Origin of the sequence: Rubrivivax gelatinosus (assembly GCF_004340905.1) — a bacterium.
Classification (GTDB): domain Bacteria; phylum Pseudomonadota; class Gammaproteobacteria; order Burkholderiales; family Burkholderiaceae_C; genus Rubrivivax; species Rubrivivax gelatinosus.
The window spans coordinates 1-56184 of record NZ_SLXD01000008.1; the positions used below are offsets into that span (position 1 = coordinate 1).

The 56184-nt window shown below is 71.6% G+C and carries 54 protein-coding genes (1 of these 54 only partly in view); 32 read left to right on the forward strand and 22 right to left on the reverse strand.

The annotated features are described in order from the left end of the window. Window positions 1-305 precede the first annotated feature (305 nt). The 10 genes from EV684_RS13085 (at window position 306) to EV684_RS13125 (ending at window position 6992) form a co-directional block, all read left to right on the forward strand. A complete protein-coding gene (locus tag EV684_RS13085) occupies window positions 306-1121 on the forward strand; it encodes a hypothetical protein (protein ID WP_132647736.1) in 816 nt (271 codons plus the stop codon). A gap of 69 nt (window positions 1122-1190) precedes the next feature. Then, window positions 1191-1700, forward strand: a complete 510-nt coding sequence (locus EV684_RS13090; RefSeq protein WP_242478725.1) for a GNAT family N-acetyltransferase — start codon at window positions 1191-1193, stop codon at window positions 1698-1700. 94 nt (window positions 1701-1794) lie between these two features. Next, window positions 1795-2328, forward strand: coding sequence for a GNAT family N-acetyltransferase (locus EV684_RS13095; protein WP_132647737.1), 534 nt, complete (start codon window positions 1795-1797; stop codon window positions 2326-2328). Between the two features lie 43 nt (window positions 2329-2371). Beyond that, a complete protein-coding gene (locus EV684_RS13100; protein WP_132647738.1) occupies window positions 2372-2818 on the forward strand; it encodes a GNAT family N-acetyltransferase in 447 nt (148 codons plus the stop codon). Window positions 2819-3038: 220 nt separating this feature from the next. Continuing rightward, a complete protein-coding gene (locus EV684_RS13105) occupies window positions 3039-3503 on the forward strand; it encodes a GNAT family N-acetyltransferase (RefSeq protein WP_132647739.1) in 465 nt (154 codons plus the stop codon). Window positions 3504-3803: 300 nt separating this feature from the next. After that, window positions 3804-4433 (forward strand): uridine kinase family protein, encoded by a 630-nt coding sequence (locus EV684_RS13110; protein ID WP_165908483.1) that lies wholly within the window; start codon window positions 3804-3806, stop codon window positions 4431-4433. A 28-nt stretch (window positions 4434-4461) separates the two neighbouring features. Then, window positions 4462-4617, forward strand: coding sequence for a hypothetical protein (locus tag EV684_RS24030; protein ID WP_165908484.1), 156 nt, complete (start codon window positions 4462-4464; stop codon window positions 4615-4617). A gap of 22 nt (window positions 4618-4639) precedes the next feature. Beyond that, complete coding sequence (locus tag EV684_RS13115; protein ID WP_165908485.1) at window positions 4640-5206, forward strand: isochorismatase family protein; 567 nt, start codon at window positions 4640-4642, stop codon at window positions 5204-5206. Continuing rightward, window positions 5203-5589: a VOC family protein gene (locus tag EV684_RS13120; RefSeq protein ID WP_132647742.1), complete on the forward strand. Its 387-nt coding sequence runs from the start codon at window positions 5203-5205 to the stop codon at window positions 5587-5589. Before EV684_RS13115 ends, EV684_RS13120 begins: the two co-directional genes overlap by 4 nt. A 188-nt stretch (window positions 5590-5777) precedes the next feature. Then, complete coding sequence (locus EV684_RS13125; RefSeq protein WP_132647743.1) at window positions 5778-6992, forward strand: GGDEF domain-containing protein; 1215 nt, start codon at window positions 5778-5780, stop codon at window positions 6990-6992. A gap of 11 nt (window positions 6993-7003) precedes the next feature. On the opposite strand, the gene EV684_RS13130 is transcribed toward EV684_RS13125, so the two are convergent. Together EV684_RS13130 and EV684_RS13135 are read right to left on the reverse strand one after the other, a co-directional pair. Then, window positions 7004-8152 (reverse strand): aminotransferase class V-fold PLP-dependent enzyme, encoded by a 1149-nt coding sequence (locus tag EV684_RS13130; protein ID WP_132647744.1) that lies wholly within the window; start codon window positions 8150-8152, stop codon window positions 7004-7006. Further along, window positions 8110-8454: a hypothetical protein gene (locus EV684_RS13135; RefSeq protein ID WP_132647745.1), complete on the reverse strand. Its 345-nt coding sequence runs from the start codon at window positions 8452-8454 to the stop codon at window positions 8110-8112. Before EV684_RS13135 ends, EV684_RS13130 begins: the two co-directional genes overlap by 43 nt. A gap of 156 nt (window positions 8455-8610) precedes the next feature. Between EV684_RS13135 and EV684_RS13140 the strand changes: the two genes are divergently transcribed. Next, on the forward strand, window positions 8611-10020 hold the full coding sequence (locus tag EV684_RS13140) for an aminotransferase-like domain-containing protein (RefSeq protein ID WP_132647746.1): 1410 nt from the start codon (window positions 8611-8613) through the stop codon (window positions 10018-10020). A gap of 82 nt (window positions 10021-10102) precedes the next feature. Further along, window positions 10103-10894: a ParA family protein gene (locus tag EV684_RS13145; protein ID WP_132647747.1), complete on the forward strand. Its 792-nt coding sequence runs from the start codon at window positions 10103-10105 to the stop codon at window positions 10892-10894. Here the strand turns inward: EV684_RS13145 and EV684_RS13150 are convergent. Next, window positions 10869-11765: an HDOD domain-containing protein gene (locus EV684_RS13150; RefSeq protein ID WP_132647748.1), complete on the reverse strand. Its 897-nt coding sequence runs from the start codon at window positions 11763-11765 to the stop codon at window positions 10869-10871. The genes EV684_RS13145 and EV684_RS13150 overlap by 26 nt on opposite strands. A 205-nt stretch (window positions 11766-11970) precedes the next feature. Between EV684_RS13150 and EV684_RS13155 the strand changes: the two genes are divergently transcribed. Further along, window positions 11971-12186 carry a hypothetical protein gene (locus EV684_RS13155; protein WP_132647749.1) on the forward strand — a complete coding sequence of 72 codons (216 nt, stop codon included), beginning with the start codon at window positions 11971-11973 and terminating at the stop codon, window positions 12184-12186. A gap of 68 nt (window positions 12187-12254) precedes the next feature. Next, window positions 12255-13178, forward strand: coding sequence for a DUF808 domain-containing protein (locus EV684_RS13160; protein ID WP_132647750.1), 924 nt, complete (start codon window positions 12255-12257; stop codon window positions 13176-13178). A gap of 13 nt (window positions 13179-13191) precedes the next feature. On the opposite strand, the gene EV684_RS13165 is transcribed toward EV684_RS13160, so the two are convergent. The 3 genes from EV684_RS13165 to EV684_RS13175 all read right to left on the reverse strand — a co-directional run bounded on the left by EV684_RS13165 (window position 13192) and on the right by EV684_RS13175 (window position 16020). After that, window positions 13192-13632 (reverse strand): FKBP-type peptidyl-prolyl cis-trans isomerase, encoded by a 441-nt coding sequence (locus tag EV684_RS13165; protein ID WP_375138654.1) that lies wholly within the window; start codon window positions 13630-13632, stop codon window positions 13192-13194. 16 nt (window positions 13633-13648) lie between these two features. Next, window positions 13649-14143, reverse strand: a complete 495-nt coding sequence (locus EV684_RS13170) for a DUF3016 domain-containing protein (protein WP_132647751.1) — start codon at window positions 14141-14143, stop codon at window positions 13649-13651. Between the two features lie 92 nt (window positions 14144-14235). Continuing rightward, window positions 14236-16020 (reverse strand): glutamine--tRNA ligase/YqeY domain fusion protein, encoded by a 1785-nt coding sequence (locus tag EV684_RS13175; RefSeq protein ID WP_132647752.1) that lies wholly within the window; start codon window positions 16018-16020, stop codon window positions 14236-14238. 171 nt (window positions 16021-16191) lie between these two features. On the opposite strand from EV684_RS13175, the gene EV684_RS13180 reads away from it, so the two are divergent. Both EV684_RS13180 and EV684_RS13185 read left to right on the forward strand, forming a co-directional pair. After that, window positions 16192-17223: a chorismate transformation enzyme, FkbO/Hyg5 family gene (locus EV684_RS13180; protein WP_132647753.1), complete on the forward strand. Its 1032-nt coding sequence runs from the start codon at window positions 16192-16194 to the stop codon at window positions 17221-17223. After that, entirely contained in the window at window positions 17220-18014 is a 795-nt protein-coding gene (locus tag EV684_RS13185) for a MipA/OmpV family protein (protein ID WP_132647754.1), read from the forward strand. Before EV684_RS13180 ends, EV684_RS13185 begins: the two co-directional genes overlap by 4 nt. Before the next feature lie 12 nt (window positions 18015-18026). On the opposite strand, the gene EV684_RS13190 is transcribed toward EV684_RS13185, so the two are convergent. From EV684_RS13190 to EV684_RS13255, 14 genes are all read right to left on the reverse strand, one after another. Further along, a complete protein-coding gene (locus tag EV684_RS13190) occupies window positions 18027-18575 on the reverse strand; it encodes an SRPBCC family protein (protein ID WP_132647755.1) in 549 nt (182 codons plus the stop codon). Next, window positions 18572-19585: a vWA domain-containing protein gene (locus tag EV684_RS13195; RefSeq protein ID WP_132647756.1), complete on the reverse strand. Its 1014-nt coding sequence runs from the start codon at window positions 19583-19585 to the stop codon at window positions 18572-18574. Before EV684_RS13195 ends, EV684_RS13190 begins: the two co-directional genes overlap by 4 nt. Continuing rightward, on the reverse strand, window positions 19585-20166 hold the full coding sequence (locus tag EV684_RS13200; protein WP_132647757.1) for a hypothetical protein: 582 nt from the start codon (window positions 20164-20166) through the stop codon (window positions 19585-19587). Before EV684_RS13200 ends, EV684_RS13195 begins: the two co-directional genes overlap by 1 nt. After that, on the reverse strand, window positions 20157-21134 hold the full coding sequence (locus tag EV684_RS13205; RefSeq protein ID WP_132647758.1) for a vWA domain-containing protein: 978 nt from the start codon (window positions 21132-21134) through the stop codon (window positions 20157-20159). Before EV684_RS13205 ends, EV684_RS13200 begins: the two co-directional genes overlap by 10 nt. Beyond that, entirely contained in the window at window positions 21127-22068 is a 942-nt protein-coding gene (locus tag EV684_RS13210) for a hypothetical protein (protein WP_132647759.1), read from the reverse strand. Before EV684_RS13210 ends, EV684_RS13205 begins: the two co-directional genes overlap by 8 nt. A 210-nt stretch (window positions 22069-22278) precedes the next feature. Next, window positions 22279-23175, reverse strand: a complete 897-nt coding sequence (locus tag EV684_RS13215) for a DUF58 domain-containing protein (protein ID WP_200222341.1) — start codon at window positions 23173-23175, stop codon at window positions 22279-22281. After that, complete coding sequence (locus EV684_RS13220) at window positions 23172-24188, reverse strand: AAA family ATPase (protein WP_132647761.1); 1017 nt, start codon at window positions 24186-24188, stop codon at window positions 23172-23174. Before EV684_RS13220 ends, EV684_RS13215 begins: the two co-directional genes overlap by 4 nt. A 100-nt stretch (window positions 24189-24288) precedes the next feature. Continuing rightward, a complete protein-coding gene (locus EV684_RS13225; RefSeq protein ID WP_132647762.1) occupies window positions 24289-24564 on the reverse strand; it encodes a methanol dehydrogenase in 276 nt (91 codons plus the stop codon). Next, window positions 24561-25115 (reverse strand): cytochrome c(L), periplasmic, encoded by a 555-nt coding sequence (moxG, locus tag EV684_RS13230; RefSeq protein ID WP_242478524.1) that lies wholly within the window; start codon window positions 25113-25115, stop codon window positions 24561-24563. The genes EV684_RS13225 and moxG overlap by 4 nt, the downstream gene beginning before the upstream one ends. After that, window positions 25112-26005, reverse strand: a complete 894-nt coding sequence (moxJ, locus tag EV684_RS13235; protein WP_200222342.1) for a methanol oxidation system protein MoxJ — start codon at window positions 26003-26005, stop codon at window positions 25112-25114. Before moxJ ends, moxG begins: the two co-directional genes overlap by 4 nt. Before the next feature lie 88 nt (window positions 26006-26093). Further along, window positions 26094-27926 carry a methanol/ethanol family PQQ-dependent dehydrogenase gene (locus EV684_RS13240; protein WP_132647763.1) on the reverse strand — a complete coding sequence of 611 codons (1833 nt, stop codon included), beginning with the start codon at window positions 27924-27926 and terminating at the stop codon, window positions 26094-26096. 476 nt (window positions 27927-28402) lie between these two features. Beyond that, on the reverse strand, window positions 28403-29074 hold the full coding sequence (locus EV684_RS13245) for a response regulator (protein WP_132647764.1): 672 nt from the start codon (window positions 29072-29074) through the stop codon (window positions 28403-28405). Next, the gene (locus tag EV684_RS13250) at window positions 29071-30486 is read right to left on the reverse strand and encodes a sensor histidine kinase (RefSeq protein ID WP_132647765.1); all 1416 of its coding nucleotides are present in this window, start codon (window positions 30484-30486) and stop codon (window positions 29071-29073) included. Before EV684_RS13250 ends, EV684_RS13245 begins: the two co-directional genes overlap by 4 nt. A gap of 84 nt (window positions 30487-30570) precedes the next feature. After that, window positions 30571-32091, reverse strand: a complete 1521-nt coding sequence (locus tag EV684_RS13255; protein ID WP_132647766.1) for a helicase HerA-like domain-containing protein — start codon at window positions 32089-32091, stop codon at window positions 30571-30573. 210 nt (window positions 32092-32301) lie between these two features. On the opposite strand from EV684_RS13255, the gene EV684_RS13260 reads away from it, so the two are divergent. From EV684_RS13260 to EV684_RS13305, 10 genes are all read left to right on the forward strand, one after another. Further along, a complete protein-coding gene (locus tag EV684_RS13260) occupies window positions 32302-33027 on the forward strand; it encodes a YebC/PmpR family DNA-binding transcriptional regulator (protein WP_132647767.1) in 726 nt (241 codons plus the stop codon). After that, window positions 33024-34277, forward strand: coding sequence for a phosphoribosylamine--glycine ligase (purD, locus tag EV684_RS13265; protein ID WP_132647768.1), 1254 nt, complete (start codon window positions 33024-33026; stop codon window positions 34275-34277). The genes EV684_RS13260 and purD overlap by 4 nt, the downstream gene beginning before the upstream one ends. Then, window positions 34274-35200 (forward strand): oxygen-dependent coproporphyrinogen oxidase, encoded by a 927-nt coding sequence (hemF, locus tag EV684_RS13270; RefSeq protein ID WP_132647769.1) that lies wholly within the window; start codon window positions 34274-34276, stop codon window positions 35198-35200. Before purD ends, hemF begins: the two co-directional genes overlap by 4 nt. Beyond that, window positions 35197-35817 carry a nicotinate-nucleotide adenylyltransferase gene (nadD, locus tag EV684_RS13275; protein WP_132647770.1) on the forward strand — a complete coding sequence of 207 codons (621 nt, stop codon included), beginning with the start codon at window positions 35197-35199 and terminating at the stop codon, window positions 35815-35817. Before hemF ends, nadD begins: the two co-directional genes overlap by 4 nt. Then, window positions 35818-36477, forward strand: a complete 660-nt coding sequence (rsfS, locus tag EV684_RS13280) for a ribosome silencing factor (RefSeq protein WP_132647771.1) — start codon at window positions 35818-35820, stop codon at window positions 36475-36477. Between the two features lies 1 nt (window position 36478). After that, window positions 36479-36949 (forward strand): 23S rRNA (pseudouridine(1915)-N(3))-methyltransferase RlmH, encoded by a 471-nt coding sequence (gene rlmH / locus EV684_RS13285; RefSeq protein ID WP_132647772.1) that lies wholly within the window; start codon window positions 36479-36481, stop codon window positions 36947-36949. 128 nt (window positions 36950-37077) lie between these two features. Continuing rightward, window positions 37078-37689 (forward strand): Maf family protein, encoded by a 612-nt coding sequence (locus EV684_RS13290; RefSeq protein ID WP_132647773.1) that lies wholly within the window; start codon window positions 37078-37080, stop codon window positions 37687-37689. 73 nt (window positions 37690-37762) lie between these two features. After that, window positions 37763-39223, forward strand: a complete 1461-nt coding sequence (rng, locus tag EV684_RS13295; RefSeq protein WP_132647774.1) for a ribonuclease G — start codon at window positions 37763-37765, stop codon at window positions 39221-39223. A gap of 21 nt (window positions 39224-39244) precedes the next feature. Further along, window positions 39245-40090 (forward strand): S8 family serine peptidase, encoded by an 846-nt coding sequence (locus EV684_RS13300; RefSeq protein WP_132647775.1) that lies wholly within the window; start codon window positions 39245-39247, stop codon window positions 40088-40090. A 41-nt stretch (window positions 40091-40131) separates the two neighbouring features. Then, entirely contained in the window at window positions 40132-40443 is a 312-nt protein-coding gene (locus EV684_RS13305; RefSeq protein ID WP_132647776.1) for a hypothetical protein, read from the forward strand. 84 nt (window positions 40444-40527) lie between these two features. Here the strand turns inward: EV684_RS13305 and yiaY are convergent, their stop codons facing one another. Then, window positions 40528-41679, reverse strand: a complete 1152-nt coding sequence (gene yiaY / locus EV684_RS13310; RefSeq protein ID WP_132647777.1) for an L-threonine dehydrogenase — start codon at window positions 41677-41679, stop codon at window positions 40528-40530. Between the two features lie 162 nt (window positions 41680-41841). On the opposite strand from yiaY, the gene EV684_RS13315 reads away from it, so the two are divergent. From EV684_RS13315 to EV684_RS13330, 4 genes are read left to right on the forward strand one after another with little or no spacing between them, the layout of a single operon-like run. Further along, window positions 41842-42078, forward strand: a complete 237-nt coding sequence (locus EV684_RS13315; RefSeq protein ID WP_132647778.1) for a hypothetical protein — start codon at window positions 41842-41844, stop codon at window positions 42076-42078. A gap of 15 nt (window positions 42079-42093) precedes the next feature. Further along, window positions 42094-42582 carry a YgjP-like metallopeptidase domain-containing protein gene (locus EV684_RS13320; RefSeq protein WP_132647779.1) on the forward strand — a complete coding sequence of 163 codons (489 nt, stop codon included), beginning with the start codon at window positions 42094-42096 and terminating at the stop codon, window positions 42580-42582. A gap of 34 nt (window positions 42583-42616) precedes the next feature. Further along, window positions 42617-44038 carry an ATP-dependent RNA helicase DbpA gene (gene dbpA, locus EV684_RS13325; protein WP_132647780.1) on the forward strand — a complete coding sequence of 474 codons (1422 nt, stop codon included), beginning with the start codon at window positions 42617-42619 and terminating at the stop codon, window positions 44036-44038. Beyond that, the gene (locus tag EV684_RS13330) at window positions 44035-45285 is read left to right on the forward strand and encodes a DEAD/DEAH box helicase (RefSeq protein WP_132647781.1); all 1251 of its coding nucleotides are present in this window, start codon (window positions 44035-44037) and stop codon (window positions 45283-45285) included. Before dbpA ends, EV684_RS13330 begins: the two co-directional genes overlap by 4 nt. Before the next feature lie 62 nt (window positions 45286-45347). On the opposite strand, the gene EV684_RS13335 is transcribed toward EV684_RS13330, so the two are convergent. Next, window positions 45348-46022 carry a hypothetical protein gene (locus EV684_RS13335; protein WP_132647782.1) on the reverse strand — a complete coding sequence of 225 codons (675 nt, stop codon included), beginning with the start codon at window positions 46020-46022 and terminating at the stop codon, window positions 45348-45350. A gap of 198 nt (window positions 46023-46220) precedes the next feature. Between EV684_RS13335 and EV684_RS13340 the strand changes: the two genes are divergently transcribed. Then, the gene (locus EV684_RS13340) at window positions 46221-47906 is read left to right on the forward strand and encodes a ShlB/FhaC/HecB family hemolysin secretion/activation protein (protein ID WP_132647783.1); all 1686 of its coding nucleotides are present in this window, start codon (window positions 46221-46223) and stop codon (window positions 47904-47906) included. A gap of 58 nt (window positions 47907-47964) precedes the next feature. Then, the coding region annotated (locus tag EV684_RS13345) for a YDG domain-containing protein (RefSeq protein ID WP_132647784.1) crosses the window boundary (this coding region is incomplete at its 3' end): on the forward strand, window positions 47965-56184 show 8220 of its 9226 nt. Its footprint extends 1006 nt past the window's final position.

The following is a 56184-nucleotide window of genomic DNA, read 5'->3' on the forward strand; positions in this document are numbered from 1 at the left end:
GAGTCGACCAGATGATTGAGCGCGAACTCGAAGGAGCCGGGCAGCAACTGCTCGGCCAGCACCACCGGCAGGAAACACGGCTGGTTGTCGACGGGACGGTAACGGGCCATGGCGGTGACGGTCGGGAGGATGACGGCAGAGCTTGCAAGCCTCATGCCCCGTCGATAGGCTGCGGCGAACCCAGAACGCCGAGGGAGGCGCATGAAAAGACGGATCAACAGCGCTGGTGTGACATGCCGTGCCGGGCAGACCGGCTGCCGCCGCGGCGGGGTTTTTCTACAGATTCGTTAGGTCTGCTCTGACATATGCCCGCGATCATCCCAGACCCGATATCCCTGACAACACATCATCTCCACCTATGCTTCCGCCCGACAGATGCGGTGCTGTCGTCCGGTACAGGCTTCATTTATGAGAAAGCTGGAACCAGCTACTTGGTCACGAATTGGCATAACGTAACGGGTCGAAACCCGTTGGACGGCGCATGTCTGTCGGAAACGCTGGCGGTCCCAGACATGGTGTCCACCATGTTTCGGGCTAAAGGGAACGCGGGAACGTCCCGCCGGGAGAATTTGCCGCTCTATAAAGATGAGGCGATGCAAGAGCCGCTATGGCTCTGTCACCCAGTCCACGGCAGAGGCGTTGATGTGGTTGCTATCCTGCTGCCCATCGAAATTATCGACCAGTACCAACTATTCCCGATAAATAGAATCGAATTCGACGCATCATTTCGAACCGAGGTCGCAGATGACGCATTTGTCGTCGGTTACCCATTCTCGGACATAACGTATCTTCAGCTTCCCATTTGGAAGCGCGCCAGCGTGGCATCCGAGCCAGACGTGGACCTTGAGCAGTTGCCCAAGATATTCATTGATACGGCGACTAGGTCGGGCCTCTCGGGCTCACCCGTAGTGATGCAGCGCGTCGGGCTTCACGGCGTCTCGGGTGGGAAGCTGACAGGAAGCGAGATCATTGGAAGGATACGCAATTTTATCGGCGTCTACTCCGGACGTATCGGAAAGGACGAATCTAAGGCGCAGCTCGGTATAGTGTGGAAGGCGCGAGTTATCGACGAAATCATTGATGGCGGCGTGCATGGCGATGTCACGACGGCGCAGGTCTAACAATTCGTCTAAGCCGACGCCACTTCGTGGTGCGGCTTAACTCAGGTGTTAAGCCGCACATTTTGCGTCATGTTGATTCCCACTCTTAGGACGCAGCGCCTGGATCTCATTCCCCCGGATGTCGGCTGTGATTCGGCGTATCAACGCTTCTACACCGACGGAGAGGCGTCGGTTGCCTACGGCGGACCTCTAACGCCAGCTGCCGCCTGGTCTCGGTTGGCGTACGACATTGGAGCCTGGCACCTTCAGGGGTTTGGCGTTTGGGCCCTTCGCTGCCGCGAAGACAGCGCGATCATAGGTGTTTGCGGGTTCTGGCAGGGGCGTGGGTGGCCACGAGAGCTCACCTGGTGGCTGCTTCCCGAAGCACGCGGCCAAGGCTATGCCCTGGAAGCCTCGCTTGCTGTAACCAAGCACGCCTACTCCGAGTTTGGTTGGGGCGCAGTTCAAACCTATTGCGCAGATGCAAACAATGCAGCAATTGCACTTATCCTCCGCCTGGGCGGATCAAAGGTGGCGCGGCAAGCATTTCCAGACGGTGAGCACCGTAATGTCTATCTCATTCCGCGGCCAGCGGTTTAACCGGTCCGTCAACGGGGAACAAAACTGCTACGCCGTTTGGTTCCCTCCGCTGCGCTTCGGCGACCGTTACGTCTAAAATTAATCATCAGAAATAATGTCTTTCTCCGTTCGTCACGCCACCGAAGAGGATGCCGCCGCGTTGCTGAATCTGAGGCGCGCGGTCTTCGCGGAGACGGACTTCATGCTCTGGGAGCCGCAAGAGTTCAAGGCCACAGAGGAAGATGAGCGGAAGTTCATCGCCTGGCTTTCTGGCAAGACCAACAGCGTCTTGCTCGTCGCCACGGAGGGCGCCGATCTCGTCGGCTTCTTGGGCGCCAGTGGCGGTGAGCGCATTCGAACCCAGCACTCCGCCTTGATCTTCCTGGGCGTTCGAAGGGAGTGCTGGTCCCGCGGCGTTGCTTCGGCAATGCTTCACGAGGCGCTGTCTTGGGTGTCAGCTGCCGGTTTGCTCCGCCTGGAGCTGAACGTTCACACCACAAACGACCGCGCTGTCGCCTTGTACAAGCGCTTTGGGTTCCAGATCGAGGGCACGCGCCGTGCCTCAATGCTTGTCGCCGGCAAAATACGAGATGAGTACCTCATGTCGTACGTCGCCGACTCCGAAATCACTGGACTGCGCGATGCTTGAAGTCAGAATAGCCAGACCATGCGATCGGCTTCCGCTATATCGGATGCTTGAGCTGTACCAATACGAACTCTCCGACATCTGGGATCAGGACCTCGACGCAAACGGGGAGTACGGTTACGCATTGGGCCGGTACTGGCAGGACAAAAACTGCACGGCGTATGTCTTGACCGTCTCGACGCAGTACGCCGGGTTCGCTCTGGTCGACAACCAAGTCAAGCTACCTGGCGGTGAGTTCTGGATGGATCAGTTCTTCATTCTCAAAAAGTACAGGCGCAAGCGCGTCGCAACTCACGCCGCTAAACAAGTCTTCGCGCGGCACCCTGGCGCCTGGCAAGTCGGGCAGATGACGGCGAACACGGTCGCCCAGGCCTTCTGGCGGACGGTTATCACCGAGTTCACGGGCGGCGAATACAGCGAGCATCAGCTTACTAGCGGCTGGTGGCAAGGTTACGTCCAGAGCTTCAGCAGCCTTGGGCGTGTTGGTGCCTAATTTGTGGGCCTCGCCTACGCCGAGCGTCATGCTTCATGAATCTTGGACCAATTCTCACAAATGACGATCGAAAACCTCCACTCGCGCGCTACGCAGCTCGCTTTGGATAAAAGTTCCGCAGGCTGGCATATGCGGTCTCACCAAGGCTTTGTTGCTGCCTTAGATTGCTCGGATTAGCCTCCGCGTACCGCTCAGTTTGACGCCGATCCTTTGTGCCGCCATGCTCATCCGCGACGCGACTCGCAGCGATCTGGCCGAGATCAACGCCGTCACTCTGGCGGCAAAGGCATCGTGGGGGTACGCGCAAGATCAACTCGATGCCTGGCGTCAGAGCCTCCTGACGACCGAACAGTCGCTCGATCTGCGGCCCACCCTGGTCGCCATTGAAGCCGGCGCGGTAGTGGGCATCGTACAGGTCGATCCGAGCACAACGCCGTGGGAACTCGTGTCCTGCTGGGTCAAGCCCGGACACATGCGTCGGGGTATCGGGCGCACCCTTTTGCGCGAGATAACGGCGAGGGTCTCTGCCGCGGGGCAGTCGCTTCTGCACATCGACGCGGATCCGAACGCGGAGGCGTTCTATCTGGCACTGGGTGCCCAGAGGATTGGCGAGCTGCCCGCGCCGATTCCTGGGATGGAGAGCCGTGTCCGTCCGCAGCTTCGGCTTGCTACGGGCGCAGTCTGAGCGCCTGCAAGGGGCTCGACGCGGGACCGATCGCCCGCCGTCGGCCTAGCCTCGCCGAGAGGTGTCATCGCTTCACTGCAGGCATGTTTTTGACTTGGCCGCCGTGGCATCCCTCGTGCGCCACGTTCAGGACGTTCCCCAGCTGCCGGTTCCTTCCCTCGGCGTAGTTCTCGGGTGCCTTGTGCGCCGATTCGCCAGTTCCGGCGAGTCGCCGACCGCACACTTCTGCCCGGCTTCGCTTCGTCCGATCATCCGCCGATGCACTTGCCTCAAACCCTCGCCACCCAGGTCCACACCTCGATGGGCGGCCGCAACACGCCGTTCATCGTCGCCCTATGCGGCTGGGCCGACACCGGCAAGTCGACCGTGGCCACGCAACTCGTGGCGGCGTTGCGGCAGTTCGGCCTCGCCGCCGACGCGATTTCCACCGACGACTTCATGCGCGACCGCGCCGAGCGCGACGCCGTCGGCATCAGCGGCTACGACCTGCGGTCGATCGACATGGCGGCGCTGCGGGCCGCACTCGTTCGTTTCTTCGCCCGCCAGCCGTTCGGCGTGCACCGCTACGACAACAGGACCGGCATGAAGAGCGGCGAGCCGAGGACGGTCTCGCCCGCAGACGTGCTCGTCGTCGAAGGCATCCATGCGCTTCATCCCGATCTCTCGCCGCACACGCATTTGAAGGTTTTCATCGACGCCGAGGAGGCCACGGCCCGCGAACTGCGTGTGCGCGCCAACCAGCGCAAGCGCGGCATGTCGGCGCACGATGCGGCGGCCCGGGTGGAGCGCGAGTGGCGGGACTACTGCGCCTGGGTGCTTCCGCGCCGCGAGCGGGCCGACATCGTCGTGCAGGTCGACCTGGAGTTCGGGTATCGCGGGGTCAACTCCGGAACGTCTGACGGCGTCGCCGGCAAAGCTTCGGGCGAGTGATGCAAGTGCGTCGAGCGGGTTGCCGGTCTTGAAACTCATCTCCCTGATCGAACTGCTGCTGAGCCTTCTGGCCCTGGTGCTCGCCTTCGCCGGCCTGGGGTGGCTCGGGGGCCTGCTGATCTTCCTGGTGCTCGCGATCCGGTTCCTAGCGTCGGTCGTGTCGGGCGAGAACCGCAATGTCTGAGCGGCTTGGCCGGCGTTCGGGCGTGGGCGGCCGCCTGCCGACATTGGTGATCGTCGACGTCCAGATAGGTCTCGCCGCGCCGGAATACGGCCGGCGCTGCAATCCGCGCTTCCTTCTCCACGTCGAACAGTTGCTCGGCGCCTGGCGCACCGCCGGGCTGGCGGTCGTCTTCACGCGGCACGTTTCCTCGCGTCCGGGTTCGCCGCTCGCGCCGGGGGCGGACGGGCTGGCGATCGAGCCTCGCGTCGCGCCGGCCTCGGGCGAGCCGGTCTTCGACAAACGCACGAACAGCGCGTTCAAGCAGCCACGGTTCGCCGCGGCGCTCGCGCCTGCGCCAGCCGAGTTGGTCGTCGTCGGGTTGGCCACCGACGCCTGCGTCACCGCCACGGCGCGCGAGGCGCTGGACCTCGGCTACCGTGTCACGGTCGTGCACGACGCTTGCTCCACATATGAACGCCGCGCTCCGGCCGGCGAGACGCTGCCGGCCGAACTCGTCCACGACGTCGCGCTGGCTGCGCTCGCTGCGTCGGGCATCCGGCTGCGCTCAACGGCCGACCAGCTGGCCGACCTCGCACCGACCGACCCATGACCCCCCACTTCATCCTCTACGTCGCCGACCAGCCTGCCAGCCGCCGCTTCTACGAACAGGCGCTCGCCCGATCCCCCCGCCTCGACGTGCCCGGCATGACGGAGTTCGAGCTGCCCGGCGGCGCGGTGCTCGGGCTGATGCCGGAATCCGGCATCAAGGCGCTGCTCGGTGCTGCGTTGCCCGACCCGGCCGCGGCGCGCGGCGTGCCGCGCGCCGAGCTGTACCTGCTGGTCGACGACCCCGCGGCGGCGCACGCCCGGGCGCTGGCCGCCGGGGCCAGCGAACTCTCGCCGCTGCAGCCGCGCAACTGGGGCCACGTCGCGGCCTACTCGCTGGACCCCGACGGCCACGTGCTGGCCTTCGCGGCGCCCGCCGGCGCCTGAGGGCGCTCGCGCCCGCGGCCCGGACCTCCGGGCAACGCGCTCATCCTTTCGAAACGCTGAAATCGCTGTGTCATCATCGTGTGGCCGGCGGGAGCGGCTGCTTCGCCCACCGCTCCGCATGGCCACCGCCTGCTCAGGTGGCGGGCAGCGGCAGGGCGAACCATCGGCGCCATGGCGCCGCGCCTCGCATGACGACGCACAGCACGACGGCCACGCACCCCGCCCACTTCATGGATCTGCTCGGCCCGCCGGAACACGCCGTCGGCGCGCCCGTGTTCGAAGTGTTCCCCTGGAACGACAACTTCAACACCGGCAACGCGCTCATCGACCAGCAGCACAAGCGCCTGGTGGACCTGCTGAACCAACTCGCCGGCACGCTGGTCAGCAACCAGGAATGCGAGGTCGAGGCCGCGTTCGCCGAACTCGCGGCCTATGCCGACGTCCACTTCTCGGCCGAGGAAGAGATCTGGGTCGACTGCTTCGGCGACGACCTCTGGCTGCACAACCATCAGGCGGCGCACGGCGCCTTCCTGCCCAAGGTCCAGGACCTGAAACGCTCGGGCGGCGGAGAGCCGCTGTACCAGCTGGTCGAGGGCATCGTGAAGTTCCTGATCCGCTGGCTGGCCTTCCACATCATCGTCGAGGACAAACGTTTCGCGCTCGTCGTCGCCGAGGTCCAGGCCGGCGTGCCGCTGGACGAGGCCAAGCTGAAGGCCGAACGCAAGATGGGCGCCTCGTCGGTGCGCCTGCTGATCGACACCGTGCTCGGCATGTACGAGAGCCTGTCCAGCCGCACGCTGAACCTGCTGCGCGAACGCCGCGCACGCGTCGAGGCCGAGGAGAAGCTGCGCCAGGCCTACATCGACCTCGAGGCGGCCAACCGGCGGCTGGAGGAGTCGGCGATCACCGACGACCTGACCGGGCTGTTCAACCGCCGCCACTTCGACGCCGTGTTCACGTCCGAGCTGGCACGCGCGCGGCGCGAGGGGGCGGCGCTGACGCTGGCGCTGCTCGACCTGGACCACTTCAAGCGCCTGAACGACACCTACGGCCACGTCGCCGGTGACGAGGCGCTGGTGTCGGTGGCGGCGGCGCTGCGGGAACACGGCCGGCGCGCCGGCGACTTCGCCTTCCGCCTGGGCGGCGAGGAGTTCGCGCTGCTGGCCTGCAGCTCCAGCCCCAGCGGCCGGGCGCGCGAGCTGTTCGAAGCCATCCGCCGCGACGTCGAGGCGCTGGCGATTCCCAACACCCGCAGCGCGACGGCGCCGACGCTGACGGTGTCGATCGGCGCGCTGGTGCGCGTGCCGCAGCCGGCCGACACGGTGCAGACGCTGTTCCTCGAAGCCGACCGCCTGCTCTACGAGGCCAAGCAGCAGGGCCGCAACCGCATCGTCTGCGGCTGAGCGGCGCGCGCTCAGCGCAGCGCCGGCGCGTCCAGCAGGCGCTCGATCTCCCAGGGCTCGGTGTAGCCCTGCACCGAGATGCGCACGAAGGTCCGGCCGGCGTGGGTCGTCACCGGCACCTCGATGCCGCTTTCGTCGAACAGGCGCCGGCGCAGCGCTTCCGGGTCCTGCGGCGGCACGGGAATCGCGACCATCTGCGCCCAGTCGCCGTCGGCGGCCATCGGCGCCAGGCCGTGGCGGCGTGTCAGCGCCTCGAGCGCCTCGCGCGCCAGCGCGTGGCAGCGCTCACGCACCGCGGGCCAGTCGTGGCGGCGCTGGAAGTCGATCGCCGCCGGCACCGCCAGCCAGGCCGACAGGTCGCGCGTGCCCTGCCACTGCAGGCGGCGCTCGAACAGCGTGCGGCCCAGGTAGGCGTCGAAGCCGGCATGGCCGCCGGTGCCTTCGGCATAACCCCAGCTGATGACCGGCGCGTCGAGCCGCGCGTGGTGTTCGGGCCGGGCGTGCAGGAAGCCGCTGCCCTTGGGCGCACACAGCCACTTGTGGCAGTTGCCGACGTAGAAGTCGGCGCCAATGGCGTCCAGGTCCAGCGTGATCTGGCCCGGCGCGTGCGCGCCGTCGATCAGCGTCGGGATGCCGCGTTCGCGTGCGGCGCGGCACAGCTCGGCCACCGGCAGCGTCAGCGCCGTCGTCGAGGTGATGTGGCTGGCGTAGATCAGCCGCGTGCGCGGCGTCACCGCGGCCATCAGGCGGTCGACGAAACGCTCGCGCTCGAAGGGCAGGGGGATTTCAACGCGCCGGTAGTGAGCACCGTGCGCGGCGCAGGCCTGCTGCCAGGCGGCGTCGCAGGCACCGTATTCCAGGTCGGTGGACAGCACCTCGTCGCCCGGCGCCAGCCCGAAGGACCGGGTGACGACGTTGACGCCGGTGGTCGCGTTGGGCACGAAGACCAGGTGCTCCGGGTTGGCACCCACTTCGCCGGCGAGCACCGTGCGCGCGTGATGCAGCCGCTCGGCCGAGCGCCGGCCGAGGAACTCGACCGGGTTGCGCTCCATGTCCAGCTGCCAGCGCTGCTGCTCGGCCAGCACCTCGCGTGGGCAGGCGCCGAAGGAGCCGTGGTTCAGGAAGACGAGGCCGGGGTCGAGCAGGAAGAGGTCGCGCATCGGGCCAGTCTAGAGCCGGCCAGGGCGGGCCGGGCCGGCCACCAGCGGCGCCAGGCCGGCAGCGGCCGCTGCAGCAGCAAGGTCGCCGCCGTCAGCGCCTGGGCCTGCCAGGTGCCGGAGTCGTCGGCGAACAAGGCCTGGCCTTCGTCCCAGTGCTGCGACGGCCGGTGCTGCGTGCCGGCCAGCTCCGCGGCCGGCGCCCAGACCTGCAGGCGGCCGCGCGCCAGCTGCAGCGTGTCGCCGCGGCGCAGCGCCAGGGCCAGTGTCTGGCCGGCGGCCAGTTCGATCGTGCGGGTGTCCATGGCGGCCACTGTGCGGCGCGGCGTCTGGCGGCGGCAGCCACAGCGGCGCACGCTGCGTGGCACAACAGCGGCGGCGGCGGGCAACTGTTTCGGTGTCCGGCCCGGGTCTCTGTATCTGTTTTGGTGGCGGAGCGCGCGGCATAGTGCTCGTTGCCCATGAGCACGCTGTACCACCGCATCGCCGAGCATTACCGCGGCGCCATCCAGGCCGGGGCCTTGCGCAGCGGCGACCGTTTCCCGTCGGTGCGCGAGCTGATGCGCCGCCACGAGGTCAGCCTGTCGACCGCGCTGCAGGCCTGCCGCCGGCTGGAAGACGACGGCCTGCTCGAGGCGCGCGCACGTTCGGGCTATTTCGTGCGCCACCCGCGCCGTGCGGCGCTGCCACCGGCCTCCGAAGCCGCGCCGCGCGCGATCGACGCCGCCGCCTACGTCGGCATCTCCGAGCACATCTCCGGCATCCTGGCGCGCGGCCAGCGCCATGCCGTCGAGCTGAACCTGGCGCTGGCCGTCGCGCCGCCGGCGATGTATCCGGCCGAAGCGCTGGCGCGTGCGATGCAGCGCCGGCTGCGCCTGGCGCCGCAGGTGCTGACGACGATGACGCGCCGCCACGGCCACCCGCTGCTGCGGGCGGCGCTGGCGCGGCGCGCGCTGGAGCGCGGCGTCGCCGCGGCGCCCGAGCAGATCGTCGTCACGCAAGGCTGCACCGAGGCGATGAACCTCGCGCTGCGCGCCGTCACCCAGCCGGGCGACACGGTGGCCGTCGAGTCGCCCACCTTCTACGGCCTGCTGCAGATCGTCGAGGCGCTGGGCCTGCGTGCGATCGAGCTGCCGACCAGCCCGAAGACCGGGCTGTCGCTGGAAGCGCTGGCCTTCGCGCTGGACCAGGGCACGGCGATCCGCGCCGTCGTCGTGCAGCCGACGCTGCACAACCCGCTGGGCTGCACGATGCCCGACGAGCGCAAGGCCGAGCTGGTGGCGCTGTGCGCGGCGCGCGGCGTGGCGCTGATCGAGGACGACATCTACGGCGAGATGACGGCCCAGCCGGCGCGGCCGCTCAAAGCCTGGGACCAGGACGGCGGCGTCATCCACTGCAATTCGCTGAACAAGCTGCTGGCGCCGGGCCTGCGCCTGGGCTGGATGCTGGCCGGGCGCTGGCAGGCGCGCGTGGAGATGCTCAAGTACACGCAGAGCCGCTTCCCCGAGGAGCTGCCGCAGTCGGTGGTCGCCGAATACGTCGACAGCCCGGCCTACGACCGCCACCGCCGCCGGCTGGCCGAGCAGCTGCGGGTGCACCGCGACGCCTACGCCGACCTCGTGGCGGCGCACTTCCCGCCGGGCACACGCGTGACGCTGCCCGACGGCGGCCTGCTGCTGTGGCTGCAGCTGCCCGACGGCGCCAGCGGCGACGCGTTGTTCGCCGCGGCGCTGGAGCGCGGCATCAAGATCGCGCCGGGCTCGATGTTCAGCACCGGCGCGCGTTTCGACGGCTACGTGCGCCTGGGGGTCGGCCGCCCGCCCGACGAGCAACTGGCCGCGGCGCTGCGCACGCTGGGCACGCTCGTCTGAGCGCCGGACGGGCGCCCCGAATCTAGGGTTCGGCCTCCAGTGCTGCGGTGCACAATGGTGCGTCCTCCCACGGAGCGCTCGGATGCGGCACGTCGTCTTCAACCAGAAAGGCGGGGTCGGGAAGTCGACCATCGCCAGCAACCTGGCCGCGATCGCGGCCGCCAAGGGGCGGCGCGTGCTGCTCGTCGACCTGGACACGCAGGCCAACTCGACGCACTACCTGCTCGGCGAGGCCGCCGTCGACCCGCGCCCGGGCGCGGCCGAGTTCTTCGAGTCGACGCTGAAGTTCAGCGTGCGCCCCACGGCCACCGCCGACTTCGTCACCGCCACGCCCTGGGAGCGCCTGGACCTGATGCCCGCCAGCGCCGCGCTCGAGGAGCTGCACGCCAAGCTGGAGAGCCGCTACAAGATCTTCAAGCTGCGCGACGCGCTGGCCGAGTTGGCCGGTACGTACGACGAGATCTGGATCGACACGCCGCCGGCGCTGAACTTCTACACGCGCTCGGCGCTGATCGCCGCCGACGGCTGCCTGATCCCGTTCGACTGCGACGAGTTCTCGCGCCGCGCGCTCTACGGCCTGCTGGAGGCGGTGGAGGAGATCCGCGCCGACCACAACGACAAGCTCGCCGTCGAGGGCATCGTCGTCAACCAGTTCCAGCCGCGCGCCAGCCTGCCGCGGCGCACGGTGCAGGAACTCGTGGACGAGGGCCTGCCGGTGCTGGAGCCCTACCTGGGCGCCAGCGTGCGCGTGAAGGAGTCGCACGAACTCGCGCGCCCGATGATCCACCTGGACCCTGGGCACAAGCTGACGCAGCAGTTCGTCGCGCTCTACGAGGCGATCGCCAAGCCTAGAAAGCGCTCAGCGAAGCGTTGAGTTCCTCGCCCCACTGGGCGATCTCGCCTTCGTCGACCTGCAGCCAGGCCAGCGCCGCGGCCGAGTGGTCGGTCCAGTCGCGCTCGGCCAGCTGGGCTTCCTGGCGGCGCACCAGGTGCTCGGCGACGAGGCCGGCGGCCATCAGCGTCTGCACCTCGGGCTCGGTGTCCTCGCCGCCCAGCGAGTCCAGGTCGTGGTGCAGCCGGATCGCGGCCATCACCTCGGGCGCCAGGCGCCAGACCCGCGCCACCAGCGCGCCGACGACGGCGTGGTCGGTGCGGTGGTTGGCGTTCTCGGTGGCGACGTAGCTGCGGTCGATGCGCGCCGCGGCCTCGACCATCGTCGAGCCGTAGCCCTTCACGCTCTGCAGCAGCACCGGCATGCCGACGTGGCAGAACAGGCCGTAGGTGTGCGCGACGTCGGGCGACAGGCCGACGAGCTGGCGGGCGATGAAGGTCATCGCGATCGCACGCTGCGCCGAGCGTTCCCAGAAGCGGCGCAGGTGGCGGTTGTCGGCGACGATGGCGTTGCGCACCAGGAAGCCGGTCATGATCGCCGCGGTCTGCTTCAGGCCCAGGCGGTTCATCGCCTGGCCGACGGTCTGCACCGGCTGGCCCACCGCGTACAGCGGGCCGTTGGCGTTGCGGATCAGCGTCGCCGACATCGCGACGTCGCTGGCGGCGATGCGCGCGACCTCGTTGAGATCGGGCTCGGGCAGCAGCATCACCGCCTGCAGCCGCGCCAGCAGCGCCGGGCACGGCGGCACGACGATGTGCTGCAGCGCGCCGCGCGTGCGGGCGTGATCGATTTCACGGGTGATCGCGGCAGTTCGCGAGGTCTCGGCGGGCAGCTTGGCGGCAATGGCGGTCATGGCGGGTCGGGCGCGTCCAGACGTCTTATCGGCCGCGCGGCGGCGGACTGAAGCGCCGCGCGGCCGGCGGCTTGTGCTGCGTCAGTCATCTTCCGACAGCGATCGCCGTCTCCGTCCGACGCCGCGCATGGCGCCTCACCGAAGGCGGCCGCGGCCGCGGCCGACTACCTTTCAGATCATCGAAGACGCCATCAGGGGTCGTGAAATGAGCACTTTTGCCGACGTCGCCGCTTCCGGCCGCTTCCAGCTGCGTTTCCAGTCGCTGTTCCAGCAGGGCCGTGCGCTGGCCTTCCCCTGTGACGCCCAGGGCCACGTGCCGATGGACGACCTGAGCGAACGTGCACGCTGCAACTACCTGTACGCCCGCGCCGTCGTCGGCCGCGAGTTCGCCACGCCTTCGGTGGTGCGCGAACTCGGCTGAGCCCGGCTCATCGCCCGGCCGCGGGGTGGCGGCCAACGCGTCGCGGCTTCGCGGCGAGAATGCGCGCCATGGCCGCCAGCAGTCTCCTTGCCCTGATCGACGACATCGCGACCGTCCTCGACGACGTCGCGCTCCTCAGCAAACTCGCCGCGAAGAAGACCGCGGGCGTGCTCGGCGACGACCTCGCGCTGAACGCCCAGCAGGTCACCGGCGTGGCCGCCGAACGCGAACTGCCGGTGGTCTGGGCGGTGGCCAAGGGCTCGCTGCTGAACAAGACCATCCTGGTGCCGGCCGCGCTGGCCATCAGTGCCGTCGCGCCCTGGGCCGTGACGCCGCTGCTGATGATCGGCGGCGCCTTCCTCTGCTACGAAGGCTTCGAGAAGCTGGCGCACAAGTTCCTGCACCGCGGCGGCGAGGGCGACGAAAAGTCGCACGAAGCCGAACTGCGCGCGGCGCTGGAGAAGCCCGAGGTCGACCTCGTGGCCTTCGAGAAGGAGCGCATCAAGGGCGCGATCCGCACCGACTTCATCCTCTCGGCCGAGATCATCGCGATCACGCTGGGCACGGTGGCCGAGGCCGAGTTCATGACGCGCGTGCTGGTGATGTCCGGCGTCGCGCTGGCGATGACGGTGGGCGTCTACGGCGTCGTCGCCGGCATCGTCAAGCTCGACGACCTGGGCCTGAGGCTGCAGCGCGCCGGCAGCGCCGCCGTGCGCTCGATCGGCGACGGCATCCTGGTGGCGGCGCCCTGGCTGATGAAGTTCCTGTCGGTGGCCGGCACCGCGGCGATGTTCCTCGTCGGCGGTGGCATCCTGGTGCACGGCGTGCACCCGGTGGCCGAGGCCATCGAACACACGCTGGGTGGCCTGGGCGGCCTGGCCGGCGCGCTGCTGCCGGTGCTGGCCAACGGGCTGCTGGGCGTCGTGGCCGGCGCCGTGGTGCTGGCCGGCGTGACGCTGGCGCGCAGACTTTTCGCCCGCGCGCCGGCTTGAACGACCGGATGTCTTACTTGCGGATGCCCAGCAGTTCGACCTCGAACTGCAGCGTCGCGTTCGGCGGGATCACGCCGCCGGCACCGCGCTCGCCGTAGGCGATGGCGCTGGGGCAGGTCAGCCTGGCCTTGCCGCCGGCCTTCATCTTCTGCACGCCTTCGGTCCAGCAGGGGATCACGCGGTTCAGCGGGAACTCGATCGGCTCGCCGCGGCGGTAGGAGCTGTCGAACTCCTTGCCGTCGGGGAAGGTGCCGCGGTAGTGCACGCGCACCGTGTCGCTGGCCGTCGGGCTGGCGCCGTTGCCGTCCTTCAGCGAGCGGTAGATCAGGCCGCTGGCGGTGACGACGGCGCCGGGTTCGGCGGCGGCGGCCTTCAGCGGGTCGGCCGGCGCGGCGGCGAAGGCGGGAGCGGCGGCGGCCACGACGGCGGCCAGGCACAGGCGGTGCAGGGACAAGAGGTTTCTCCGGGGGTCAGGGGGTGAGGAATCGTTCCTCGAACCAGTGTTCGAGCATGCGGCGCTCGTAGGCCAGTGGCTCGTCGGCACGGCTGCCGAGGATGCGGGTCTGCAGGTAGCTCATGTCGGACACGGTTTCCTCGCCGTGCTGCACGGTGCCGCCGACGTCCAGGTTGTAGCGCAGCTTGATGCGCGGCCAGTCGGCGCCGCCGGTCAGCACACGCGTGTCGTGCACGCTGCCGATCGGTACGCGTCCGGCGAGGTCGACGTCGAGCACCTCGATATCCAGCGTCTGGCCGTCGGGCAGGCGCCGGGCCAGGTCCTGGAAGATCGCGGCGAGGCGGTCGGTGTTGCGCTCGCGTTCGACCTGGCCGAAGCCGGCGTCGGTGTAGCGCTCGGGCTGAACGAAGCTCACCCGGACGATGCCGGCGGCCTGCGCCGGACCGGCCAGCGCCATCAGCGCCAGCGCGGCCGCCAGCGCCGCGCGACGCAACGGGAAGGACTGCGACATGGGGCCTCCACGGAAAGAGGGGAACGCACCCAATCTGGCACGGAACGCCGCCGGGCACCAGCACCGGCGACGAAACATTACCTGCCGCAACCTTACTTCGTGCGGCTGTCCCGCAGCGTGGTGATGCGGTTGAACACCGGCGCGTCGGCGCGGTGCAGCACGCGGTCGGCGACGAAGTAGCCGTGGCGCTCGAACTGCAGCCGCGTCTCGGCCGCAACCGACGCCAGCGAAGGCTCCAGCCAGGCCTGCACGACCCGCTTGCTGTCGGGGTTGAGCACCTCGCGGAAGTCGCGCCCGGCGGCGTCGGGCTGGGCTTCGGTGAACAGGCGGTCGTAGAGGTTCACCGTGGCGGCGACGGCATCCTGCCGGCCGACCCAGGTGATCGTGCCCTTGACCTTGATCGCGTCGGCGCCCGGCGTGCCGCTCTTGGTGTCGGGCACGACCTTGGCGAGCACCGCGGTGACCTGGCCGTCGGCGTCCTTCTCGCAGCCCGTGCACTCGACGACGACGCCGTACTTCAGCCGCACCTTGTTGCCCGGGAACAGGCGGAAGAAGCCCTTGGGCGGTGTCTCGGCGAAGTCCTCGCGCTCGATCCAGACCTCGGGGCCGAGGCCGAAGCGGCGTTCGCCGAGCTCGGGGTGGTGCGGGTGCGCCGGCGCGTGGCAGGGCTCGACGTGGCCGGCGCCGAAGACCTCGTCCCAGTTGACGAGCTTCAGCGGCAGCGGGTCGAGCACGACCATCGCACGCGCGGCCTTGCCTTCCAGGTCCTCGCGCAGGCAGCCTTCGAGCACCGAGTAGTCGAGCCAGATGTTGGTCTTGCTCGCGCCCGAGCCGTCGGCCATCGCGCGGATCGCCTCCGGCGTGTAGCCGCGGCGGCGCATGCCGAAGATCGTCGGCATGCGCGGGTCGTCCCAGCCTTCGACGATCTTCTCGTCGACCAGCGCCTTGAGCTTGCGCTTGCTGGTGATGACGTAGCTGAGGTTGAGCCGGCCGAACTCGTGCTGGCGCGGCGTCGGGCGTGCGAGCAGGCCGAGCGTGGCCAGCTGGTCCAGCAGCCAGTCGTAGAACGGGCGCTGGTCCTCGAACTCCAGCGTGCAGATGCTGTGGGTGATGTTCTCCAGCGCGTCCTCGATCGGGTGCGCGAAGGTGTACATCGGGTACAGGCACCACTTGTCGCCGGTGTTGTGGTGCGTGGCGTGCTTGATGCGGTAGAGCGTCGGGTCGCGCAGGTTGATGTTCGGCGACGCCATGTCGATCTTGGCGCGCAGCACCATCGCGCCGTCGGCGTGTTTCCCGTCGCGCATCTCGCGAAAACGCGTCAGGTTCTCGGCCGGCGTGCGGCTGCGGAAGGGGCTGGCCGTGCCCGGCGTCGTGAAGTCGCCGCGGTGGGCGCGCATCTGCTCGGCGCTCTGCTCGTCGACGTAGGCCAGGCCGGCTTCGATCAGCGCCTCGGCGGCGCGGTACATGAAGTCGAAGTAGTCGCTCGCCCAGTAGAGGTGGCGCGTGCCGTTGGCTTCCCAGTCGAAGCCCAGCCAGTGCACGGCTTCGATGATGGCGTCGACGTATTCCTGCTCTTCCTTCTCGGGGTTGGTGTCGTCGAAACGCAGGTGGCAGACGCCGCCGTAGTCGCGCGCCAGGCCGAAGTTCAGGCAGATGCTCTTGGCGTGGCCGACGTGCAGATAGCCGTTGGGCTCGGGCGGGAAGCGGGTGCGGATCTTCGCCGGGTCGGGCACGCCCGCGCCGTGGTGCGCGCCGTCGCCCGGGCCGCCGCCCCAGTGGCGCTGGCTCCAGGTGCCGGCCTCGAGGTCGCGCTCGATGATGCCGCGCAGGAAGTTGCTCGGCTTGGGGGCGTCGGGGGAAGTCGGTTCGTGGGCCATGCGGCGGTGTCGGGAGAGCTGCGGAGAAGAGGCCGCGGGCGCTGCCGCGGCCAACGGGCCATTCTATCGACGGCCTTTCGCCCGGGCCGGTGCCCGTCGGCGGCCCGCTTTGGAATAATCGGCCGGCCTTTCCCTCCTGCCGCGGCGTCCGCCGCCCGCGCCCCCGACCCGATGCCCGAGGCGACCCTGTCCGCCACCGCGACGCCGTCGCGCACCGCCACCCCGCTGCGCTTGCTGCGCCTGCCCGCCGCCGAGGCGGCGCTGCTGGACGCCGCCGCGCTCGGTGGCCTGGCCTGGGGGCCCGGCGCGACCGCCGCCGCGCCGGGGCTGGCCGCGCGCCTGGTGGCGCCCGGGGAGCCGGTCGTCGACCTGTTCGCCGCCGGCCCGGTGTCCAGTGGCGCCCACGGCCCGGTGCGCTGGCGTGACGACGGCCACTGGCTCTACGGCTGGCTGGACCTGCCCGACGCGGTGGCCGACCTGACCGACGCCGCCTGGCAGGCCTACCGCGACCTGTTCGAGGTGCTCGACGCGCGCGGCCGGCCGCCGCTGGTCAAGGTCTGGAACTTCCTGCCGCGCATCAACGCCGACGGCGGCGGGCTGGAGCGTTACCGCCAGTTCAACGTCGGCCGCTTCCGCGCCTTCTGCGAAGCCGGCTTCGACGCCTTCGAAGGGGCGCCGGCGGCCTGCGCGCTGGGGCCGCACGACGGCACGCTGGCGATCCGTTTCCTCGCCTCGCGCGGCGCCGTGCGGCCGCTGGACAACCCGCGCCAGGTCGCGCCGTACCGTTATTCGCAGCGTTTCGGCCCGCGCAGCCCGAACTTCTCGCGTGCCGCGCTGGCCGACGCGCTGGACGGCCGGCTGGCCTTCTTCGTCAGCGGCACGGCGAGCATCGTCGGCGAACGTTCGATGCACGAAGGCGACGTGCTGGCGCAGCTGGCCGAGACGCTGCGCAACCTGGAGGCGCTGTGCGAGCAGGCGCGGGCCCACGGCGCTGCGGCGGTGTCGCCGGGCGACCTGGAGAGCGTGGTCTATCTGCGCCAGCCCGGCGACTACGCCGCGGTGCGCGCGGCGTTCGAGGCTGCCGTCGGGGCGGACTCGGTGGCCGCGCGGCGCGCGGTCTACGTCGAGGCCGACGTCTGCCGGCGCGAGCTGCTGGTCGAGATCGAGGGCCACGCGCTGGTGGCCGGGGCGCTGGCGCGATGAAGCGGCTGGCGGCGCTGCTGGTCGCGGCCGCCGCCGTGCCCGCGGCAGCCGAGCCGCTGTGGGAGCTGGGCGCCGGTGCCACCGTGCTACGCCTGCCGCATTACCGCGGCGCGGCCGATTCCAGCACCTGGGTGCTGCCGCTGCCCTGGTTCGTCTACCGTGGTGAGGTGCTGCGTGCCGACCGTGACGGCGCGCGGGCCCGTCTGTTCGAGAGCGAGCGCGTCGATCTGGACCTGGGATTTGCCGCCGGCACGCCGACACGCAGCGACGACGACGAGGCGCGCCGCGGCATGGACGACCTGGAGACGACCGTCGAAGTCGGCCCGCGGCTGCGCATCGCGCTCGCGAGAGGCGCGAGCTGGAAGACCGAGCTGCGCCTGCCGCTGCGTGCGGTGATCGGCCTCGACGGATCGCCCAGCCTGCTGGGCTGGACCGCCGCACCGGCGCTGGCCGTCGACGGCGAGCACGCCGGTTTCGGCTGGGGCCTGCAGGCCGGGCCGATGTGGGGCGACCGGCGGCTGCACCGCCACGACTACGAGGTGAAGGCCGACGAGGCCGCGCCCGGCCGCCCGGCGTATGCGGCGAGCGGCGGCTACGCCGGCTGGCAGGCGACGGCGGCGCTGTCGCGCCGTGCCGGGCCGTGGTGGTTCGGTGCCTTCGTGCGTGCCGACAGCGTGGGCGGCGCGGTCTTCGCCGACAGCCCGCTGGTGCGGCGCGACACCCACGTCGGCGCCGGCATCGCGCTGGTGCGCGTGTTCGCGCGCTCCGAACGCGAGGCGGCGGGCGACTGATGCGCGACGGACTCAGCGCGGCTGCAGCTGCTCGCGTGCCGCGGCGAGCGCCGGGCGGATGAACTCGCGCAGCGCCGTCACCGCGGCCTCGTCGTCCTGGCCTTCGGCGGGCTCGTTGCCGCTGTCGGCCCGGTAGGCGCGCGCGCGCCACTCGATGCGGCTGCCGCTGCCGGCCGGCAGCACGCGCAGGCGCACCGAGTACGAGCCCACCGGAAGCACCGCCGGGTCGAGATCGCGCCCGGAGCGGTAGCTCATCGACATCTCGCCGTCCAGGCGCTCGTCGAGCTCCTCGGTCAGCGTGCCGCCGCGCGCCAGCGTCAGCGTGCGCCGCGAGCCGACGCTGTTGCCGCGGTCGGCCGTGCTCGCCGCCAGGCCCGGATGCCAGGTGGCGAAACGCGTGAAATCGCCGACCAGGGCCCAGGCCGCGGCCGGCGGCGCGGCGACTTCGACCTGCTCGTCGATCTTCTGCGGCGTGGGGCCGTGGGCCAGGGCGGCCTGCGCCAGGCAGCCGAGCAGGGTGCAGGCGGCGGCGCGCGAGGCGATGTGCAGTCTTGGGTTCATGGTGTCGTGCCTTTGGCAAGCGGGGAGGCCAGCCCGGCGGCGCGCGGCCGGCGGGCGGGAACGAGGCTGGCGAGCAGCGCCAGCGCGCCCAGCGCGACCAGCGCGCCGTGCAGTTCGAGGCGCTGCGTCGTGCGTTGCGTGCCGGGCAGGGCCAGCAACGCCTCCAGCACGCTGCCCGGGTCGCGGGCGGTGACGTGGCGCAGCCCGGCGGCACGCGCGACGGCGGCCAGCGCGGTGTCGTTGCGCGCCGACAGGTGGCCGGCGGGGGCGTCGGCCGGGCGCTGGGACTGGTTGCGCACGTCGGCGCCCTGCGCCATGCGCTCCATGTCGGCCACCGACAGCGTCGGCGCGCCGGCACTGGCGAAGCCCGCCGCCTCCTCCTCGGTCCAGTAGCCGGCGACGCGGCCGTCGGCGTCCAGCCGCGGCACCGGCTGCGGCGTGTCGCCGCCGACGCCGAACAGCACGCCGGCCGGGCTGCCGGCGTGGCGCTCGTAGCGCGGCTCGCGGCCCGGGAACAGCGCCGGCGCCTGGTCGCCGTCGGTGAAGAAGGCCAGCGTGCCGCCGGGCCAGCGGCGCTCGATCTCGGCCAGCGCCGAGTAGCTGCCGTAATAGAGGTGGCTGTCGGCGGCCCAGGCCATGCGCCAGTCGATGCCGCCGAGCGCGTCGTCGAGCACGGCGTAGTGCGCGCAGACCTCGACCGGCGCGAGCAGCATCAGCGCCTTGCGCTCGCTGAACACCGCCAGCCCGGCGCGGTGGCCGCAGGGCAGTTCGGCCAGCAGCTGGCGCAGCAGCGCGCGTGTGTAGTCCAGCCGGCTGGTCGGCCGGCCCTGCCAGCGCATGTCGACGACGTTCATGCTCTGCGTGATGTCGACCACCAGCAGCGTGCTGCCCAGCGTGCGCGGCCAGGGGATCGCCGGCCGCGCGATGGCCGCGGCGAAGGCCAGCGCCGACAGCGCCGCCAGCAGCAGTCGGGGCCGCCGGCGCAGCCACGCGCGCAGCGCCGTCGCCATCAGTGCATCCCGCGCGGCGGCGACACCATCTCGGTCCAGGCCGCCTTGTCGCGTTTCATCGCCTCGGGGATCTCGGGCTCGTCGCCCGAGCGGCGCCAGTCGCGCGGCACGACGTCGGGCAGCAGGCGCTGGGCGAGTTCGAGGTTGTAGCGCGCGTTCCAGTCCTCGGGCCGCTCGCGCAGCGCGCGGCGCAGGCCGCTCTTGGCCAGCTGCAGCAGGACCAGGGCCCGTTCGGCGTTGCCGTCCTCGCGTGCGACGGCGATGCCGCGGCGCAGGTAGAGGTTGGCGACGTTGACGCGCGCGGCATGGCGCAGCGCGGCGTCGCCCCGGGCCTCGACCTCGGCATAGTCGGCCAGGGCCTCGTCGGCGCGGCCCAGGCGTTCCAGCGCGACCGCGCGCGCCAGCAGCACGCGCGGTTCGGCGTCCTGCGGCGGCTCGGCCCAGGCCATGCGCTCGTTGGCGCGCGCCTGCTGCCAGCCGCTCCAGCCGCGTTCGGCCGCGGCCGCCAGCGCCAGGCCGGCCAGCGCCAGGCAGGCCGGTGCCAGCCACCGGCGCAGCGCCGCGGCGGGTTTCAGCGCCACCGCGAGCGCTCCATCGCGTGCGCCGCCAGCAGCCCCAGCACGCAGGCCAGCGCCAGCGTGTCCAGCCAGGGCGCCAGCTCGCGCCGCGGCTGCGCCTGCAGGTAACGCAGCGGCAGGTTCTGCAGCCGCGAGACGTCCTCGATCGCGCCGGCCAGCGCACGCGGGTTGTCGGCCTCGTAGAGCCGGTACGGGGCGCCCAGGTCGTTGAAGAAGCGGTCGAGGTAGTACTCGGGCGCGACGTCGGCGCCGGCGTCGGGGCTGGGCAATCGTGTCGGGCTGTTGCCGCTGGGCGAGCGCAGGTAGATCCAGTAGAGCTGGGCCTGGTGCTCCTCGAACAGACGGCGGATCGTGCGCTGCGCGCGCGCGTCGATGTTCGCGGCGCCGTCGGACACCAGCAGCAGCACGCGCGAGCCGCTGCGCGGCTGGTCGCGAAAGCTCTCCAGCGCCATCGTCAGCCCGGCGGAGATGTTGGTCAGGCCGACGCCGCGCGCGGCCGAGCTGGCGATGGCCGCACGCACGCCGACGTGGTCGCCGGTCAGGCCCAGCACGCGCATCGGCGCGGTGCTGAAGAACACCACCCCGAAGAGGTCGTGCGGGCGCTGCGCGACGAAGGCGTCGAGCAGCCGGGCGGCGGCCTCGCCCTTGGACTCCTCGCCGCTGCGCGACGCGGTGCCGGCGAAGCTGTCGGCCATGCTGGCGCTGCGGTCGAGCACGACGACGAGGTGCGCGCCGGTGCCGGTGCGCTCCACCGGCGCGCCCTGCAGGTGGGCGCCGGCCAGGCTCAGCGCCCCGGCCGCCAGCGCCAGGCTGGCCAGCGCACGCAGCACGAGGTCGAGCGCGGCCGACAGCCGGTCCGCCGGCAGCGCCTGCAGGCTGGCCCAGCCGATGCGGCGCTGGCCGTGCCAGAACCAGGGCAGCAGCGCCGCCGTCAGGCCGAGCAGCCAGGCGGGGTGGTCCAGCTCAGGCATGGGCAGCGGGCCGCGCGGCGGACTCGAACTCGGCGCGCGCCAGGCGCTGCAGCAGCTCGACGAGCTCGCCGCGTGTCGGCCCGGGGGCCTCGGGCTCGCCGAGGAAGAAACGCCGGCGCGAAGCCTCGAAGACGCGGCGCGAGGCCGTCGCCAGCGGCGCCAGCGCCGGGCGCGCGGCGAAGAAGGCGTCGAGGTCGTCGGCGAAGACCGTGGCGCCGGCCGTGGCGTCGAAGGCGCGGTGCCAGTGGCGCAGGTCCTCGGCGTCGGCGGGCTGCGCGGCGGGGCGGCGCCGGCGCAGCGCGCGCCAGGCGGTGGCGAAGGGGCGGGCCGGGCGGCCGACAGCCAGCCGCCCGGTGGCCCAGGCGCGCACGAGCAGCGCCGCGGCGGCCAGCGCCAGCGCCGCCCCCGCCTCGGCGGCGCGTGCGCCGGCGTCGAAAGGCCGTGCGACCCAGCCCGGGCGCACGCTGCCGAGCCAGTCGCGCCGCGAATCCCAGGGCACCAGCGGCGACACCGCGACCACCGCGGCCGGCAGCTCCAGCGAGACGAGCTCGTCGCCGCGGCGCAGGCGCAGCGGCGTCGCCGGCAGGCTCAGGTCCTCGGCGCTGCGCGGCCCCTTGAAGATCTGCCAGTGCAGCGTCAGCCAGCGGCACTCGCCGCAGCCGTGCGGCCCGGCGTCGACGCGGTGCTCGCGCAGCTCGATCGCACGCTCCGGGCCGGCCGGCGGCGTCAGGCCGTCGCGGTCGATCTCCCAGTCGCGCGGCCAGGCCAGCAGCACGCGGTACTCGAGCCGGTCGCCCAGATGGTGGCCGCTGTCGCGCGGCGGCTGCACCTGCAGCAGGCGCGGGCGGGCGTCGTCCTGGGCGACGGCGGCGCCGGGCAGGCCCAGCACCAGCAGGCCGGCGGCGGCGGTGGCGACGGCGGTGCGCCAGCTCATGGGGCACCCTTCGGCCTGGCGGCCGGTCCCGCCGAGCGGGATTGAGCCCCGGACAAGTCCTGAGGGCTCATGGGGCACCCTTCGGCCTGGCGGCCGGTCCCGCCGAGCGGGGATGAGCCCCGGACAAGTCCTGAGGGCTCACTGGGGCACCCTTCGGCCTGGCGGCCGGTCCCGCCAAGCGGGAATGAGCCCCGGACAAGTCCTGAGGGCTCATGCGCCGCCCCCGCGGCCGAGGAAGTGGCGTGCCACGGCCGCCGGGTCGAGCCCGTCCTCGGCGACCAGCAGCGATGCGCCGTGGCGACGCGCCAGCCGGGTGCAGCGCTCCACGCGCTCGGCCTGGCGGGCGGCCATGCGGCGTGCGAGCGCCGGGCGCAGCAGCAGCAGGCGGTCGCGGCCGGTCTCCAGGTCGGCCAGCCGGGCCAGGCCCCAGCGTGCCGGCGGCTGGCGCTCGGCGCTGTCGGCCAGCAGCAGCAGCACGCGCTCGTGCGCCGCCAGGCTGCGCAGCACGCGCTCGAGCAGATCCGCCTCCAGATACAGGTCCGACAGCACGAAAACCAGCGAGCGCTGCCGCGGCAGCCAGCGCACCGCCTGCTCCAGGCCCTGGGCGCCGGCGCCTTCGGGGCGCGGGGCCTCGGCGCGCAGCGCCTCCAGGCGGCGCGCCGCGGTCTCGCCGCCGTGGCGCGCCAGCGTCGCCGGCAGCAGCAGCTCGCGCCGCACGCCGCGGTCGCAGGCGACGAAGGCGAAGGGGTCGCCGTTGCGCGACGCCGCCCGTGCGAGCGCGCGGGCGAAGCGCGCGCAGGTCGCCAGCCGGTCGCCGTGGCCGGCGAAGCGCATCGAGTTCGAGACGTCGGCCAGCAGCGCGACTGGCACGCGCGAGCGCTGGCGGAACTCGCGCACCCAGGGCCGGCCCCAGGGGTCGGTGACGCTGGCACGAAGGTCGATGCGGCGGGCGTCGCGCCCCTCGGCCAGCGGCACGACGCCGCGGAACTCCTCGCCGCTGCCGGCGACGCGAGAGCGGTGGGCGCCCGGGTGCGCGTCGTGGCCGCGCCAGCGGATGCGGTAGTCGATCTCCTCGGTGCCGGCCATGCTGCGTGCGCCCGGCTTCACGGCGACGCCACGCGGCGCAGGATCTGCTGCGCCAGCGGCCGCGCGATCCGGTCACGCTGCGCCTCGTACACCGGCTGCAGCGCGATGCGGTGGGCGACGGTTTCGACGAAGACCGCGCGCAGGTCTTCCGGCACCACGGCGTCGCGGCCTTCGAGCCAGGCGTGCACGCGGGCGGCGCGCACCAGCATCGCCATGCCGCGCGGGCTGGCGCCGGCGTGCACCAGCTCGCCGACCTCGACCTCGGGCAGCGTGATGCCGAAGCGCGCCGGCTCGCGCGTGGCCTGCCAGAGCTCGACGCCGTAGCGGCGCAGCGCCGGGCTGGCCTGCACCTGCAGCTGGATGCGTGCGGCCAGTTCCTCCAGCCGCGTCGGGTCCAGCAGGCCGGCGGGCACCGGCTCGACGAGCCGCGCGGTGTCGTGGAAGCGCGGGTCGAACATCAGCGCCTCCAGCTGCGCGGGTTCGTCGGGCGCCTCGACCAGGATCTCCATCAGGAAGCGGTCGCGCGCGGCGGCGGGCAGCTCGAAGGTCTCCTCGCGTTCGACGCGGTTGCGGTCGGCGAAGACGCTCAGGTGCGGGAAGCGGTACTCGCGGTTGAAGGCGCTGATCGACTGCTCGGCCATCAGCCGCAGCAGCAGCGCATGCACCTGCGGGCGGGCGCGGTTGATCTCGTTGAAGAAGAAGACGCTCAAGTGCTCGCCGTGCGTGAGCAGCGGGCCGGGCAGCACACGCGGGCGGCCGTCGTCGCCGACCTGCGTGTAGTAGACGAGGTCGCTGGGCATCAGGTCGATCGTGCCCTCGATGCGCTGGTAGCCGCCGCCGACGGCGCGTGCCACGGCGCGCAGCAGCGTCGTCTTGCCGACGCCGACGTCGCCTTCGAGCAGCACGTGGCCGCGTGCGAACAGGGCCACCGTCGTCAGGCGCACGGCCTGCGACATCCCGAGCACGACCTCGCGGATCGCGCCTTCGAGCCTCAGCGCGCGGCGGCGCCAGTCTTCGAGATCGGACTCGTTCATCGGGCAGGGCGGCGGACGGCGGGCGGCCGCCGTTCAGGAGGTGGCGCCGGCTCGCGGCGGCGAGCCGGCGGGTGGCTGGCGCGCCGCGGCGCCGGCCGGCTCAGTCGGGCTTGAACTTGAAGACGCCGGTCTTCTGCGCCGCCTCGAGGCGCTTGGCGTTGCGCGCCTCCATCGCCTTGACGGCGTCCTCGTTCTTGCGCAGCTCCACCGGGTCGTGTTTGGGGTCGTACTTGCTGCCCGCGACCTTCTCGGGGTAGCCGGGCTTGGGCTCCCAGCAGTCTCCGGGGGCCTTGCAGTTGGTGCCGTCGTAGGCCTGGGCGGCGGCGGCCGTCAGCAGGCAGGCGGCGGCGACGGTCATTGCGCGGTGCGGCTTCATGCGGGGCTCCTCTTCGTGGGCGGGTGGGGTCGGGTGGTCAGGAACGAGGCGTTGCGCGAGGCCGACTGCCTCCAGCCGGCGCTGGCCGGGTCGCCGGTGTAGCGGCTGCGCACCCAGGCCATCACCTGCAGCATCTCGTCCTGCGTCAGGCGGTTCTTCTGCGGCCCCATCTGTCCGGTGAGGCCGTCGTAGATGCTGGAGAACAGGCCCGGGTCGGTGTTGTTCGCCGGGTAGGTCCAGTAGTCGTCGGTCAGCCCGGGGCCGAGCTTGCCTTCGGCGTGGTGGCCGTGGCAGCCCGAGCAGGCGGTGGCGAACAGCGACTCGCCGTTGCGGATCGCGCCGTGGTCGCCGTTGTACGGGTTGTCGCCGCTGCGCTTGAAGGTCTTGACCGCGGCGGTCTCCTCCTCGTACTCGAGGTCGCTGAAGTCCAGCGGCGTGCCTTCGACGAGGTTGTAGAAGACCGGCTGCGCGGCCGCGGGCAGCACCCAGGCCGCCGCGGCCAGGCCCAGGGCGCGCAGGGCGCGGCGCATGGCGTCGGCGCGGCGGCTCATTGCGTCGTGCTCCGTTCGGCCGCGGCGGCGGTGGTCTGCGCCGGGATCGCCGCCAGCCGGCCGCCGAGCGCGGGCAGGCCTTGTTCGGCGAGCACCTGGTCGAAGCGCGGGCGATAACGCGCCGCGGCGGCCTCGATGCGTTCGAGCAGCGCCTCGTTGCCCTTCTTCACACCGATCGCGGTCTCGTAGCGGAAGAGCACCGGCTCGCCGTTGGACTTGCGTGCGTCGGGCACCGGCACCGCCGCCAGCGGCACCGGGCTGTCGCGCACGTAGCGCGCCACCGCCGGCGCCCAGGCGACCGCGACGTCGATGCGCCCGGCGGCGAGATCGCGCACCAGCTTCTCGACGTCGTAGCGCACGAAGCGGTTGCGCATCGCCTTGTGGCCCCCCAGGCTCATCATGTAGTTGAAGCTGTCGGCGTGGCGGCCGATCTGGGTGAGCATGGTCTCCGCCGGCGTGCCGGGGATGACGCCCAGGCGGGCGCTCGCCAGCGCCGGGCTGTCCCAGTCCTGCAGCGCCAGGCGGTCCTGGGCGCGGCTCAGGAAGACGTAGTTGGCGGCGTAGTAGGGGCGGCCGGTGAGCAGGCGCGGGTCGCCGGCGTCGGCGCCGAGCATCACGTCGCAGCGCCCCTGGTCGATGCCGTCGCGCACCATGTAGCGCGGGTCGGCGAAACCCACGCGTTCGAGCTTCATGCCCAGCGCGGCGGCCAGTTCGGCGGCCAGGCGGTCCTCGAAGCCCTGGCTGGCGGCATTGGTGAAGGGCATGTCGTCGTCGGCGGCGCAGGCGCGCAGCGTCGGCACGGGCTCGTTCGTGTCCGCGGCCGCCGCCGTGCCCTGCGCGGCGAGCATCACGAGGGCCATGGCGACATGGCCGAGTGATCGTCCTTGCATCTCTTCTCCTCGTTCGCCTTGCGGCGCTGGAGGCCCCCGGCGGCGGGGTGCGGCGGCGTGCCGCCGCGGGGGCCGGAGCTTCGGGGCGTCAGAGCGAGAACACCATCAGGCCACCGCCCATCTTGGTGTACTGCTGCAGCTCCTTGAAGGCGCCGACCGCGCCCAGGCCGGCGGTCGGGTCGGTGAGGTCGAACACCAGGCCCACGCCGGGCCAGCCGCCGACGCCGTAGTAGATGGCGACGTACTGCTTGCCGCCGTGCTCGTAGGTCACCGGGTGGCCGATGACGCCCGAGGGCAGCTTGAACTGCCAGAGCACGTTGCCGGTGTCGGCGTCGCGGGCCTTGATGTAGCCGTCCAGCGTGCCGTGGAAGACCAGGTCGCCGGCGGTCGTCGTCGTGCCGCCCCAGACCGCGAACTTCTCGTCCTTGACCCACTTGAACTTGGAGGTCTTGACGTCGTAGGCCTTCACCTGGCCCATGTTGTTGTTGTTGCCCGGCGTGGGGTACATGTTCAGCGTCGCGCCGACGAAGAACTGGCCCGCCCGGTACGGCAGCATGAACGGCTCCCAGTCCATGCAGATCATGTTGGTGCCCAGCATGACCAGCTCGCGCTTCTTGTCGATCGAGTCGTGGCCCTGGTTGTGGTAGCCCATCGCCGACGGGCAGATGCCCTTGGCGACGTGGTCCATGCGGGTGCTGTACTCGGGGTCGCGGATCGGCACCCCCTTCTTCATGTCGTAGCCCTTGAAGACGTTGACCGTGGGGTCCATCTTGTCGGCGCGCACCAGGTTGCCGGTCTCGCGGTTGAGCGTGTAGATGATCCCGTTGCGGTCGGGGTGGGTCAGCAGCTTCTGCTTCCTGCCGTCGACCACCTGCTCGCTCAGGCCGATCCAGTTGACGCCGGCGTAGTCCCACTCGTCGTGCGGCGTCTTCTGGAACGCGAACTTGGCCTTGCCGGTCTTGATGTCGCGGCTCCAGATGGACATCGTCCACTTGTTGTCGCCGGGGCGCATGGTCTCGTTCCAGGGCGCCGGGTTGCCCGAGCCGTAGTACAGCTGCTTCAACTGGCTGTCGTAGGCGTACCAGCCCCAGTTGGTGCCGCCGCCGATCTTCCAGGCGTCGCCTTCCCAGGTGGCGGTGCCCAGGCCCTTCTGGCCGTAGTGCGGGTTGGGGGCGTTGAAGTCGTCGGCCAGCAGCAGGTCGCTGTCGGGGCCGGTGGCGTAGGCGCGCCAGACCTGGGCGCCGTCCTTCATGCGGTAGGCGGTGACGTAGCCGCGCACGCCGAGCTCGGCGCCCGAGGAGCCGACGATCACCAAGTCCTCGGCGACGATCGGCGCCTGCGTCAGCGTCGAGCCGACCTTGGGGTCGGAGTTCTCCATCTCCCAGACCACCTTGCCGGTCTTGGCGTCGAGCGCGACGACGTGGCCGTTGAGCTGGGTCTTGAAGATCTTGCCGTCGCCGTAGGCCAGGCCGCGGTTGACGACGTCGCAGCAGGCGACGGCGCGCACCGAGGCCTCCTGCTTGGGCTTGTGCTCCCAGAGGATCTTGTCCGGGTTGTTCAGGTCGAACGCGTAGGTGATGTTCGGGAACGGCGTGTGCACGTACATGATCCCGCCCACCACCAGCGGCCCGCCTTCGTGGCCGTGCAGCACGCCGGTCGAGAAGCTCCAGGCGACCTTGAGGTTCTTGACGTTGCTGCGGTTGATGCCCGACAGCCCGCTGTAGTGGCTGTGGTCGTAGTCCTTGCCCTGCATGACCCACTGCTTGTGGTCCTTGGACAGGCGCACCAGGTCCTCGTTGGCCTGCGCGTCGTGCAAGGCGCCGGCGGCCCCTGCGGCGAGCGCCAGGTGTGCCGCCCAGGCGAGGCGGCCCGGTCCGGCCGGACACCGCCGGTCGCCGCGTCGCGCTTCGGAATCGTTCATCGATGTCTCCTCTTGACGGTGGTTTTCGCGTGCCGATCCAGGGGCGCCGGCGGGTCCTGGCTATACCCGCCGGGAGGATTCCTGATATTCCCCGCAGGGAATTTCGAGGGGGCGCACGGCGGGTGGCGAATTGATTCTAGGAAGGGCGTCGCGGAGGAAGCTAGGGAGCGCATCCCGGGGCCGCAGGGAGGAAATCACAGGAAAGGCGGGCAAAAATCCCGGCGGCGGGGCGTGGATACCCCTAGCGAACGGCGCTCGAGGGCCGCTTCCGGGAATATTTCCGGGCGCCCTGTATCGATTTTCGAGCGCCTCGCTGCATGATTGGCACAGAGTGTTCGAAAGGCGAACAACAGGCCTCCCGCGATGCCCCTCCCGGCGACATGTCTTGCGCCGGGTGGCGCCGGCCCTGCAAGGTGCCGGCGGTGGCCGCGGCCTTGGCGGCTGCGGTCGCCGAGGGGCGCGGCGGGCGGCGCGCGTCAGTCGCCGGCCTGCCCCGGCGAGGCGATCCAGGGCACGATGCCGGCCGCCGCGGCCATTTTCACGAGCTGGATGTCGGAGCCCGCTTCGAGTTTCTGGCGGATTTGCGAGAGACGATTCGCGACGGTCTTCGCGCTCAGGCTCAAGGCCTCTGCAATATCTTCGATGCTGGCGCCGCTGACGAGCATCTGGAATATCTCGAACTCGCGTCCGGAGAGTTTTTCGACAATCGCCTCGCGGGGTGTGCGGGGCGTGAATGCGAGCGACATTGCGAGATCTCCGCCGAGATAACGCTGGCCGCGTGCGACGGCCATCGCCGCTTCGCACAGCTGTTCCGGCGCGCTGTCCTTGCTGAGCATGCCGCGCACGCCCAGGCTCAGCGCCTGGCGGATCACGATGGGCTCCGCGTACATCGAGAAGACGAGGATGCGCGCGTCGCGGTCGAAAGCGAGGATGCGCCGGCTCGCGTCGATGCCGCTGGCCCCCGGCATCATGATGTCCATGATCACGATGTCGGGCGACCAGCGCTTGTACTGCGCGTAGGCCTCGGCGGCGTTTTCGGCCTCGGCGACGACTTCGAAGCCGCCCATGCATTCGAGGAAGGTGCGGTAGCCGGAGCGCACCACCGCGTGGTCGTCGACGATCAGCACGCGGATCGAGCGTTCATTCATGCGATGGCTCCCTGGTGGTGCGGCGCGCCCGACGGCAGATGGATGCGCAGCTGCCAGCCGCCCTGGGCCGGCGCAGGCCCGTCGAAGCGTCCGCCGAGCGCCATGCAGCGCTCGTGCACGCCGATGCCCTCCGGGGCCTCGCGTCCCGCGTCCGGGGGCGCGCACTCGCCGTCACACTGCAGCAGGACCTCGATGGCCTCGTGCTCGTGTGCGACGTGCAGGCGTACCCGGCGCGTCGAGGGCTGCCGCAGCGCCTCGCTCAGGCAGGACTGGATCATCAGGTAGAGGTTGCAGTCGAGCACCGGGCCGAAGCTCTGCCAGTCACCCGCGATCGTCAGCTCGATGCGCGCCCGGCCGCCGGCCTCGCTGCCGCGCTGCGCGACGAGCTGCTCGATGGCTCCGCGCAGGCCCATGGTCTCCAGTTCCGGCGGGCGCAGGCCGACCAGGATGCCGCGCAGTTTCGAGAGCATCGTCGACTGGTGCGACACCAGCGTGCGGGCGATCTCGGCGACATCCTGGAGCTCCGTGCCGCGTGCGCAACGTTCCCGCAGCAGGTGGCCCAGCGGCTGCAGCGCCACGAGATAGGGGCTCAGGTCGTCGTGCAGTTCCTGCGCCACCGAACGCCGGGTGCGTTCCTCGTGGTCGAGCAGCTTGCGCAGCAGCGCCTGGCGCTGCGCCTGAGCGCTCTCGATCTCGCCGGCCATGCGGTTGAAGGCCGTCGCGATCTCCTCCATCTCCGCGCTGCCGAAGCGCTCCAGGCGCGTGCCCTGCTCGCCGCGGCCGAAGCGGCGCAGCGCGCCGCGGATGCGCTCGACCGGCGCAAAGGCCCGCAGCGTCAAGTCCACGATGGCCAGTCCGGCCAGCGCGGACAGCACGACGACGATCAGCGAGCTGCGCAGGAAGTCGGCCCACATCTCGCTGAACTCGTCGGCGCCGTCGGGTGCGACGTCGAAGAATGCGATGGGCCGCCCGTCCAGGGTCACCGGCTTGCGCATCGGCTCGCCGGCCAGCCCGTCGCCGCGCAGCCATGCCGCGAGCGTGCCTTGGTGCCCCGGGGTGCGCGCGAGCAGGCGGCCGTCGGCCGCGTGCAGTTCGATGCGGACGTGCCGGATGCCCGACATGCCGTCGACCAGTGCCACCAGCTCGCGCAGCGCGTCCGCTTCGTCGCGAGCCCCGTCCATCCGTGCGGGCAGCAGTGCCAGGAGCCAGGGACGGGCGCTTTCGGTCTCGGCGCCGGCCCGCGCGCCCATCGTCGTGTACAGCGCCAGGCTGTAGGACAGCACCAGCGCCGACATCAGCAGGACGACGATCCACGCCAGCCGCGCCTTCAGCGTCATCGTGGCCTGCCTGCCCTGGCCTTGGCGCTCACCGCCGGTGCCGGCGCCTGCAAACCCCGAGTCGATGCGCTGCATGGCCCGAGTGTGGGCCCGCCTCCGGGGCCACAGGGGCGGGGCTTCCCCCCAGGCGGTGCCGGGCTCGATCAGCCCGAGCCAGCCTCAGCGCCGCCGGCTGCCGCCGATCAGCGAGCCCAGCACGCCGCGGATCAGCTCGCGGCCGACGGCCGAGCCGATGCTGCGCATCGCCGAACGCGCCGCGGCTTCGGCCAGGCCTTCGCGCCTGCCGCCGCGCGGGCCGGTGCTGCCGAACAGCGTGTCCTTGAGCCCGTCCAGCAGGCCGCCGCCTTCTCCCGCCGGGGCCTGCGCGCCCGGCGGCAGCCCGGCGGTGGCGGCCGGGGCCGTCGTGGCGCGGCCCTTCAGCCGTTCGTAGGCCGACTCGCGGTCGACGGTCTTCTCGTAGACGCCGGCCACCAGCGAGCCGGCGATCAGCGCCTGGCGCTCGGCCGGCGTCACCGGGCCGATGCGGCTGCCCGGCGGCAGCACGAAGACGCGCTCGGTGACGCAGGGCCGGCCCTTGGCGTCGAGGAAGCTGACCAGCGCCTCGCCGACGCCGAGTTCGGTGATCGCCGTCGTCAGGTCGCCGAGCTTGGGGTTGGCGCGCATCGTCTCGGCTGCCGCCTTCACCGCCTTCAGGTCGCGCGGGGAGAACGCACGCAGCGCGTGCTGCACGCGGTTGCCCAGCTGCGCGAGCACGGTGTCGGGCACGTCCAGCGGGTTCTGGGTGACGAAATAGACGCCGACGCCCTTGCTGCGCACCAGGCGCACGACGAGCTCGATGCGCTCGACCAGCACCGCCGGTGCGTCCTTGAACAGCAGGTGCGCCTCGTCGAAGAAGAAGACGAGCTTGGGCTTGTCCAGGTCGCCGACCTCGGGCAGGGCCTCGAACAGCTCCGACAGCATCCACAGCAGGAAGGTGGCGTACAGGCGCGGTGCGTTCAGCAGCTTGTCGGCGGCGAGGATGTTCACCACCCCATGGCCATCGACGGTCTGCATGAAGTCGTCGATGGCCAGCATCGGCTCGCCGAAGAAGCGGTCGCCGCCCTGTTCCTCGATCTGCAGCAGGCCGCGCTGGATGGCGCCGATGCTGGCGCTGCTGACGTTGCCGTATTCGGTGGTGAAGTCGCGTGCGTTCTCGCCGACGTGCTGCAGCATCGCGCGCAGGTCCTTCATGTCCAGCAGCGCCAGGCCCTGGTCGTCGGCGATCTTGAACACCAGGTTCAGCACGCCCTGCTGGGTCTCGTTGAGCGCCAGCATGCGCGACAGCAGCAGCGGCCCCATGTCGGAGACGGTGGCGCGCACCGGGTGGCCCTGCTCGCCGAAGACGTCCCACAGCGTCGTCGGGCAGGCGTGGGGCTCGGGCGTGTCCAGGCCGCGTTCGGCCAGCACCGCGGCGAGTTTGGGCGAGACGCTGCCGCGCTGCGTGATGCCGGTCAGGTCGCCCTTCACGTCGGCCATGAAGACCGGCACGCCCAGGCGGCTGAAGCTCTCGGCGAGCGTCTGCAGCGTGATCGTCTTGCCGGTGCCGGTGGCGCCGGTGATCAGGCCGTGGCGGTTGGCGAGCGCGGGCAGCAGCTCGCAGACGACGTCGCCGTGGCGGGCGACGAGGATCGGTTCGGACATCGTGGATCCCCCGGTTCTTGGTCTCGTGTCGAGGCGGCCGGCGAGGCGCCGCCGCGGGTCGCGCGAGTCTAGCGCCGGCCCCGGCGCCCACCGTTGCGTCCGGGCGCCGGGCGTACCCAGGCCCCACCGCTAAAATCGCGCCCTTCGCTGAGGAAGCGCGCCGACTTTCCGTCACCCCGACCCCGAACGGCGCTACAGGAGATTCCCCCCATGGCCGGACATTCCAAATGGGCCAACATCCAGCACCGCAAAGGCCGCCAGGACGAAAAGCGCGGCAAGGTCTGGACCCGTGTGATCCGCGAGATCATCGTCGCCGCCCGCCAAGGCGGCGGTGACCCGAACGCCAACCCGCGCCTGCGGCTGGCGGTCGACAAGGCCAAGGCGGCCAACATGCCTGCCGACACCGTCAAGCGCAACATCGACAAGGCGACCGGCAACCTCGAAGGTGTCAACTACGAGGAGATCCGCTACGAGGGCTACGGCATCGGCGGCGCGGCGATCATCGTCGACTGCATGACCGACAACCGCGTGCGCACCGTCGCCGAGGTCCGCCACGCCTTCAGCAAGTACGGTGGCAACCTGGGCACCGAAGGCTCGGTGGCCTTCCAGTTCAAGCACTGCGGCCAGCTGATCTTCGCGCCCGGCACCAACGAGGACGCGGTGATGGAAGCCGCTCTCGAAGCCGGCGCCGAGGACGTGGTCACCGGCGAGGACGGCTCGATCGAGGTGCTGACCTCGCCGGCCGACTTCCAGGCCGTGAAGGCCGCCCTCGAAGCCAAGGGGCTGACGGCGGAGATCGCCGAAGTCACGATGCGCGCCGAGAACACCATCGCGCTGGCCGGCGAAGACGCGGCGCGCATGCAGAAGCTGCTGGACGTCATCGAGGACCTCGACGACGTGCAGGACGTCTTCCACAACGCGGAAATCGAAGCATGAAGGTTCTCGTGATCGGCGGCGGCGGCCGCGAGCACGCCCTGGCGTGGAAGCTCGCGCAGTCCCCGCGCGTGCAGCACGTCTACGTGGCGCCGGGCAACGGCGGCACGGCGGCGGACGCCCGGCTGCGCAACGTCGCGATCACGGACCCGGCGGCGCTGGCCGACTTCGTCGTCGCCGAGAAGGTGGCGCTGACGGTCGTCGGCCCCGAGGCGCCGCTGGCCGCCGGCGTCGTCGACGTCTTCCGCGCGCGCGGGCTGCGCATCTTCGGCCCGACGCGTGCGGCGGCGCAGCTCGAAAGCTCCAAGGCCTTCGCCAAGGACTTCATGAAGCGCCACGCGATCCCGACGGCGCGCTACGAGAGCTTCACCGAAGCCGCCGCGGCGCATGCCTACGTCGATGCGCAGGGCGCGCCGATCGTCGTCAAGGCCGACGGCCTGGCGGCGGGCAAGGGCGTCGTCGTCGCCACGACGCTGGACGAGGCGCATGCCGCGATCGACACCATGCTGGGCGTGCCCGGCGGCCGTGTCGTCATCGAGGAGTTCATGGAAGGCGAGGAGGCCAGCTTCATCGTCGTCGCCGACGGCACGACGGTGCTGCCGCTGGCCACCAGCCAGGACCACAAGCGCATCTTCGACGGCGACCGCGGCCCCAACACCGGCGGAATGGGCGCCTATTCGCCGGCCCCGGTGGTCACGCCCAACGTGCACGCCAAGGTGATGCAGGAGATCATCCAGCCGACGCTGGCGGGCATGGCCAAGGACGGGCATCCGTTCACCGGCTTCCTCTACGCCGGGCTGATGATCGACGCCCAGGGCCAGCCGCGCACGGTGGAGTTCAACTGCCGTCTCGGCGACCCCGAGGCCGAGGTCATCCTGATGCGCCTGAAGACCGACCTGGTCGAACTGCTGCTCGCGGCCACCGAAGGCAAGCTCGCCGACGTCGCGCTGCAGTGGGACCGCCGCGTCGCGCTCGGCGTCGTGATGGCCGCCGCCGGCTACCCGGCCGAACCGCGTGCCGGCGACGTCATCAGCGGGCTGCCGGCCGAACGCGAGGACCTCGTCGTCTTCCACGCCGGCACCAAGGCCGTCGACGGCCGCACCGTCACCAGCGGCGGACGCGTGCTCTGCGTCACCGCGCTGGGCGACTCGGTGCGGCTGGCGCAGCAGCGGGCGCTGGAAGGCGTGCGTGCGATCGCCTTCGACGGCGCGCAGTGGCGCAACGACATCGGCCACCGGGCCATCCGCCATTGAGCGCCGCCGTCGACACGGCGGCGATGCGCCGCTGGCTGCTGGCGCTGCAATCGCGCATCGTCGCCGCGGTCGAGGCCGAGGACGGCACGCCGTTCCTGCGTGACGCCTGGCAGCGCCCGGCCGGCGGCCGGCTCGAAGGCGACGGGCTGACCCAGCTCGTCGAAGGCGGGCCGCTGATCGAACGCGGCGGCTGCAACTTCAGCCACGTCAAGGGCGCGGCGCTGCCGCCGACGGCCACCCAGCACCGGCCCGAGCTCGCCGGTTCGCCGTTCGAGGCGTTGGGCGTGTCGCTGGTCATGCACCCGCGCAACCCGCACGTGCCGACGACGCACATGAACGTGCGCCTGTTCGCCGCCTTCCCCGCCGGCCGCGCGCCGGTCAGCTGGTTCGGCGGCGGCATGGACCTGACGCCGTACTACGGCGTCGAGGACGACGCGCGCCACTTCCACCGCGTCTGCCGCGACGCGCTGGCACCCTTCGGCGAGGACAAGTACCCGCGCTTCAAGCGCTGGTGCGACGAGTACTTCTTCCTCAAGCACCGCGACGAGCCGCGCGGCATCGGCGGCGTCTTCTTCGACGACTTCGCCGAGGGCGGCTTCGACGCCGACTTCGCGATGGTGCGTTCGGTCGGCGAGGCCTTCCTCGACGCCTGGCTGCCCATCGTGCGACTGCGCCGCGACACGCCTTACGGCGAGCGCGAACGCGACTTCCAGTGTCTGCGCCGCGGGCGCTACGTCGAGTTCAACCTCGTCTGGGACCGCGGCACGCTGTTCGGGCTGCAGAGCGGCGGGCGCACCGAGAGCATCCTGATGTCGATGCCGCCGGTCGTGCACTGGGGCTACGACGCGAAGCCCGAGCCCGGCACGCCCGAGGCGCGGCTGTACACCGACTTCCTGCGTCCGCGCGACTGGCTCGCCGAGTGAACAACGCGCCCGCGGCCGTCGGCCGCCGCATCGGCCTGTTCGGCGGCAGCTTCGACCCAGTGCACCGCGGCCACGTCGCGCTCGCGCACGAGGCGATGAAACAGCTGGCGCTGGACGGCGTGCTGTGGGTGCCGGTCGGCCAGCCGTGGCAGAAGGCGAGGGCGCTGTCGGCGCCCGAGCACCGCGTCGCGATGCTGGAGGCGGCGATCGCGGGCGAACCGCGTTTTGCCGTCGACCGCCTCGAGATCGAGCGCCCGGGGCCCAGCTACACGCTGGACACCGTGCGCGAGCTGCAGCGGCGCGAGCCCGACGTGCGCTGGGTGCTGCTGATCGGCGCCGACCAGTACGCCGGGCTGCACACCTGGAACGGCTGGCGCGAGCTGCTGGCCCGTGTCGAACTCGCCGTCGCCGCGCGGCCGGGTGTCGCGCCGGTGGCCGACGCCGAGGTGGCGCGCCACCCGCACGCGCTGGCGCTGCTGCCGCTGGCGGTCGACGTGTCGGCCACCGAAATCCGCCGCCGGGCCGCCAGCGGCCTGGACATCACCGAATTGGTGCCGCCGCAGGTGGCACGCTATATTGACCAGCACGCCCTGTACGGGGCCGCATCCGGGAGCTGAATGGACATTCGCAAGCTGCAACGGGCCATCGTCGATGGCCTGGAAGACGTCAAGGCGCAGAACATCGCCGTCTTCAACACCGAGGCGCTGTCGCCGCTGTTCGAGCGCGTGATCATCGCCACGGCCACCAGCAACCGCCAGACCAAGGCGCTGGCCTCCAGCGTGCGCGAGACCGTCAAGGCCCGCGGCATGGAAGTCCTGTCCACCGAGGGCGAAGACAACGGCGAGTGGATCATCGTCGACTGCGGCCAGGCGGTCGCGCACATCATGCAGCCCGCCATCCGCGAGTACTACCACCTCGAGGAGATCTGGGGCGGCAAGGCGGTGCGCGTGAAGCTGGGGGCCACTGGCGGCGGCCTCGTCAAGGCGTCCGAGCCGATGGACGAGGAGCCGAGGAAGCCCGCCGCCAAGAAGCCGGCGAAGAAGAAGGCCGCCGACAAGGCGGCGGCGCGCCAGGCCGCGCGCCCGGCGGCCAGGAAGACCGCGGCCAAGACGCCGGCGCGCAAGACCACGCGCCGCGACGCCGACGCCGGCCTGCCGGTGTCGACCGTGAAGGTCGGGACGCCGAAGAAGCCGGCGGCGAAGAAGGCTGCGGCGCCGCGCAAGCCGGCGGCCAAGGCTCCGGCGCGCAAGACCGCCGCCCGCAAGACCGCACGCTGAGGTGAAGCTGCTGGTCGTGGCCGTGGGCCAGCGCCAGCCGGCCTGGGCCGACGAGGCCTGGGCCGATTTCGCCAAGCGCTTCCCGCCCGAGATGCGGCTGGAGCTGAAGGCGCTGAAAGCCGAGCCGCGGGCCGGTGGCAAGACCGCCGCGCAGTGCATGGCCGCCGAGGCCGCGCGCTTCGAGGCCGCGCTGCCGCGTGGCGTGCGCCGCGTGATCCTCGACGAACGCGGCACGCGGCTGGACACCGCCAAGCTCGCCGAGCGCGTGCAGGCCTGGCGCGGCGAAGGCCGCGACGTGGCCTTGCTGATCGGCGGCCCCGACGGCCTGGACCCGGCGCTGAAAGCCAGCGCCGACGAGACGCTGCGGCTGTCGGACCTGACGCTGCCGCACGCCTTCGCGCGTGTGCTGCTCGCCGAGGCGCTGTACCGCGCCTGGACGCTGGCCACCGGCCACCCCTATCACCGCGAATGACCGGCTCCCTCTCCCGCAAGGCGGGAGAGGGCAGGGGTGAGGGGGCCCGCGCGCCACGAGCCCTCACCCCAACCCTCTCCCGCGAGCGGGAGAGGGGGCAAGATGGCGGCGCACGACAGCTTTCCCCGATGAACACCACCTTCGTCTACCTCGCCTCGCAAAGCCCGCGCCGCGCGCAGCTGCTGGATCAGCTCGGTGTCGCCCACCGCCCGCTGCTGCCGGCGCCCGACGAGGACGCCGAGGCGCTGGAAGCCGAACGCGACGGCGAAGCGCCGGCCGACTACGTGCAGCGCGTGACGCTGGCCAAGCTCGACGCCGCCGTCGCGCGGCTGCACGCGCGTGCGCTGCCGCCGGCGCCCATCCTCTGCGCCGACACGACGGTGGCGCTGGCCTCCCGCATCCTCGGCAAGCCGCGCGACGCCGACGACGCCGCGGCGACGCTGCGTGCGCTGTCGGGCGGCGAGCACCACGTCTACACCGCCGTCGCGGTGGCGCACGGCGCGCACCGCCGGCTGGCGCTGTCGGATTCGGTGGTGCGTTTCGCCGCGCTGGCCGAAGCGACGATCGCGCGCTACGTCGCCAGCGGCGAGCCGTTCGGCAAGGCCGGCTCGTACGCGATCCAGGGGCCGATCTCGGCCTGGATCGAACGCGTGGAAGGCAGCTACTCGGGGATCATGGGGCTGCCGTTGTTCGAGACACGCGCGCTGCTGGCGGCAGCCGGTGTCGCCACCGCGCCCTGAGCGTGAAGGCCACCGCGCGCTACGCGTAGCCCCATCCACGCGGCGCCCCCGGCGCCTCGTTAGACTGCGCCCCATGGCGACGCAGGACATCCTCATCAACTGGGCACCGCAGGAAACGCGCGTGGCCATCGTCGAGAACGGCGCGGTGCAGGAGCTGCACGTCGAACGCACGCTCGAGCGGGGGCTGGTCGGCAACGTCTACCTCGGCAAGGTCGCACGCGTGCTGCCGGGCATGCAGAGCGCTTTCGTCGACATCGGCCTGGATCGCGCCGCCTTCCTGCACGTCGCCGACCTGTTCGGCCACCCGACGACACGCGGCGACGCGCCGCTGCCGCCGATCGAGCGCCAGGTCTTCGAAGGCCAGACGCTGACCGTGCAGGTCATCAAGGACGCCATCGGCACCAAGGGTGCGCGGCTGTCGACGCAGATCTCGATCGCCGGGCGCATGCTGGTCTTCCTGCCGCACGACGACCACATCGGCATCTCGCAGAAGATCGGCGGCCCGGAGCTGCGTGAACAGCTGCGCTCGCGCATGCAGGCGCTGGCCGGCAGCGACGGCGGCGGCTTCATCCTGCGCACCAACGGCGAGGAAGCGAGCGATGCCGAGCTCGCCGACGACATCGCCTACCTGCGCAAGACCTGGGCGGCGATCCGCCAGCGTGCGCACAGCAAGCCGCCCGGCACGCTGCTGCACCAGGACCTGAGCCTGGCCGAACGTGTGCTGCGCGACCTGACGAGCGAGGCCACGCAGACCATCCGCATCGACTCGCGGCTGCAGTACGAGGCGCTGCGCGCCTTCGGCGACAGCTACACGCCGGGTGCGGTGCGCAAGCTGGACCTGTACCGCGGCGAACGGCCGATCTTCGACCTCTTCAACATCGAGGAGGAGATCGCCAAGGCGCTGGCGCGGCGCGTGGACCTGAAGAGCGGCGGCTACCTGATCGTCGACCAGACCGAGGCGCTGACGACGGTCGACGTCAACACCGGCGGCTTCGTCGGCGCGCGCAACTTCGAGGACACGATCTTCAAGACCAACCTCGAGGCCGCCGGCGCGATCGCGCGCCAGCTCAGGCTGCGCAACCTGGGCGGCATCATCATCGCCGACTTCATCGACATGGTGCGCGAGGACCACCAGCAGGCGGTGCTGGCCGAGCTGCGCAAGCAGCTGTCTCGCGACCGCACGCGCACCACGGTCAGCGGCTTCACGCAGCTCGGCCTGGTCGAGATGACGCGAAAGCGCACGCGCGAGAGCCTGGCGCACATGCTCTGCGAACCCTGCCCGACCTGCCAGGGGCGCGGCCAGGTGAAGACCGCGCGCAGCGTCTGCTACGACATCCTGCGCGAGATCCTGCGCGAGGCGCGGCAGTTCAATCCGAAGGAGTTCCGCGTCATCGCCAGCGCGGCCGTCGTCGAGATGCTGCTCGACGAGGAGAGCGGCCACATCGCCGGGCTGTCGGAGTTCATCGGCAAGCCGATCTCGCTCGCGGCCGAGGCGACGATGAATCCGGAGCAGTACGACATCGTGCTGATGTAGCCCACGGGGCCGGCGCCGACGGTGCGCCCGATCGTCGTGCTGTTCGACGCGACGGTCGTGCGTGCGCGCACGCCCAGCGGCGCGTCGTCGATCCAGGTCGGGGTCGTCGACACCGGCGTCGACCGAAGCCATCCCGACCTTGCCGCGGCGATCGACGACTATGTCAACTGCTGCAACGGCGAGTCCGACGAGGACTTCCAGCAGCACGGAACGCACGTCTGCGGCATCCTCGCCGGCGCGGGGCAGCCTCCGGCGGGCATGCGCGGTGCCAGCAACGCGCGCCTGCTGGTCTTCAAGGGCCTGGGACGCCAGTACGATGCCACGGCCTACTACCGCGCCCTGGGCAGCGCGTTCGCCCGTGCACCGATCGTCAACCTGAGCCTGGGCGGCTCCGATTTCGATCCTGCGGAGGAACTGCTGATCCGCCAGGCACTGGCCGCGCGCGTGCTCGTCGTCGCGGCGTCGGGCAACGACGGCGACGACGGAAGCCGGCCGAACTACCCGGCGCATCTCGATGGCGTGATCGCGGTGGGCGCCATCGACTCCGGCGGCCGCAAGGCTGGCTTCAGCAATGCCGGGCCGCATCTGGCGCTCGTCGCGCCGGGCGTGGAGGTCTGGTCCACGGTGCCGACAGGGCCATCCCCCGCCGTCGGGGCCGCGCCCTATGCTCCGCTGTCGGGCACGTCGATGGCCGCTCCGTTCGTCTCGGCCGTGGCGGCGCGTGTCGCGGCGACGGAGGCGGTGCGAGGGCCGGCGCTTCGTGACAGGCTACCGTTGCGCCGCTGCCCCGGGCAGACGCAGAGAAACGATGATCTCGGGGCCGGTTGCGTGCGCTGGGGCGGCCCGCTGACGCTCGGCCGTGCTTGACGGCGTTCTTGCACGAGGTTACATGACGATCTGGAGCGGCCGTGGCTAGAGAAACCATTACTGTCAAGCTTGCCGAATCGGGGGCCGAACCGAGGTCCCAGTTCCAGCAGCGGCGCGAACTCGACCGGATCTGCGCCTCCCTGGTGGAAGACGGCTTGGCGACCGCCGCGGCGGTGAATGTCGTGTTCCCGGGCAGCGCGAATCCTGCGATGGCCACGCTGTTCACCATCGATCTCGAACCCACCTGGCGGGGCGTCGAACAGGCGCTGCACCGCCTGCAGGCGCTGCAGGGCGTCGAGTTCGTGCACGCCGCCGCGATGCGGCGGCCTCTCGCCACCGCACCGGCCCGCTGACCGCTGCCGGGGACGAGCCGTCGCGCGGCGGCCGAACCCGGCCCGGACCCGGTGCACGAGGCCTTGCGGCCGCGCGCCAAGCGCCTAGAGCGCGGCCCGGAACAGCGCGCACACCTCCTCGAAGCTCGGCGTGCGCGGGTTGGTCAGCCCGCAGGCGTCCTTCATCGCGTTGGCTGCCAGTGTCGGGATGTCTTCTTCCTTTGCGCCCAGCGGGCCGACGCCGGCCGGGATGCCGACGTCCTTGGACAGGCGGCGGATCGCCTGCACGCAGGCCTGGGCCGCTGCGGCGTCGTCCAGGCCGGCGGTGTGCACGCCCATCGCACGCGCGACGTCGCCCAGGCGCGCCGCAGCGACGCTGGCGTTGAAGGCCTGCACGTGCGGCAGCAGGATCGCGTTGCAGACGCCGTGCGGCAGGTCGTAGAAGCCGCCGAGCTGGTGCGCCATCGCGTGCACGTAACCCAGCGAGGCGTTGTTGAAGGCCATGCCGGCGAGGAGTTCGGCGTAGGCCATCTGCTCGCGTGCGGCCATGTCGCGGCCGTCGGCCACCGCGGCGCGCAGATGGCGCGAGACCAGCGTCACGGCCTGCAGCGCGCAGGCGTCGGTGATCGGCGTCGCGGCGGTCGAGACATAGGCCTCGACGGCGTGCGTCAGCGCGTCCATGCCGGTGGCGGCGGTCAGCGCGGGCGGCATGCCGGCCATCATCTCGGGGTCGTTGACCGACAGCACCGGCGTCACGTTCCGGTCGACGATGGCCATCTTCACGTGCCGGGTCTCGTCGGTGATGATGCAAAAGCGCGTCATCTCGCTGGCCGTGCCGGCGGTGGTGTTGATCGCCACCAGCGGCAGCTGCGGCCGTGCCGAGCGGTCCAGGCCTTCGTAGTCGGCGATCGAGCCGCCGTTGGCCGCCACCAGCGCGATGCCCTTGGCGCAGTCGTGCGGCGAGCCGCCACCCAGCGAGATCACGAAGTCGCAGCCTTCGGCACGCAGCAGCGCCAGGCCGGCCTCGACGTTGGCGACGTTGGGGTTGGGCTTCACGCCGTCGAAGACGACCGCACTGATGCCTTGTTCGCCCAGGCGCTCGACGACCTGTCCGGCGAGGCCGGCACGCACCAGCGGCAGGTCGGTGACGATCAGCGCCTTGCGCCAGCCGTGCGACTGGATGGCCTTGACGGCGTCGCGCAGACAGCCTGCGCCCATCAGGTTGACCGAGGGAATGAAGAAGGTGGAAGTGGCCATGTCCGGGCTCCTCGGATGTTGGGAAGGCGGGCGAACTCTCGGGCGAGCGCACGATAGTCCAACTGACTCGCGTCAATTTCGGCGGGGTAACGAAGCTGCCCTCCGGGTTTGTCCGCGGCCTGCGCTGACAATCCCGGTTTCGACGATCAACCGACATCCCGCGTGAAGACCTACGACATCGAAGTGCAGCGCCTGAAGTCCCTGCGTCACGACAAGGGCCTGATCGAGATCGGCGTCGACGCGCTGGTGCTGCCGCGCCCGGCGCGCGACGACGGTGCCGCCGGCTCCTGCCTCAGCCTGCCGGTCGACCAGGCGCGCGCGCTGATGCTGCTGCTCAAGCAGCAGTTCGCCGAGCTCGACAAGCTGCAGCCGCGCAGCCGGCGTTCGGGCCGCTGCTGAGCCGCCGCCGATCCGGTGCCCGAGCTGAAGTACCTGCAGGGCTACGCGCCCGAACTGCTGGCGCAGGTGCGCCTGCTGATCGCCGAAGGCCGGCTCACCGACTACGTCGCGCGCCGCCACCCCGAGCCTTCGCCGGTGCGCAACGAGCGCGAGCTCTACGACTACGTCTGCGCGCTGAAGGCGCGTTACATGAAGAGCGCGCCGCCGCTGGCCAAGGTCGTCTTCGACCCCAAGCTGCACGTCCTGAAGAACGCGCTGGGCACGCACACCGCGGTGTCGCGTGTGCAGGGCGGGCGGCTGCAGGCCAAACGCGAGATCCGCATCGCCGCGCTGTTCAAGGACGGCCCGGCCGACTTCCTGCGCACGATCGCCGTGCACGAGCTCGCGCACCTGAAGGAGCGCGAGCACGACAAGGCCTTCTACGCCCTGTGCCGCCACATGGAGCCGGACTATCCGACGCTGGAGTTCGAGCTGCGGCTGTGGCTGACGGCACGCGAACTCTGATCGCCCGGGACGCGCCAGCCTCGACAATCGGGGCATGACCGAATCTTCCGCCGCGCCCGCCGGCCCCGCTTTCTCCACGCTGCCGCTGTCGCCGGCCGTGCTCGCCAACCTGCAGCAGCTGGGCTACGAGCAGATGACGCCGATCCAGGCCGCGGCGCTGCCGCCGGCGCTGGCCGGGCGCGACCTGATCGCCCAGGCCAAGACCGGCAGCGGCAAGACCGCGGCCTTCTCGCTGCCGCTGCTGGCCAAGCTGGATGCGAAGCGCTTCGCGACGCAGGCGCTGGTGCTCTGCCCGACGCGTGAACTGGCCGAGCAGGTCTCGCAGGAGATCCGCCGCCTGGCGCGCGCCGAGGACAACGTCAAGGTGCTGACGCTGTGCGGCGGCGCCGCGATCCGGCCGCAGCTCGCCAGCCTGGAGCACGGCGCGCACGTCGTCGTCGGCACGCCGGGGCGTGTGCTCGACCACCTGGAACGCGGCTCGCTGGCGCTGGAGGCGCTGACGACCTTCGTGCTCGACGAAGCCGACCGCATGCTCGACATGGGCTTCGCCGAGGACATCGCCGCCGTCGCGCGCCACTGTCCGCCGACGAGCAAGCGCCAGACGCTGCTGTTCTCGGCCACCTATCCGGACGACGTCGCCAAGCTCGCTGCGCGCTACCTGCGTGACCCGCAGGAGGTGCGCCTGGCCGAGACCCATGCCGCCGGCCAGATCGTCGAACGTTTCTACGAGGTCGCCGAGAGCCAGCGCCTGCACGCCGTCGGCCTGCTGCTGCAGCGTTTCCGCCCCGAGAGCACGCTGGCCTTCTGCAACACCAAGCAGCAGTGCCGCGACCTGGTGGCGGTGCTGCAGGCGCAGGGCATCGTCGCGCTCGAGCTGCACGGCGACCTGGAGCAGCGTGACCGCGACCAGGTGCTGGTGCAGTTCGCGCACCGCAGTGCCAGCGTGCTGGTGGCCACCGACGTCGCCGCGCGCGGGCTGGACATCAGCAAGCTCGAGGCGGTGATCAACGTCGACATCACGCCCGAACCCGAGGTCCACACCCACCGCATCGGCCGCACCGGGCGTGCCGGCGAGAGCGGGCTGGTGTTCAACCTCGCCAGCCTCGACGAGATGGGCCGTGTCGGCCGCATCGACGAGATGCAGGGCCGGCAGAGCGTCTGGCATCCGCTGGCCGAACTCGAAGCCGAACTCGCCAAGGCCGGGCCGCAGCCACCGCTGCTGCCGACTATGGTGACGCTGCAGATCCTCGGCGGGCGCAAGGAGAAGATCCGCCGCGGCGACGTGCTGGGCGCGCTGACCAATGACCTGGGGCTGGAGGCCGCCGCGGTCGGCAAGATCGACGTCAACGACTTCTCGACCTACGTCTCGGTGCGCCGCGACCTCGCCGAGCAGGCGCTGCGCGGCCTGGCGCGCGGCAAGGTCAAGGGCCGCAGCGTCAAGGCGCGGCGGCTGTGAACGCGCCGGGCTTCGTGGCACTGGGGCTGACGCCGGCGCTGCTGCGTGCCTGCGCCGAGCTCGGTTTCAGCGTGCCGACGCCGGTCCAGCAGCAGGCCATCCCGCCGGCGCTCGACGGGCTGGACCTGGTCGCGCGAGCACCGACCGGTTCCGGCAAGACCGCGGCCTACGCGCTGGCGATGCTGCACCGCTTCGACATCACGCCGCGCGAAGGCCGGCGTGTCACGCGCGCGCTGCTGCTGGTGCCGACCCGCGAGCTGGCGGTGCAGGCCGGCCAGACGCTGCGCGCGATGGCGCGCGAGATGGCCGAGCCGGTGAAGGTGGCCGTCGTCTTCGGCGGCGTCTCGGTGAACCCGCAGATGATGGGCCTGCGCGGCGGCGCGGAAGTCGTCGTCGCGACGCCGGGCCGGCTGCTGGACCTGGTCGAGCGCAACGCGCTGACGCTGGGCGAGGTGCAGTTGCTGGTGCTCGACGAAGCCGACCGGCTGCTCGACGACGGTTTCGCCGACGAGCTGGAGCGTGTGCTGGCGCTGCTGCCGGCCGAGCGCCAGCAGCTGCTGTTCTCGGCCACCTTCCCGCCGGCGGTGCAGGCGCTGGCCACACGATTGCTGCACGCGCCGGTGCAGGTGGCGGTGGAGGCCGCGCCCGAGGCCGGCGGCCCGGCGATCGAGCAGCACGCGGTCGAGGTCGACACGGCGCAGCGCACGCCGCTGCTGCGCCGGCTGCTGGCCACGCACGACTGGCCGCGGGTGCTGGTCTTCGTCGCCACGCGCCACGCCAGCGAGATGGTCGCCGCCAAGCTGCAGCGTGCCGGCATCGCCGCCGCGGCCCTGCACGGCGAGCTGAGCCAGGGCGCGCGGGCACGGGTGCTGGCCGAGCTGGCGCACGGCACGCTGCGCGTCGTGCTCGCCACCGACCTGGCCGCGCGCGGCCTGCACATCCCGGCGCTGGCCGCGGTCGTCAACTACGACCTGCCGCGATCGGCGGCCGACTACACGCACCGCATCGGCCGCACCGCACGCGCCGGTGCCACCGGCGAAGCCTGGAGCTTCGTCACCGCGGCCAGCGAGGCGCATTTCCGCCTCATCGAGAAGCGCCAGGGCCGGCGTGTCGAACGCGAGCGTGTCGAAGGCTTCGAGCCGACCGAGAGCGCGCCGGAGGCGCCCGCCAACGGCGGCGGCGTCAAGGGGCGGCGCAAGAGCCGCAAGGACAAGCTGCGCGAAGCCGCCGCCGCCTCCGGCGGCTGAACCCGGGAGCAGGACGCCGCAAGGCGCGCTGCGCCGGCCGAACGCGCGGTGCGACGGCTGGATCAGCCGCGCTGCAGCAGCGCCTTCGCGGCCTCGATGCGCTGCGCCAGCGGCGCCGCGGCGTCGCGCATCACCGCGAGCAGGAAACGTTCGGCTTCGCGCTCCGGCGCCGGGCGCGGCTCGGGGGCGCCCGGCGCCGGGTCCGGCGGCGCGAGCTGGCGCAGCGCCTCGGCGAGCTCGCCGGGCGTGATCGGGCGCAGCGGGGCCAGCAGCGAGGCCTGGGCGTCGTCGCCCGGCGGCAGCTCCAGCCATGGTGTTTCGGTGAACAGCGGCGCCAGGTCGGGCGAGACCACCGCCGCCCAGCGTTCGGGGCCGACTTCGGCGCCGGGCAGGGCCGGTGGCTCGGCGTCGGGCGCCGGCCAGCCGCGCCACCGCGCCGTTGGCAGTTCGTCGAGCCAGCGCCGGCGCATCCCGTCGACCAGGCTGCGGGCCAGCGCGGCCTCGACCGGCTGCTGCAGCGAGAACCACAGCTGCAGGCCGTCGTGCCCCGACAGCACGATGGCCGGCGCCGGCAGCCCCAGCTCGTTCTGCACTCCGGCCCAGACCGCGCCCAGCAGCGCGGCGTCCGCCGGAACGACCAGTTCCAGCATCGCGGCGCGCACCCGGCCGTCGGCGGCGGTCCATGCGCCGGGCGCGGGCAGGTAGAGGCGCTGGAGTTCGTTGTGCAGTCGGTTCATGGAGTCCTCGGACGGCCGTGACTGTAGGACATGCCGACCGCCCCGCTAAGTTGTCGTGCCGTTCGGTGATAAAAGTGCTAATTCAGGCGTCATTTCTCGTGACAGCAGGTTCGGCCCTGGCCTAAGCTTCATTGATCCCCGGGGTTGACAGGGCCGTCTTCCTTGACTCCAGGGTCGTTTGTTCAGGGAGACCAACGAATGCGAACGAAGTCCCTGGGCGTCGTGGCTGCCGCCGCGATGCTGTCCTGCGGCGCTCTGCACGCGCAGACCCCGCCCGATGCCGGCAAGCTCCTGCGCGATGCCGAACGCGGCACCCAGTTGCCACCACCGCCGCCGCCGACCGGGGTTGCCCCCGCGTCGCCCGCCGAGGGCACGGCGGGCGTGCGCGTGAAGGTTCTGGGCTTCCGTCTGCGGGGCGTCACGCTGCTGCCCGAAGCCGAGCTCCAGGTGCGCCTGGCGCCCTTCGTCGGCCAGCCGGCCAGCCTGGCCGACCTGCGCCGCGCCGCCGACGCCGTCGCCCGCGCCTACCAGGACGCGGGTTATCTGGTGCGTGCCTTCCTGCCCGAGCAGGACCTGCGTGAGGGCATCGTCACGATCGAGGTGCTGGAGGGCCGCCTGTCCGGCGTGCGTGTCGAACAGGCGCCCCCCGGGCGCAGTGTCGGCGAGCAGCGTGTCGTCCGGACGATGACCGCGCGCCAGAAGATCGACGCGCCGGTGCGCGCCGACGACGTGCAGCGTGCCATCGGCCTGCTCGACTCCCTGCCCGGCGTGCAGGCCAGTTCGGTGCTCGAGCCCGGCGCCGCACCGGGCGAGACGCGCCTGGTCGTGGCCGTGGCCGACGAGCCGCTGTTCGGCGGCCACCTGCAGTTCGACAACGCCGGAACACGCGCCAGCGGCGAGTGGCGCAGCACCGGTTCTTTGGAAGTCGACAGCCCGATGGGCTTCGGCGACCAGGCCCAGTTCTTCGCCAGCCACAGCGCCGGCTCGGACTACGGCAGTGCCGGCTACAGCGTGCCCGTCGGCTACGACGGCTGGCGCGCGAGCGCGACGCTGTCGCGCCTGGCCTACGCCTACGACCTGAACTCCACGCGCTACAGCGGCGGCGCCACGTCCTGGGCGGCGACGGCCAGCTACGCGCTGCTGCGCCGCGCCGGCGCGTCGATGAGCCTGAGCCTGGCCTACGACCGCAAGGCCTTCGACAACGCCATCGCCGGCATCCAGATCAGCGACAAGACCGTCGCCACGCGCACGCTGGCGCTGGGCGGCGACGCCACCGACGCCTGGCTGGGCGGCGGTGTCACGCAGTTCTCGCTGTCGCTGGCCTTCGGCCGGCTGGACCTCGGCGGCAATGCCGGCGACCTCGCGGCCGACCAGGCCGCCGACGGGCCCGACCGCGACGGCAGCTTTCGCACGCTGGGCTGGACGCTGACGCGGCTGCAGCGCCTGAGTGCTGCCGACACGCTGCAGCTGTCGCTGTCGGGCCAGCGCGCCAACCGCAACCTCGACTCGTCGCAGAAGTTCAACGCCACCGGCCCGTCCGGCGTGCGCGCGTACTCCAGCTCCGAGCCCAGCGGCGACGACGGCTCGCTGGCCAGCGTCGAATGGCGCCGCCAGCTGACGCCCGAGCTGTCGCTGTCGCTGTTCCACGACCACGCCTGGCTGCGCCGCGACCACGAGCGCAACGACGCCACGCTGGATCCCAACCGCTACACGCTGGCCAGCCACGGCATCGGCGCGACCTGGAGCGGCCCCGGCCGGCTGCTGGCGCGTGCTGCGCTGTCCTGGCGCGCCGGCCGCAACCCGGTGCGAACCGCCGAAGGCGACGACAGCGACGGCACGCGTCGCGACCCGCGCCTCTTCGTCTCGCTCGTCAAGGCCTTCTGAGCCTGCCGACCCGCGTGCGGGCCCGCGCCCGCCGCCCTGAATCCTTTCGGAGTCATCCATGAACCACGGTCCCGGCGCCCTGAACCGCATCTATCGCCTCGTCTGGAACGACAGCACCGGGGCCTGCGTCGCCGTCGCCGAAGGCACACGAGCGCGCGGCAAACGCAGCAGCGGCGTGGCCGGCGTCGTGCTGGGCGCCGGGCTCGTGCTCGGCTCGACGGCGGCCTGGGCCGGCCCGCCGGCGGCCAACGCGCTGCCGCAGGGCGGCCAGCTGGTCAGCGGTCAGGCGACGGCGCAGCGCCAGGGCGCACGCCTGGACATCTCGCAGACCAGCCAGCGCGCGGCGATCAACTGGACGAACTTCGACATCGGCAGCCAGGCGCGGGTGCAGATCCAGCAGCCGAACGCACGTTCGGTGCTGCTCAACCGCGTCACCGGGGCCGATCCGTCGGCGATCCACGGCCGGCTCGACGCCAACGGCCAGGTGCTGCTCGTCAACCCGAACGGCATCGTCTTCGGCCGCGGCTCGCGGGTCGACGTCGGCGGGCTGGTGGCCAGCACGCTGGACATCGCCGACGCCGACTTCGCCGCCGGGCGCCTGAAGTTCACGCGCGGCACGGCCACCGGCAGCGTCGTCAACCAGGGCACGATCAACGCCGCCGCCGGCGGTTATGTGGCGCTGCTGGCGCCCGAGGTGATCAACGAAGGCCTGGTCAGCGCGCGCCTGGGCACGGTGGCGCTGGCCGCCGGCGACGCGGTGACGCTGGACGTCGCCGGCAGCGAGCTGCTGGGCGTGCGGGTCGACCCGGCGACGGTGGCCGCGCTGGTGGAGAACCGCCAGATCGTGCAGGCCGAGGACGGCCGCGTGATCCTCAGCGCCGGCGCCGCGCAGCGCCTGCGTGAACAGGCCGTGGCCGGCAGCGCCGGCGCCGATGCGCTGGTCGACGACGGCGGCACGCTGCGCCTGGTGTCCGCCGGGGGCCGTGTCGAGGCCGGCAGCGGCCGGGTGCAGATCGAAGGCTCCACGGTCGAGGTCGACGGCCGCGTGGCCGCCGCCGGTGGCCGCATCGACGTGCAGGCCGACTACCTCGGCCAGGGCGGCGTGCTCGACACCAGCGTGGCCAGCGGCCGCGGTGGCCGCATCACGGTCGACGCCGGCAGCGTCGTGCAGACCGCCTCGGCGGCGCTGAAGGCCGACGGCAGCCGCGGCGGCGAAGTCCGCCTGACCGCCGACGAGCGCGTCTACAGCTCGGCCACGTTCAGCGCCCAGGGCCGCGCCGGCCGCGGCGGCGACGTCGCCCTGACGGCCGACAGCGTGCAGCTGCGTGCCGCGACGCTGGACGCCAGCGGCCGCGACGGCGGTGGCCGGGTGCGCGTCGGCGGTGGTTTCCAGGGCGGCGACGCCGACCTCGCGAATGCGCGCGAGCTGGGCGTCAACGGCACGACCGTGCTGCGAGCGGACGCCACGCGCCGCGGTGATGGCGGCGAGGTCGTGCTCTGGTCCGACGAGCGCACCACCTTCGGCGGACGGGTCAGCGCCAGGGGCGGCGCCCGCGGCGGCAACGGCGGCAGCGCCGAGGTCTCGGGCAAGCAGGACCTGGTCTTCGGCGGCACGGCCGACCTGGCTGCACCGAAGGGCCGCGCCGGCCGGCTGCTGCTGGACCCGCGCAACATCATCATCGACAACGCGGGCAACTCGATCGCCTCGCTGTCGCTGGACGACCCGACGGCCGCCGCCGACAACGGCTTCGGCACCTTCACGAAGGTGCTGTCCAACGGCAACGTCATCATCAGCGCGCCCCAGGCCGACACCGGCGCCACCAGTGACACCGGCGCGGTCTACCTGTTCAACGCCAGCACCGGCGCGCTGCTGTCCAACCTGCGCGGCGCCGCCGCCGGCGACCGCGCCGGCAGCGGCGGCGTGCAGGTGCTGTCGAGCGAGAACTACCTCGTGCTGAGCCCGCGCTACGGCACGGTGAGCAGCGTCAACACCTTCAGCAGCAGCACGGCCGACCCCAACACGGTGCCGGGCGCGAGTGCCTACGCGATCCAGCAGTCCACCACCGCCTCGGCCGGTGCCGTCACCTGGCAGAGCAAGGCCGGCAGCGGCAGCACGACGATCGGCAGCGGCAACAGCCTGGTCGGCAGCACCACCAACACCGACAGCGTCACGCGCTACAGCTACACCGGCAACACGATCAACAACCTCGGCGCGATCACGATCACCGCCGACGACCGCCTCGGCAACATCACCACCTACGACGTCTACGGCAGCGTCGCCACGGCGGGCACGACGACGATCACCGAGCTGGCCAACGGCAACGTCGTCGTCGCGGCGCCCAACTGGTACAACGGCCGCGGCGCGGCGGCCTGGATCAACGGCAGCACCGGGGTGCTGGCCAACGGCGCGGCCGGGGGCGCGGTGTCCTCGAGCACGGCCTTCGTCGGCAGCACCGGCATCCGCAGCCAGGCGCTGGTGGACACCGACAGCAGCAGCAAGAAGGTCTACGTGATCGGCGTCGACCAGAGCCTGCCCTACACCTACACCCAGGGCGCGACCAACCGCCGCACGGCGCCGCCGGGAGGCGCCGGCGACGCGGTCGGCCAGAGCATCACCGCGCTGTCCGACGGCAGCTTCGTCGTCAGCAGCCCGGCCTGGACCAATGGCGCCAGCGCCTATGCGGGGGCCGTGACCTATGGCCCGGCCGGCGGCGGCGCCGGCACCGTCGGCGCGGGCAACAGCCTCGTCGGCAGCCACGCCTACGACTTCGTCGGCAGCGGCGGCATCTTCGCCGTCGGCAGCGGCGACTACGTCGTCGCCAGTCCGTACTGGAGCGACAGTGGCAACGGCGCCGTCGGCCGCTACCTGGAGAACGCGCCCAACGGCGCCGTGACCTGGGTCGCCGGCGGAACCGGCCACGTCTACGGCGGCAGCAGCACCGGTGCCACGGTCGGCAGCGGCAACAGCCTGACGGGCAGCGCCGGCTCGGCGCTGGGCGCGCTCGACAGCTCGGCCTCGGCGCCCTACACGACCTACGACTACAGCGCGACCTACGTGCTGACGACGACCCAGAGCACGCGCACGCAGGCCAGCGGCATCGGCGTGACGGTGCTCGACAACGGCAACTACCTCGCCGTCAACCGCGCCTGGAACGGCGGCTACGGCTCGGTGAGCTTCGGCCAGGGCACCAGCGGCCTGGCCGGCGCGGTGTCCTCGGCCAACAGCCTGGTCGGCTCGAACGTGGGCGATAGCGCCTACAACAGCATCGTCCTGCTCTCCGACAGCCATTACCTCGTCGTCTCGCCGTACTCGGACGTCGGCGCCAGCGACGGCGGCGCCGTCACCTGGGGCTCCGGCAGCAGCGGCGTCAGCGGCACGGTGTCGACCGCCAACAGCCTGTACGGCAGCCACGTCGGCGACCGCGTCGGCCTGGGCGGCGCGCTGCCGGTGGGCACGCTGGACGCCGACGGCCGGCGGCCGAACGCGATCGTGCTCAGCCCGCACTGGGGCAACCGCAGCGCCGCCACCTCCACCGTCGCCTACGGCGCGGTGACCTGGATCGACGGCAGCGACGGCCAGGCCCGCGGCGAAGCCGGCACCGGCGCCGCCGTGGCGGCGGCCAACAGCCTGGTCGGCAGCCACGACGGCGACTACGTCGGCAGCATCCACCTGACCGACGCACGCTCCACCACCTCGGTCGGCAACGGCAGCAACCTGCAGCAGGTGCAGGGTGCCTGGGATGCGCAGCTCAGCGCCAGCGTCGACCTGCTCGCCAACGGCGACTACATCGTGCGCAGCCCCGGCTGGGACAGCGGCAAGGGCGCGGTCAGCTGGGGCGCGGGTGCCAGCGGCACGGCCGGTGCGGTGAGCGCGTCGAACAGCCTGGTCGGCAGCATCAGCGACGTCGTCAGCACCAGCACGGCGACGCAGACGCGTGCCGGCATGAGCTTCACCGACACCACCTACCGGCTGACGACCACCGGCGACCACGTCGGCCTGCTCGGCTTCACGCTGGCCAACGGCAACTACCTCGCGATCAGCCCGCTGTGGAACGGCGGCCGCGGCGCCGTCACCTGGGTCGGCAGCGGCCAGCGCACCGGCACGGTGTCCTCGTCCAACAGCCTGGTCGGCAGCACGCCCGACACCTACGCCGACGTGAACCAGAGCAGCATCACCGCCGTCGGCGACCGCCTGGGCACGATGCCCAACGCCAGCTGGGTGGTGCCGGTCGTCAGCGAGACGACCAGCGGCGGCAACACCTACACGACGACCTCGCAGCGTCTCGTGGGGCCGTACAACTTCGGTGTCGCCAGCACGGTGGCGACCGAGAGCTGGTACAGCGGCGGCGGCAGCGTGACGCTGGGCCGCAACTACTACGTCAACTACGGCCCGCAGAACCTCTCGCTGGTCAGCGAGTGGGACTACCTGACGACCAACTTCCGCTACAACGGCGTGCCGATCGTCAAGGAGCTCGCCAACGGCAACGTGCTCGTCGCCAGCCCGGGCTGGAACAACACCGGCGCGGCGCAGGCCGGCGCGGTCAGCTGGATCAACGGCAGCACCGGCGCGCTGGCCGGTGGCGGCAGCGGCGGCACGCTGTCGGCCTCCAACAGCCTGGTCGGCAGCCATGCCGGCGACGTGCTCGGCTACCGCCTGCCGGTCGACGGCGTGGCCGAGCTGAGCAACGGCAACTTCATCCTGCTCAACCCGCAGTGGTACGCCGAACGCGGCGCCGCCACCTGGGGCAGCGGCACGGCCGGCGTCACCGGCACGGTGTCGGCGAGCAACAGCCTGGTCGGCAGCACCGGCTCGGGCAGCCTGGGCTTCACGACCACCAACAGCGCCTACCGTCTGCTCCCCAACGGCGACCTGAACGGCGACTGGGTCGACCGGACCTCCGACCTTGCCGGCGACCGCGTCGGTGACGGCGGCGTCACGGTGCTGGCCGACGGCAACGCCGTCATCGGTTCGCCGCTGTGGAGCCAGAGCAGCGCCTGGACCCAGGTCGACCGCCCCGAGTCGCTGGGCGCGGCGACCTGGATCAACGGCAGCAACGGCCAGCTCAAGACCGGCGCGGCCGGCGGCACGATCAGCGCCACCAACAGCCTGGTCGGCGGCCAGCACGGCGACGCCGTGGGCTACAACGCCTGGGTCGACCCGTACTCCGGCCTGCATTACGTCACCTCCGGCGTCACCGCGCTGGACGGCGGCGCCTACGTCGTCGCCAGCCCCTGGTGGTCCAACGGCAGCACGACCGGCGTCGGCGCGGTGACGCACGTCGCCGCCGGCGGCAGGGTCGGCACGGTCGGCACCTCCAATAGCCTGGTCGGCGGCAGCGCCGGCGACCACATCGGCCGCACGCTGTCGGGCTACGACGCCTACACCTTCGGCGCCCAGATCGACCGTGGCATCGTCGTCGTCGAGTCCGGCGGCCAGAAGAACTACCTGGTGCGCAGCACCGACTGGACCAACACCTTCAGCGGCGGCGCCGCCGCCGGGGCGGTGACCTGGGTCGACGGCAGCACCGGCCGCGCCTACGGCGAGAGCGGCAAGGCGGCCACTGTCTCCGAGCGCAACAGCCTGGTCGGCAACAGCGCCGCCGACGGCGTTGGCACGCAGTTCATCGTGCTGACGCGCGAGGTCTCGGGCGTGCAGGTGGCCACCGGCGACGTGCTGGCGCTCAGCAACCTCACCGACTGCGGCGAAGCCGGAGCCGGCGCGATCACGCTGATCTCGGGTGCGCACGGCGCCTCGGGCCCGGTGAGCTGGCGCAACAGCGTCATCGGCCTGGCCGCGGCCAGCGACAACCTGTCGACCAGCGGCTTCGACGGCTCTTCCTACACCAGCGACCTGCGGGCGACGCTGCTGCCCAGCCTCGTCACCTCGGCCGAGCAGGTCGCGTGGCGGCCGCTGGTCTGGGTGAATCCCAACGCGACCACCGGGGCCAACGCCAGCCAGGCGCTGGCGCTGACGCTGCTGGCCGACAACAACAGCGCGCCGGTCAGCAGCGACCAGATCAACGGCGTCGGCGGCAACGCCAACTGGGACGGCAGCCTGTACGCCGGCAACGGCAGCGGCTTCACCGGCATCGGCGGCAGCAGCGGGCTGCTCGCCTTCAACACCCACACCGGCCAGGACGCGGTGATCACCCCGCAGGCGATCACGGCGATGCTCAATGCCGGCACCGCGGTCACGCTGCAGGCGAGCAACGACATCACCGTGCTGCGCGACATCGTCGTCAGCGCCGGCGGCCACGGCGGCGACCTGACGCTCGAGGCCGGACGCTCGGTGTACCTGCGCGCCGTCATCCTCACCGACAACGGCGACTTCAACGTCATCGCCAACCAGAGCCTGGCCAACGGCGTGGTCGACGCCGACTGCAGCGCCTGCACGGCGCAGATCATCCAGGCCACCGGCAGCTTGATCGACGCGGGCAGCGGCAACGTCTCGATGCGCCTGCTCGACGGCAGCGACAAGACCTACGGCGATGCCGGCAACCTCTTGCTGGCCTCGATCGACGGCGCGCAGGTCCTGCTGTCCAACGCCGGCGTCGATGCCAGCAGCCGCGGCATGGGGCTGCGCTTCCAGGACGCGGCGACGATCGGCTCGGCCGACACCGACTCGGTGTCGCTGTTCGCGCGCGGCAACAGCGCCGCGTCCGGCGGCGTCGTGCTCGCGTGGGACACGCAGTTCAGCGGCTGGGGCAGCTTCACGATCGCCTCGGCCGACGACAGCGGCGGCATGCGCCTGGGGGCCTCCAGCGGCGGCGGCTTCGCGCTCACGGCCGCCGAGATCGGCGCGCTGATCCAGCACAGCGACAGCTTCGGCAACCTCCAGTTCGGCAGTGGCGACCAGTCCGGTTCGACCATCGTCAGCTCGCTGGACTTCAGCCAGGCCTCGATGCTGCGCGGCGGCGCGACGCTGGACACCAGCGTCGGCATCGTCGGAGGCAGCGGCGGCGTCAGCGTCACCGGCACGCTGACGACGGCGGTGTCCACCGACTGGAACTTCGAGCTCTCCGCGACGGACGGCACCCTCTCGCTGGCCGCCAGCTCCCACGTCAATGCTGCCACCGGCACCCTGGTGCTGACGACCCACGGCGGCAGCATCACCCAGGGCGCCGACGCGACCGTCGACGCCACCCGCCTGCACCTGCAGGGCGACGGCACGGTGACGATGACCGCCGGCAGCAACACGCTGGGCACGCTCACCGGCCATGCCGGCGGCCTGAACCTTCGCACGGTCGCCGCCGTCACCGTCGGCAACCAGGGGCTGTCCACGGACAGCGGCCTGACGCTGCACGCCAGCGGCGCCAGCAGCGACATCACGCTCGCCGGCACCGTCTCCAACGGCAGCGGCAACCTGGTGCTCGCCGCCGGCCGCCACTTCGTCAACAGCACGACCGTCGACACCGGCATCGATGCCGGCAGCGGCCGCTACCTCGTCTACTCGACCAGCCCCAGCGGCACGACCGAGGGCATGACGGGCTACGACAAGCACTACGCCCAGAGCTACAGCGCCGGCAGCACGCCGGCCTACGCGGCCAGCGGCGACTGGTTCCTCTACAGCGTCGCGCCGACGCTGACGGTCACCGCCGGCAGCGGCAGCAGCGTGGTCTACGGCAGCGGCGCGTCGACGCCGACGGTGTCCATCACCGGCTTCATCGACGGCGACACGGTCGCCAGCGCGACGACCGGCGCGCTGGACACCAGCCTGTCGAGCTACACCGCCAGCGGTGCCGGCTACATCCCGGTGGGCAGCTACACGCTGGCGCTCGACGGCCAGGGCAGCTTCGCCAGCGACCTGGGCTACACGATCAACGTGACGACGGGGTCGAGCACGCTGACCGTCACGCCCAAGGCGATCAACGTCAGCGGGCTCAGCGCCAACGGCAAGGTCTACGACGGCACGACGAGCACGACGGTCAGCGGCACGGCGGCGATCATCGGCGGCGGCAGCGCCAGCGGCGACGGCAAGTACCTGAGCGCCGACGTCGTCTCCGTGTCCGGCACCGCCACCGGCGCTTTTGCCGACCGCCACGCCGGCACGGGCAAGTCGGTCACGCTGTCGGGCCTGACGCTCAGCGGCGCCGACGCCGCGAACTACACGATCAGCACCGACTCGGTGACCGCCGACATCACGCGCAAGACGCTGACGGTCAGCGGCCTGAGCGTGGCGTCCAGCAAGGTCTACGACGGCTCGCTGTCGGCCACCGTCAGCGGCAGCGGCAGCCTCCTGTCCTCCCAGGCTGCCGGCAGCGGCAGCAGCGGCGACGGC

What these genes read in the sequence shown, in the direction of transcription:
- EV684_RS13145 (WP_132647747.1), top strand. Translation starts at nt 10,103, where the DNA reads ATGCGGCACGTCGTCTTCAACCAGAAAGGCGGGGTCGGGAAGTCGACC.
- EV684_RS13135 (WP_132647745.1), bottom strand. Translation starts at nt 8,454, where the DNA reads ATGGACACCCGCACGATCGAACTGGCCGCCGGCCAGACACTGGCCCTG.
- EV684_RS13090 (WP_242478725.1), top strand. Translation starts at nt 1,191, where the DNA reads ATGTTGATTCCCACTCTTAGGACGCAGCGCCTGGATCTCATTCCCCCG.
- EV684_RS13225 (WP_132647762.1), bottom strand. Translation starts at nt 24,564, where the DNA reads ATGAAGCCGCACCGCGCAATGACCGTCGCCGCCGCCTGCCTGCTGACG.
- EV684_RS13205 (WP_132647758.1), bottom strand. Translation starts at nt 21,134, where the DNA reads ATGCCTGAGCTGGACCACCCCGCCTGGCTGCTCGGCCTGACGGCGGCG.
- dbpA (WP_132647780.1), top strand. Translation starts at nt 42,617, where the DNA reads ATGACCGAATCTTCCGCCGCGCCCGCCGGCCCCGCTTTCTCCACGCTG.
- EV684_RS13260 (WP_132647767.1), top strand. Translation starts at nt 32,302, where the DNA reads ATGGCCGGACATTCCAAATGGGCCAACATCCAGCACCGCAAAGGCCGC.
- EV684_RS13335 (WP_132647782.1), bottom strand. Translation starts at nt 46,022, where the DNA reads ATGAACCGACTGCACAACGAACTCCAGCGCCTCTACCTGCCCGCGCCC.
- EV684_RS13155 (WP_132647749.1), top strand. Translation starts at nt 11,971, where the DNA reads ATGAGCACTTTTGCCGACGTCGCCGCTTCCGGCCGCTTCCAGCTGCGT.
- EV684_RS13150 (WP_132647748.1), bottom strand. Translation starts at nt 11,765, where the DNA reads ATGACCGCCATTGCCGCCAAGCTGCCCGCCGAGACCTCGCGAACTGCC.
- rng (WP_132647774.1), top strand. Translation starts at nt 37,763, where the DNA reads ATGGCGACGCAGGACATCCTCATCAACTGGGCACCGCAGGAAACGCGC.
- EV684_RS13100 (WP_132647738.1), top strand. Translation starts at nt 2,372, where the DNA reads ATGCTTGAGCTGTACCAATACGAACTCTCCGACATCTGGGATCAGGAC.
- EV684_RS13190 (WP_132647755.1), bottom strand. Translation starts at nt 18,575, where the DNA reads ATGAACCCAAGACTGCACATCGCCTCGCGCGCCGCCGCCTGCACCCTG.
- rsfS (WP_132647771.1), top strand. Translation starts at nt 35,818, where the DNA reads ATGGACATTCGCAAGCTGCAACGGGCCATCGTCGATGGCCTGGAAGAC.
- EV684_RS13085 (WP_132647736.1), top strand. Translation starts at nt 306, where the DNA reads ATGCCCGCGATCATCCCAGACCCGATATCCCTGACAACACATCATCTC.
- purD (WP_132647768.1), top strand. Translation starts at nt 33,024, where the DNA reads ATGAAGGTTCTCGTGATCGGCGGCGGCGGCCGCGAGCACGCCCTGGCG.
- EV684_RS13250 (WP_132647765.1), bottom strand. Translation starts at nt 30,486, where the DNA reads ATGCAGCGCATCGACTCGGGGTTTGCAGGCGCCGGCACCGGCGGTGAG.
- EV684_RS13195 (WP_132647756.1), bottom strand. Translation starts at nt 19,585, where the DNA reads ATGGCGACGGCGCTGCGCGCGTGGCTGCGCCGGCGGCCCCGACTGCTG.
- EV684_RS13120 (WP_132647742.1), top strand. Translation starts at nt 5,203, where the DNA reads ATGACCCCCCACTTCATCCTCTACGTCGCCGACCAGCCTGCCAGCCGC.
- EV684_RS13290 (WP_132647773.1), top strand. Translation starts at nt 37,078, where the DNA reads ATGAACACCACCTTCGTCTACCTCGCCTCGCAAAGCCCGCGCCGCGCG.
- EV684_RS13175 (WP_132647752.1), bottom strand. Translation starts at nt 16,020, where the DNA reads ATGGCCCACGAACCGACTTCCCCCGACGCCCCCAAGCCGAGCAACTTC.
- EV684_RS13095 (WP_132647737.1), top strand. Translation starts at nt 1,795, where the DNA reads ATGTCTTTCTCCGTTCGTCACGCCACCGAAGAGGATGCCGCCGCGTTG.
- EV684_RS13240 (WP_132647763.1), bottom strand. Translation starts at nt 27,926, where the DNA reads ATGAACGATTCCGAAGCGCGACGCGGCGACCGGCGGTGTCCGGCCGGA.
- EV684_RS13245 (WP_132647764.1), bottom strand. Translation starts at nt 29,074, where the DNA reads ATGAATGAACGCTCGATCCGCGTGCTGATCGTCGACGACCACGCGGTG.
- EV684_RS13220 (WP_132647761.1), bottom strand. Translation starts at nt 24,188, where the DNA reads ATGAACGAGTCCGATCTCGAAGACTGGCGCCGCCGCGCGCTGAGGCTC.
- EV684_RS13180 (WP_132647753.1), top strand. Translation starts at nt 16,192, where the DNA reads ATGCCCGAGGCGACCCTGTCCGCCACCGCGACGCCGTCGCGCACCGCC.
- EV684_RS13140 (WP_132647746.1), top strand. Translation starts at nt 8,611, where the DNA reads ATGAGCACGCTGTACCACCGCATCGCCGAGCATTACCGCGGCGCCATC.
- EV684_RS13255 (WP_132647766.1), bottom strand. Translation starts at nt 32,091, where the DNA reads ATGTCCGAACCGATCCTCGTCGCCCGCCACGGCGACGTCGTCTGCGAG.
- EV684_RS13340 (WP_132647783.1), top strand. Translation starts at nt 46,221, where the DNA reads ATGCGAACGAAGTCCCTGGGCGTCGTGGCTGCCGCCGCGATGCTGTCC.
- EV684_RS13125 (WP_132647743.1), top strand. Translation starts at nt 5,778, where the DNA reads ATGACGACGCACAGCACGACGGCCACGCACCCCGCCCACTTCATGGAT.
- EV684_RS13160 (WP_132647750.1), top strand. Translation starts at nt 12,255, where the DNA reads ATGGCCGCCAGCAGTCTCCTTGCCCTGATCGACGACATCGCGACCGTC.
- EV684_RS13170 (WP_132647751.1), bottom strand. Translation starts at nt 14,143, where the DNA reads ATGTCGCAGTCCTTCCCGTTGCGTCGCGCGGCGCTGGCGGCCGCGCTG.
- moxJ (WP_200222342.1), bottom strand. Translation starts at nt 26,005, where the DNA reads ATGCAAGGACGATCACTCGGCCATGTCGCCATGGCCCTCGTGATGCTC.
- EV684_RS13210 (WP_132647759.1), bottom strand. Translation starts at nt 22,068, where the DNA reads ATGAGCTGGCGCACCGCCGTCGCCACCGCCGCCGCCGGCCTGCTGGTG.
- EV684_RS13105 (WP_132647739.1), top strand. Translation starts at nt 3,039, where the DNA reads ATGCTCATCCGCGACGCGACTCGCAGCGATCTGGCCGAGATCAACGCC.
- moxG (WP_242478524.1), bottom strand. Translation starts at nt 25,115, where the DNA reads ATGAGCCGCCGCGCCGACGCCATGCGCCGCGCCCTGCGCGCCCTGGGC.
- yiaY (WP_132647777.1), bottom strand. Translation starts at nt 41,679, where the DNA reads ATGGCCACTTCCACCTTCTTCATTCCCTCGGTCAACCTGATGGGCGCA.
- EV684_RS13130 (WP_132647744.1), bottom strand. Translation starts at nt 8,152, where the DNA reads ATGCGCGACCTCTTCCTGCTCGACCCCGGCCTCGTCTTCCTGAACCAC.
- EV684_RS13110 (WP_165908483.1), top strand. Translation starts at nt 3,804, where the DNA reads ATGGGCGGCCGCAACACGCCGTTCATCGTCGCCCTATGCGGCTGGGCC.
- EV684_RS13185 (WP_132647754.1), top strand. Translation starts at nt 17,220, where the DNA reads ATGAAGCGGCTGGCGGCGCTGCTGGTCGCGGCCGCCGCCGTGCCCGCG.